The sequence below is a fragment of the Devosia sp. Root413D1 genome (assembly GCF_001425235.1).
Lineage (GTDB): Bacteria > Pseudomonadota > Alphaproteobacteria > Rhizobiales > Devosiaceae > Devosia_A.
Genome location: NZ_LMEA01000012.1, coordinates 282,254 through 336,783, shown reverse-complemented (window position 1 = coordinate 336,783; position 54,530 = coordinate 282,254). Strand labels below are relative to the sequence as shown.

General features: G+C 65.3%; 58 protein-coding genes and 1 riboswitch (2 of these 59 running past the window's edge). Of the genes, 39 read left to right on the top strand and 19 right to left on the bottom strand.

Translation table 11 applies throughout. The features are described from left to right. Positions 1–529: the 3' portion of a VOC family protein gene (locus ASC89_RS23970; protein ID WP_056002707.1), read on the top strand. The gene continues 389 nt to the left of window position 1, outside the view; the window shows 529 of its 918 coding nt (coding positions 390–918); the start codon falls outside the window, past its left edge; the stop codon is at positions 527–529. 148 nt (positions 530–677) lie between these two features. Here ASC89_RS23970 and ASC89_RS23965 read toward each other — a convergent pair whose 3' ends face one another. Beyond that, positions 678–1,709 (bottom strand): low specificity L-threonine aldolase, encoded by a 1,032-nt coding sequence (locus ASC89_RS23965; RefSeq protein WP_056002704.1) that lies wholly within the window; start codon positions 1,707–1,709, stop codon positions 678–680. Positions 1,710–1,927: 218 nt separating this feature from the next. Here ASC89_RS23965 and ASC89_RS23960 point away from each other — a divergent pair, with 218 nt between their 5' ends. Both ASC89_RS23960 and ASC89_RS23955 read left to right on the top strand, forming a co-directional pair. Next, a complete protein-coding gene (locus ASC89_RS23960) occupies positions 1,928–2,929 on the top strand; it encodes a zinc-binding alcohol dehydrogenase family protein (RefSeq protein WP_056002701.1) in 1,002 nt (333 codons plus the stop codon). 7 nt (positions 2,930–2,936) lie between these two features. Next, positions 2,937–3,434, top strand: coding sequence for a hypothetical protein (locus tag ASC89_RS23955; protein ID WP_156384755.1), 498 nt, complete (start codon positions 2,937–2,939; stop codon positions 3,432–3,434). Here the strand turns inward: ASC89_RS23955 and ASC89_RS23950 are convergent, their stop codons facing one another. After that, positions 3,435–3,644 carry a hypothetical protein gene (locus ASC89_RS23950; RefSeq protein ID WP_055047954.1) on the bottom strand — a complete coding sequence of 70 codons (210 nt, stop codon included), beginning with the start codon at positions 3,642–3,644 and terminating at the stop codon, positions 3,435–3,437. 124 nt (positions 3,645–3,768) lie between these two features. Here ASC89_RS23950 and ASC89_RS23945 point away from each other — a divergent pair, with 124 nt between their 5' ends. Then, complete coding sequence (locus tag ASC89_RS23945) at positions 3,769–4,311, top strand: DUF924 family protein (RefSeq protein WP_056002695.1); 543 nt, start codon at positions 3,769–3,771, stop codon at positions 4,309–4,311. Positions 4,312–4,327: 16 nt separating this feature from the next. Here the strand turns inward: ASC89_RS23945 and ASC89_RS23940 are convergent, their stop codons facing one another. After that, a complete protein-coding gene (locus ASC89_RS23940; RefSeq protein ID WP_056002692.1) occupies positions 4,328–5,230 on the bottom strand; it encodes an AraC family transcriptional regulator in 903 nt (300 codons plus the stop codon). 114 nt (positions 5,231–5,344) lie between these two features. On the opposite strand from ASC89_RS23940, the gene ASC89_RS23935 reads away from it, so the two are divergent. From ASC89_RS23935 to ASC89_RS23910, 6 genes are all read left to right on the top strand, one after another. Next, a complete protein-coding gene (locus tag ASC89_RS23935; protein ID WP_056002689.1) occupies positions 5,345–6,325 on the top strand; it encodes an SDR family NAD(P)-dependent oxidoreductase in 981 nt (326 codons plus the stop codon). Positions 6,326–6,435: 110 nt separating this feature from the next. Next, positions 6,436–6,795: a hypothetical protein gene (locus ASC89_RS23930; RefSeq protein ID WP_055887879.1), complete on the top strand. Its 360-nt coding sequence runs from the start codon at positions 6,436–6,438 to the stop codon at positions 6,793–6,795. A 133-nt stretch (positions 6,796–6,928) separates the two neighbouring features. Further along, positions 6,929–7,552 carry a LysE family translocator gene (locus ASC89_RS23925; protein WP_056002686.1) on the top strand — a complete coding sequence of 208 codons (624 nt, stop codon included), beginning with the start codon at positions 6,929–6,931 and terminating at the stop codon, positions 7,550–7,552. 11 nt (positions 7,553–7,563) lie between these two features. Then, positions 7,564–7,944 (top strand): DUF2200 domain-containing protein, encoded by a 381-nt coding sequence (locus tag ASC89_RS23920; protein ID WP_056002683.1) that lies wholly within the window; start codon positions 7,564–7,566, stop codon positions 7,942–7,944. A 16-nt stretch (positions 7,945–7,960) separates the two neighbouring features. Then, positions 7,961–9,118 (top strand): NAD(P)-dependent oxidoreductase, encoded by a 1,158-nt coding sequence (locus ASC89_RS23915; RefSeq protein ID WP_056002680.1) that lies wholly within the window; start codon positions 7,961–7,963, stop codon positions 9,116–9,118. Positions 9,119–9,443: 325 nt separating this feature from the next. After that, positions 9,444–10,640: a TCR/Tet family MFS transporter gene (locus ASC89_RS23910; RefSeq protein WP_056002677.1), complete on the top strand. Its 1,197-nt coding sequence runs from the start codon at positions 9,444–9,446 to the stop codon at positions 10,638–10,640. Here ASC89_RS23910 and ASC89_RS23905 read toward each other — a convergent pair. The 3 genes from ASC89_RS23905 to ASC89_RS23895 are packed head-to-tail and all read right to left on the bottom strand — an operon-like array spanning position 10,633 to position 12,147. After that, positions 10,633–11,364 (bottom strand): SDR family oxidoreductase, encoded by a 732-nt coding sequence (locus ASC89_RS23905; protein ID WP_056002674.1) that lies wholly within the window; start codon positions 11,362–11,364, stop codon positions 10,633–10,635. The genes ASC89_RS23910 and ASC89_RS23905 overlap by 8 nt on opposite strands. A gap of 50 nt (positions 11,365–11,414) precedes the next feature. Then, on the bottom strand, positions 11,415–11,870 hold the full coding sequence (locus tag ASC89_RS23900; protein WP_056002671.1) for a VOC family protein: 456 nt from the start codon (positions 11,868–11,870) through the stop codon (positions 11,415–11,417). A gap of 28 nt (positions 11,871–11,898) precedes the next feature. Continuing rightward, the gene (locus ASC89_RS23895) at positions 11,899–12,147 is read right to left on the bottom strand and encodes a hypothetical protein (RefSeq protein ID WP_056002668.1); all 249 of its coding nucleotides are present in this window, start codon (positions 12,145–12,147) and stop codon (positions 11,899–11,901) included. Between the two features lie 141 nt (positions 12,148–12,288). On the opposite strand from ASC89_RS23895, the gene gcvA reads away from it, so the two are divergent. Both gcvA and ASC89_RS23885 read left to right on the top strand, forming a co-directional pair. Further along, positions 12,289–13,200: a transcriptional regulator GcvA gene (gene gcvA, locus ASC89_RS23890; RefSeq protein WP_056002665.1), complete on the top strand. Its 912-nt coding sequence runs from the start codon at positions 12,289–12,291 to the stop codon at positions 13,198–13,200. 118 nt (positions 13,201–13,318) lie between these two features. After that, positions 13,319–13,651, top strand: a complete 333-nt coding sequence (locus tag ASC89_RS23885) for a hypothetical protein (RefSeq protein ID WP_055887854.1) — start codon at positions 13,319–13,321, stop codon at positions 13,649–13,651. Positions 13,652–13,685: 34 nt separating this feature from the next. On the opposite strand, the gene ASC89_RS23880 is transcribed toward ASC89_RS23885, so the two are convergent. Further along, positions 13,686–14,603 (bottom strand): sugar kinase, encoded by a 918-nt coding sequence (locus tag ASC89_RS23880; RefSeq protein ID WP_082533561.1) that lies wholly within the window; start codon positions 14,601–14,603, stop codon positions 13,686–13,688. 254 nt (positions 14,604–14,857) lie between these two features. On the opposite strand from ASC89_RS23880, the gene ASC89_RS23875 reads away from it, so the two are divergent. Further along, positions 14,858–16,273 (top strand): mannitol dehydrogenase family protein, encoded by a 1,416-nt coding sequence (locus ASC89_RS23875; RefSeq protein ID WP_244488538.1) that lies wholly within the window; start codon positions 14,858–14,860, stop codon positions 16,271–16,273. Between the two features lie 177 nt (positions 16,274–16,450). On the opposite strand, the gene ASC89_RS23870 is transcribed toward ASC89_RS23875, so the two are convergent. The 6 genes from ASC89_RS23870 to ppk2 all read right to left on the bottom strand — a co-directional run bounded on the left by ASC89_RS23870 (position 16,451) and on the right by ppk2 (position 23,959). After that, positions 16,451–17,608: an iron-containing alcohol dehydrogenase gene (locus ASC89_RS23870; protein ID WP_056002658.1), complete on the bottom strand. Its 1,158-nt coding sequence runs from the start codon at positions 17,606–17,608 to the stop codon at positions 16,451–16,453. 153 nt (positions 17,609–17,761) lie between these two features. Then, entirely contained in the window at positions 17,762–19,144 is a 1,383-nt protein-coding gene (locus ASC89_RS23865) for an aldehyde dehydrogenase family protein (protein ID WP_056002655.1), read from the bottom strand. 29 nt (positions 19,145–19,173) lie between these two features. Then, positions 19,174–20,541 (bottom strand): glutamine synthetase family protein, encoded by a 1,368-nt coding sequence (locus ASC89_RS23860; protein WP_056002647.1) that lies wholly within the window; start codon positions 20,539–20,541, stop codon positions 19,174–19,176. Positions 20,542–20,616: 75 nt separating this feature from the next. Further along, positions 20,617–22,140, bottom strand: coding sequence for an amino acid permease (locus ASC89_RS23855; protein WP_056002644.1), 1,524 nt, complete (start codon positions 22,138–22,140; stop codon positions 20,617–20,619). Then, a complete protein-coding gene (locus tag ASC89_RS23850; protein ID WP_055887837.1) occupies positions 22,140–22,976 on the bottom strand; it encodes an N-formylglutamate amidohydrolase in 837 nt (278 codons plus the stop codon). The genes ASC89_RS23855 and ASC89_RS23850 overlap by 1 nt, the downstream gene beginning before the upstream one ends. A gap of 125 nt (positions 22,977–23,101) precedes the next feature. Further along, entirely contained in the window at positions 23,102–23,959 is an 858-nt protein-coding gene (gene ppk2 / locus ASC89_RS23845; protein ID WP_056002641.1) for a polyphosphate kinase 2, read from the bottom strand. Between the two features lie 103 nt (positions 23,960–24,062). On the opposite strand from ppk2, the gene ASC89_RS23840 reads away from it, so the two are divergent. The 7 genes from ASC89_RS23840 to phoB all read left to right on the top strand — a co-directional run bounded on the left by ASC89_RS23840 (position 24,063) and on the right by phoB (position 31,806). Beyond that, positions 24,063–25,343 carry an ATP-binding protein gene (locus ASC89_RS23840; RefSeq protein WP_055887831.1) on the top strand — a complete coding sequence of 427 codons (1,281 nt, stop codon included), beginning with the start codon at positions 24,063–24,065 and terminating at the stop codon, positions 25,341–25,343. A 209-nt stretch (positions 25,344–25,552) separates the two neighbouring features. Next, entirely contained in the window at positions 25,553–26,575 is a 1,023-nt protein-coding gene (locus tag ASC89_RS23835) for a PstS family phosphate ABC transporter substrate-binding protein (RefSeq protein ID WP_056002638.1), read from the top strand. 99 nt (positions 26,576–26,674) lie between these two features. Further along, positions 26,675–28,144, top strand: a complete 1,470-nt coding sequence (gene pstC / locus ASC89_RS23830; protein WP_056002635.1) for a phosphate ABC transporter permease subunit PstC — start codon at positions 26,675–26,677, stop codon at positions 28,142–28,144. Further along, a complete protein-coding gene (gene pstA, locus ASC89_RS23825; protein ID WP_055887821.1) occupies positions 28,141–29,460 on the top strand; it encodes a phosphate ABC transporter permease PstA in 1,320 nt (439 codons plus the stop codon). The genes pstC and pstA overlap by 4 nt, the downstream gene beginning before the upstream one ends. Positions 29,461–29,481: 21 nt before the next feature. Next, complete coding sequence (pstB, locus tag ASC89_RS23820; protein ID WP_055887818.1) at positions 29,482–30,291, top strand: phosphate ABC transporter ATP-binding protein PstB; 810 nt, start codon at positions 29,482–29,484, stop codon at positions 30,289–30,291. A gap of 18 nt (positions 30,292–30,309) precedes the next feature. After that, positions 30,310–31,005, top strand: a complete 696-nt coding sequence (gene phoU / locus ASC89_RS23815) for a phosphate signaling complex protein PhoU (RefSeq protein WP_055887815.1) — start codon at positions 30,310–30,312, stop codon at positions 31,003–31,005. Positions 31,006–31,104: 99 nt separating this feature from the next. Next, on the top strand, positions 31,105–31,806 hold the full coding sequence (gene phoB / locus ASC89_RS23810; protein ID WP_055047977.1) for a phosphate regulon transcriptional regulator PhoB: 702 nt from the start codon (positions 31,105–31,107) through the stop codon (positions 31,804–31,806). A gap of 154 nt (positions 31,807–31,960) precedes the next feature. On the opposite strand, the gene ASC89_RS23805 is transcribed toward phoB, so the two are convergent. Continuing rightward, the gene (locus ASC89_RS23805; RefSeq protein ID WP_056002632.1) at positions 31,961–33,442 is read right to left on the bottom strand and encodes an amidase; all 1,482 of its coding nucleotides are present in this window, start codon (positions 33,440–33,442) and stop codon (positions 31,961–31,963) included. Between the two features lie 164 nt (positions 33,443–33,606). On the opposite strand from ASC89_RS23805, the gene ASC89_RS23800 reads away from it, so the two are divergent. The 4 genes from ASC89_RS23800 to ASC89_RS23785 are packed head-to-tail and all read left to right on the top strand — an operon-like array spanning position 33,607 to position 36,402. After that, on the top strand, positions 33,607–34,248 hold the full coding sequence (locus tag ASC89_RS23800; protein ID WP_055887811.1) for a ThuA domain-containing protein: 642 nt from the start codon (positions 33,607–33,609) through the stop codon (positions 34,246–34,248). Next, positions 34,233–35,273: an aldo/keto reductase gene (locus ASC89_RS23795; RefSeq protein WP_056002629.1), complete on the top strand. Its 1,041-nt coding sequence runs from the start codon at positions 34,233–34,235 to the stop codon at positions 35,271–35,273. The genes ASC89_RS23800 and ASC89_RS23795 overlap by 16 nt, the downstream gene beginning before the upstream one ends. Before the next feature lie 33 nt (positions 35,274–35,306). Then, complete coding sequence (locus ASC89_RS23790; RefSeq protein ID WP_056002621.1) at positions 35,307–35,978, top strand: dienelactone hydrolase family protein; 672 nt, start codon at positions 35,307–35,309, stop codon at positions 35,976–35,978. A gap of 55 nt (positions 35,979–36,033) precedes the next feature. After that, complete coding sequence (locus tag ASC89_RS23785) at positions 36,034–36,402, top strand: hypothetical protein (protein WP_055887803.1); 369 nt, start codon at positions 36,034–36,036, stop codon at positions 36,400–36,402. A 212-nt stretch (positions 36,403–36,614) separates the two neighbouring features. Here the strand turns inward: ASC89_RS23785 and ASC89_RS23780 are convergent, their stop codons facing one another. Next, positions 36,615–37,175, bottom strand: a complete 561-nt coding sequence (locus ASC89_RS23780) for a DUF1697 domain-containing protein (protein ID WP_055887800.1) — start codon at positions 37,173–37,175, stop codon at positions 36,615–36,617. An 83-nt stretch (positions 37,176–37,258) separates the two neighbouring features. Continuing rightward, positions 37,259–37,825 carry a GcrA family cell cycle regulator gene (locus ASC89_RS23775; RefSeq protein WP_055887798.1) on the bottom strand — a complete coding sequence of 189 codons (567 nt, stop codon included), beginning with the start codon at positions 37,823–37,825 and terminating at the stop codon, positions 37,259–37,261. A gap of 393 nt (positions 37,826–38,218) precedes the next feature. Between ASC89_RS23775 and ASC89_RS23770 the strand changes: the two genes are divergently transcribed. The 4 genes from ASC89_RS23770 (at position 38,219) to ASC89_RS23755 (ending at position 42,411) form a co-directional block, all read left to right on the top strand. Further along, a complete protein-coding gene (locus ASC89_RS23770; RefSeq protein WP_055887795.1) occupies positions 38,219–39,418 on the top strand; it encodes an aspartate aminotransferase family protein in 1,200 nt (399 codons plus the stop codon). A gap of 79 nt (positions 39,419–39,497) precedes the next feature. Continuing rightward, positions 39,498–40,433 carry an ornithine carbamoyltransferase gene (gene argF / locus ASC89_RS23765; protein ID WP_055887793.1) on the top strand — a complete coding sequence of 312 codons (936 nt, stop codon included), beginning with the start codon at positions 39,498–39,500 and terminating at the stop codon, positions 40,431–40,433. 92 nt (positions 40,434–40,525) lie between these two features. After that, on the top strand, positions 40,526–41,539 hold the full coding sequence (locus tag ASC89_RS23760) for an Hsp33 family molecular chaperone (protein ID WP_055887790.1): 1,014 nt from the start codon (positions 40,526–40,528) through the stop codon (positions 41,537–41,539). 170 nt (positions 41,540–41,709) lie between these two features. Further along, on the top strand, positions 41,710–42,411 hold the full coding sequence (locus ASC89_RS23755; protein ID WP_056002618.1) for an isoprenylcysteine carboxylmethyltransferase family protein: 702 nt from the start codon (positions 41,710–41,712) through the stop codon (positions 42,409–42,411). Between the two features lie 15 nt (positions 42,412–42,426). Here the strand turns inward: ASC89_RS23755 and ASC89_RS23750 are convergent, their stop codons facing one another. Then, the gene (locus ASC89_RS23750) at positions 42,427–44,379 is read right to left on the bottom strand and encodes a MacB family efflux pump subunit (RefSeq protein WP_056002615.1); all 1,953 of its coding nucleotides are present in this window, start codon (positions 44,377–44,379) and stop codon (positions 42,427–42,429) included. 10 nt (positions 44,380–44,389) lie between these two features. Then, positions 44,390–45,601 carry an efflux RND transporter periplasmic adaptor subunit gene (locus ASC89_RS23745; RefSeq protein ID WP_056003204.1) on the bottom strand — a complete coding sequence of 404 codons (1,212 nt, stop codon included), beginning with the start codon at positions 45,599–45,601 and terminating at the stop codon, positions 44,390–44,392. Positions 45,602–45,782: 181 nt separating this feature from the next. Between ASC89_RS23745 and ASC89_RS23740 the strand changes: the two genes are divergently transcribed. The 10 genes from ASC89_RS23740 to ASC89_RS23705 all read left to right on the top strand — a co-directional run bounded on the left by ASC89_RS23740 (position 45,783) and on the right by ASC89_RS23705 (position 52,002). After that, the gene (locus ASC89_RS23740; RefSeq protein WP_156384754.1) at positions 45,783–46,001 is read left to right on the top strand and encodes a hypothetical protein; all 219 of its coding nucleotides are present in this window, start codon (positions 45,783–45,785) and stop codon (positions 45,999–46,001) included. 301 nt (positions 46,002–46,302) lie between these two features. Continuing rightward, positions 46,303–46,395, top strand: a complete 93-nt coding sequence (locus ASC89_RS28610) for a putative RiPP precursor (RefSeq protein ID WP_156384753.1) — start codon at positions 46,303–46,305, stop codon at positions 46,393–46,395. Between the two features lie 590 nt (positions 46,396–46,985). Beyond that, the gene (locus ASC89_RS28605) at positions 46,986–47,075 is read left to right on the top strand and encodes a putative RiPP precursor (RefSeq protein WP_156384752.1); all 90 of its coding nucleotides are present in this window, start codon (positions 46,986–46,988) and stop codon (positions 47,073–47,075) included. 60 nt (positions 47,076–47,135) lie between these two features. Continuing rightward, positions 47,136–47,405 (top strand): PqqD family protein, encoded by a 270-nt coding sequence (locus tag ASC89_RS23735; RefSeq protein WP_056002612.1) that lies wholly within the window; start codon positions 47,136–47,138, stop codon positions 47,403–47,405. After that, the gene (locus ASC89_RS23730; RefSeq protein ID WP_056002610.1) at positions 47,395–47,868 is read left to right on the top strand and encodes a lasso peptide biosynthesis B2 protein; all 474 of its coding nucleotides are present in this window, start codon (positions 47,395–47,397) and stop codon (positions 47,866–47,868) included. The genes ASC89_RS23735 and ASC89_RS23730 overlap by 11 nt, the downstream gene beginning before the upstream one ends. Beyond that, positions 47,865–48,860 (top strand): hypothetical protein, encoded by a 996-nt coding sequence (locus ASC89_RS23725; RefSeq protein ID WP_056002607.1) that lies wholly within the window; start codon positions 47,865–47,867, stop codon positions 48,858–48,860. The genes ASC89_RS23730 and ASC89_RS23725 overlap by 4 nt, the downstream gene beginning before the upstream one ends. Next, positions 48,857–49,828: a nucleotidyltransferase family protein gene (locus ASC89_RS23720; protein ID WP_056002604.1), complete on the top strand. Its 972-nt coding sequence runs from the start codon at positions 48,857–48,859 to the stop codon at positions 49,826–49,828. The genes ASC89_RS23725 and ASC89_RS23720 overlap by 4 nt, the downstream gene beginning before the upstream one ends. Further along, positions 49,825–51,216: a class I adenylate-forming enzyme family protein gene (locus tag ASC89_RS23715; protein WP_056002598.1), complete on the top strand. Its 1,392-nt coding sequence runs from the start codon at positions 49,825–49,827 to the stop codon at positions 51,214–51,216. Before ASC89_RS23720 ends, ASC89_RS23715 begins: the two co-directional genes overlap by 4 nt. Then, a complete protein-coding gene (locus ASC89_RS23710; protein WP_056002595.1) occupies positions 51,213–51,791 on the top strand; it encodes a GNAT family N-acetyltransferase in 579 nt (192 codons plus the stop codon). Before ASC89_RS23715 ends, ASC89_RS23710 begins: the two co-directional genes overlap by 4 nt. After that, positions 51,781–52,002, top strand: a complete 222-nt coding sequence (locus ASC89_RS23705) for an acyl carrier protein (protein ID WP_056002592.1) — start codon at positions 51,781–51,783, stop codon at positions 52,000–52,002. Before ASC89_RS23710 ends, ASC89_RS23705 begins: the two co-directional genes overlap by 11 nt. Positions 52,003–52,007: 5 nt before the next feature. Here the strand turns inward: ASC89_RS23705 and metZ are convergent, their stop codons facing one another. After that, on the bottom strand, positions 52,008–53,219 hold the full coding sequence (gene metZ / locus ASC89_RS23700) for an O-succinylhomoserine sulfhydrylase (protein ID WP_056002589.1): 1,212 nt from the start codon (positions 53,217–53,219) through the stop codon (positions 52,008–52,010). A gap of 37 nt (positions 53,220–53,256) precedes the next feature. Continuing rightward, positions 53,257–53,335: riboswitch (SAM riboswitch) on the bottom strand. Positions 53,336–53,540: 205 nt separating this feature from the next. Between metZ and ASC89_RS23695 the strand changes: the two genes are divergently transcribed. Continuing rightward, positions 53,541–54,530: the 5' portion of a 2'-deoxycytidine 5'-triphosphate deaminase gene (locus ASC89_RS23695; protein WP_056002586.1), read on the top strand. 120 nt of this gene lie beyond the right edge of the window; the window shows 990 of its 1,110 coding nt (coding positions 1–990); the start codon lies at positions 53,541–53,543; the stop codon falls past the right edge of the window.

The following is a 54,530-nucleotide window of genomic DNA, read 5'->3' as shown; positions in this document are numbered from 1 at the left end:
CGAGATCACCTTCGAAACGCCGTGGCGCGGTACCGTCGGCGACGGCGAGGACGGCTTCTACGTCAAGACCGTCGATGGTTCGCCCCACTCGGGCCGCGAGGCCATCGATGTCGATGACCTCCTCGCCGAGCTCGACGACGTCAACGCCGTGCCGGCGCTGATGCCCGCGGGCACGCGTATCGGCCACATCCACCTGCATGTGCACGATCTCGAACAGGCCATGCGCTACTACCGCGACGGCCTCGGCTTCGGCGGCCTGTTCATCATGCGCCGCTTCGGCATGGGCGATCTCGGCCTCGACTACCCGCCGCACACCATCGCCTTCAACATCTGGTCCGGCCCGAACGCCGCCCAGGCGCCGAAGGGTGCGGCAGGCCTCCGCTGGTTCCACGTCGCAGTGCCGGATCAGGCGGCGCTCGATGCAGTGAAGGCTCGGCTCGCGGCAATCGACGCGGGCTATGCGGAGACCAACGAGGGGATCGAGAGCAGGGACCCGGCCGGCAATCTGGTGAAGGTGGTGGTGGGCTGATCCTCCGCCGGCGCAACCTGCCCCCCACCCTTGATCCCTCCCCGCAAGGGGGAGGGAGACGCAGACTGAGGTGCTAGTGAGAGGGTCTCCCTCCCCCTTGCGGGGAGGGGACAGGGGTGGGGGTCGGCACGCACCGGCCCCGCAACAGTCAACCCTTGAGCACCCCCAAAAACCCCGCCACATCGGCCTCGGTCGTTGCCCAGCTGGTCACCAGCCGCACCAGCGTTTCGTCTGCCGCGAGCCCGTCGGCCGGCCACTCATGCGCTGCGCCGCCGGCGGCCCGCAGCCGCGCCAGCGCCGCCCTGGGGATCACCGCGAACACCTCGTTCGCCGTGTTCTCCCAGCCGAGCCGCGCCATGCTGCTGGCCCGGATCCCGGCGCGCAGCCGGTCCGACATGGCGTTGGCGTGCCCGGCCCGACGCAACCAGTTGCCGTCCTCGAGATAGCCCTCGAACTGCGCCGCGACAAACCGCGCCTTGGAGAACGTGTGTCCGGCCCGCTGCCGCCGTGCTTCGAAGTCCCCGAGCAGCCCCGGGGTAAACACCACGATCGCCTCGGCCGCCCAGCAGCCGTTCTTGGTTGCCCCGAACGACAGGAAGTCCACGCCGGCCTTCCAGGTCAGCTCGGCCGGCGCCACGCCCAGCGCCGCCACAGCATTGCCGAACCGCGCTCCATCCATGTGCACCTTCAGCCCGCCGTCACGCGCGATTGTCGCCAGCTCGGCCACCTGCGCCACCGAGTACACGGTGCCCCATTCCGTCGCATTGGTGAGGCTCAGCGCCACCGGCACGCTGCGCCCGCCCACCGGGTGCTTGCCGAGCGCCGTTGCCAAGGCGCCTGCATCGATCAGCCCGAGCGGGCTCTGCACCGGTACCAGCTTCATGCCGCCCGACTGGAACTCCGTCGCGCCGCTTTCGTCGGTATGCACATGCGCGTCCTCGCCGCAGAACACCACGCCGCCCGGCCGGCTCAGTGCCGCGAGCCCCAGCGAGTTCGATGCCGTTCCGGTCGCCGTGAACCACACCTCCACCTGACGTTCGAACAACTCCGAGAACCGCTGCGCTACGCTGAGGCTCAGCGGATCCCCGCCATAGGCCGGCGAATAGCCGCCATTGTGCCGCACCAGCGCCGCCATCACCTCAGGCGTCGCCCCGGCCCAGTTATCGCTCGCAAAATTCACGCTGAAATACCCCGTCGAAATTGGAGCTACGCTCCTAGCACGCCCCACCCACTCGGTGTCATCCCAGCGAAAGTTGGGACCCAACTATCCGCTGGCTCGGGCTGAGAGATGGGTCGCAGCTTTCGCTGGGATGACAGCTGGTGGCTGGGCGGCAATGGACCTTTGGCCACTGGCATCCGGCGCACGCCCCGCTATGATCGCCGGCAATAGGAGACCCCATGCGAGCCATATCCTGCACCGCGCCCGAGCAGCTGGCGCTGATCGACATCGACCGCCCCGAGCTGAAGCCCGGCTGGGTCCGCGTCGCCATTCGCCACATCGGCATCTGCGGTACCGACTACCACATCTTCGAGGGCAATTTTCCCTACTTCGAATACCCGCGCGTCATCGGCCACGAACTGAGCGGCATCGTGGTTGACCCGAATGGCGAAGCCTTCGCCGCCGGCGATCCCGTCGTGATCAACCCCTATCTCAACTGCGGCCATTGCCCGGCCTGCCTCGAAGGCCGCGCCAATTGCTGCGAGACCCTCAAGGTCATCGGCGTGCACGCGCCGGGCGGCATGGCCGAAGAGATCGTCATGCCCGCTGGCAACCTCTACAAGGCCGAGGGCCTGAGCCTCCGCGATGCGGCCATGGTCGAGTTCCTCGCCATCGGCGCCCACGCCATCCGCCGCACCGCCGAGCTCAAGCCCGGCTCGCGCGCCCTGGTGGTCGGGTCCGGTCCGATCGGCTTGGGTGTCGCCTTCTTTGCAAAAATCGCCGGCGCCGACGTCACCGTCATCGATGCCGCACCTGACAAGATCGCCGCCACGCGCGCCCTCGGCTTTACCACCTTCTCGCCGGCCGAGCTCGAAGGCAGCGAGTTCGCGCGCATCAAGTCGACCGGCTTCGACGCGGTGTTCGATTCCACCGGCTCGATCAAGGCGATGAACGCCTCGCTGTTCCATACCCGCAATGGCGGCAGCTACACCCTGGTCGGCGTCATCAAGGGCGACCTGGTGTTCCCCGATTCAGAAGTGCACCGGCGCGAACTCACCATCCGCGCTTCGCGCAACGCCATACGCGCCGATTTCGAGCACGTCATGGAGTCGATCCGCCTCGGCAAGGTCCCCACCGACAAGCTTGCCACCCACGCCACCACCATGGACCGGGTGCCCGAGGATATGCCGATCTGGGCCCACGATCGCACCGGTGTCATCAAGGCGATCGTGACGGTTTAGGGCAATCGTGAGCAGCGACAACACCCCCCGCGAAGAGTTCAAGGAGAGCTACCGGCTGCACCAGACAACGTTCCCCCAACTTGAGGGAGGAGCTTCGCTCGTTCGTCTCTACGAAGGGGTGCCTTCGTTTCACGATGCCGAGATCACCGATCTCAACCTGCGGCAGGCCGGCGGCAGTTCGATCCGTCTGTGCAACCTCTACCCGACGGCTGTCGACGACGGGCGGGTCTTCGTCACGATTGAGATTGCTCACCTCATCGATGTCGAGCTCGATGGCTACAACCACGGTCAGAATGTCATCGATGCCCTGCATGTGCGACCCGCCAGGTCGAATGCTGCACGCAGCACTTATCGCGTCCCGCTCGAACCGGGGGACCTCGAGATCGAGCTGTTCTCGATCGTCGGCTTGGGGGGACTGTTAGTCGGACGTGGCCTGAAGGTCGGCTGGACCATGGACCGCCGCGCCCGCAACGCAAGCAAGCGCCCTACGCTGCTCGGGCAGTGATCAACCCCGGTTGATCATCCGCGGCGTCACATCGAGCTCGATCTCTTCCATGCCGAGCAGTCGCGCCACCACTTCGGGCGGGTCCTTCACCACATGCACGCCCGACACCGTGTCGATCTTGGTGTCGCGCAGGCCCTTGACCACCGCGACCACATGCTCGGGGTTGACGTAGATGATGCCATCGGGCGTATCGAGCTTCACGAGCCGCATAGAATTCTCCTTGGGTAGTCGCCCCACATAACCCAGCGCCGTGCGGCCGGTGACATCATGCCCGGCCCATGGACAATGAACAGTGAAGGGCGCTCGCCCAACCACCACCAGACGGACCGCTGCCATGACCTCCCCCGATGACATCCTGAACTTCTGGTTCGTCGAGCACGGCGAGCCGGACTGGTTCGGCGGCAAGCCCGAGTTCGATGCGCTGCTCGCCGAGCGCTTCGGCGAAACCTATGCCGCCGTCGCCCGTGGCGAGGCGGCCTGGTGGCGCGCCAGCCCATCGGGTCGGCTCGCCGAGATCATCGTACTCGATCAGTTCTGCCGCCAGTTGCATCGCAAGCGCCCCGAGGCCTTCGCCTCCGATGCCATGGCGCTGCGTCTCGCGCAGGAGGCGGTCGCGCTCGGCGACGACATGCGGGTCGAACCCCGGCGCCGGACGTTCTTCTATATGCCCTACATGCATTCGGAGGATCTCGCGGTGCACGACGAGGCCATTCGGCTGTTCACCGCGCTCGGCGACGAGGACACGCTCAAATACGAGATCATGCACCGCGATTGCATCGCCCGTTTCGGCCGCTACCCCCGCCGCAACGCCGCCCTCGGTCGCGTCTCCACTCCCGAGGAGATCGCCTACATCAACTCCGGCGACGGCATGTTCTGAAGCTGCCCCCCGGGCCCTACTGCCGCTGATACTGTCGCGGCGAGTACGCCATCGTCCGCTTGAACGCCGTGCTGAACGCGCTTTCGGATTCATAGCCGATCGACAGCGCGATCGCCGCAACGCTCTGGCGCGAGTTGCGCAACCGGTCCGATGCCACCAGCATCCGCCAGCGCGTCAGGTACTCGATCGGCGACGTCCCCACCACCTGCTTGAACCGCTGGGCAAAGCTCGAGCGCGACATGCCGGCCACCCCGGCGAGCCCCTCGAGGGTCCAGCGTCGCGCCGGGTCGGCATGGATCGCGCCGACCACCTTGCTCATCTGCCGGTCGGCCAGCGCCTGCAGCCAGCCGGCCCCGGCGCATTGCGGCCCGCCGAGATAAATCCGCAGCACGTGCACCAGCATGATGTGGGCGAGGTGCTCGGAGACCAGGAAACCGCCCGGCCGCCGCTCGCGCAGCTCCGCCGCCAGCTGGTCGAGCCCCCAGCGCAGCACGGAGGCCTGGCTCGAGGCTTCGCGTACCCGCACGATGGCGGGCAGGGCGCCCGACAACACTTCCACATGCGGTGCGGCGAAAGTGAAGCGGCCGCCGATCAGGAAAAAGTCGCCGCCGCCATTGCAGGTCGCGATCCCATCCCGGGCGTGGTCGTAAATGGCGTTCGCCGCGATCGGTGGCAACGCTGGGTCGGTGGCGAGGCCGAATGGCCGTCCCTTGGTCAACAGGAAGCAGTCGCCTTCTTCCATCCGCAGCGGCTCGCCTTCGCCCTCCACCCAGACCCAGCAGCTGCCGCGCATCACCGCGTTGAACTTGATCCCCTCATGGGCCGGAAAGCGGATCGCCCAGTCCCCGCCAGCGTCGAGGCCGACGCTGATCGAGCTCTGTGGCTTCAGCAGTGAGAGGACGTCGGAGAGCGGATCCATGCACAGTTCCGGACGATCACGAAAGAATGGCGGACAATAGCGCATAGATCGTACGCTTCCAACCCGGGTAACTCTGCTGCAGCAATTCACCCCAGCAGCCGGAGTTCTTAAGCCATGGCCAACCCGCAAACCCCGATCGTCTCCGGCTTCGGAGCCCGTACCACAGCCACCGAGGTGCTGCATGGACAGGATCTGAACGGCAAGCTGGCGATCGTCACCGGCGGGCATTCCGGTCTCGGGCTGGAGACTACCAGGGCCTTGGCCGCGGCAGGCGCCCACGTCATCGTCCCCGCCCGTCAGCCCGACGCAGCTTTTGCCGCCGTGGGCGACCTTCCCGGCGTCGAGATCGAAGCCCTCGATCTTACCGACCTCGCCAGCGTCAGTGCGTTCGCCGCCCGCGTCGTGGCCTCACGCGGCCACGTCGATATCCTCATCAACAGCGCCGGCATCATGGCCTGCCCCGAGACCCGCGTCGGTCCTGGCTGGGAAGCCCAGTTCGCCACCAACCATCTCGGCCATTATGCCCTCGTCAACCGGCTGTGGCCGGCCCTTTCCGGCGGCGCCGGAGCCCGCGTCGTCGCCGTTTCCTCCGGCGCCCACGGCATCACCGGCATCCGCTGGGACGATGTGCAGTTCACCCACGGCTATGACCGCTGGCAGGCCTATGGTCAGAGCAAGACCGCCAACGCCCTGTTCGCCGTCCATCTCGATGCGCTCGGTCGCGACGCCGGCGTGCGCGCTTTTTCGCTCCATCCGGGCAGTATCCTCACTCCGCTGCAGCGCCATCTGGCCAAGGCCGAAAAGGTCGCAGCCGGCTGGATCGATGAGAATGGCGATCTCGCCGATCCGAGCTTCAAGACCCCGCAGCAGGGTGCGGCAACCCAGGTCTGGGCCGCTACCTCCCCGCAACTCGCTGGTCTGGGCGGGCTCTATTGCGAAGACTGCGACGTCGCCCCGCTCAGCCAAGATGGCTTCACCGGCGTGCGCCCCTACGCTGTCGACCCCGATGAGGCGGCCCGCCTCTGGGCTCTCTCGGCCGATCTCACCGGCGTCGACGCCTTCCGTCCGGCTCAATCAGGTGACTCAAAGTCATAAGACGACTTATGAATGACCAATGAACTTCCGGCTCTGCATCGGTTCAGCCGAACCCCCTTAGTCCTCTCTCACCCGCAGGCAACCGAGCCTGCTTTCATGGAGTGGACCAAATGTTCGCACGTCTCAATCGTTTCGCCCGGCCGACTTTCGCTGCCCTCGCCCTGTCGCTCGTCGCCGTCTCGGCTCCGCCGGTCCTCGCCGGCGGCCTGCAGGAGAAACCGATCTTTGAGAACCACGACGACTACGACGACTACGATTGCCAGAGCGTCAAGCAGGCGATCCGCTATCTCAAGAAGCGCAACTACAAGATGATCGAGAAGCTCGAGAAGGAAGCCGAGGAGGGCATCTACCTGTTCTCTGCCAAGAAGAAGAACTCCGAGCACGTCTTCGTCCCCTACTACATCACCTACGACGCCTGCGACCGCGAGATCGTCAGCCGCACCCCGGTGAAGGAAGAAAAGATGCTGTAACGGCTCTGCACGCGAGCTCTCACCCGGACGTCGGGGTTCGGGTGAGAGCTGCCTCCGTCGATCGCCGGCGCTGCGATATCGCTTCCAGCACCGGCCGCTGATGCGCTAGCCTCCCGCTGTTCCGGAGGCTCCCATGGACCATTTTCTGCCGCTTTTTGCCATTCTCGGCGCCCTCTTGCTCGGCGCCATCAGCCCAGGCCCGAGCTTCGTCTTCGTGGTCCGGACCGCCGTCGCCCAATCGCGCGCCGAAGGGCTCGCCGCAGCGCTCGGCATGGGAGTAGGGGCCATGGTGTACGGGGCGCTCGCCGTGCTCGGGCTGCGCACCCTGATGCAGGATGGTGGGCTGCTGTTCACCGCCCTGAAGGTCGCTGGCGGGCTTTACCTCGTCTATCTCGCCTGGAAGATCTGGAGCCACGCCGCCGACCCCATCACGGTCGAGGCCGGCGCCGCTCCCGCCGCCAATCCGCAGAAGGCCTTCACCTTCGGCCTCCTCACCCAGCTTTCCAATCCCAAGATCGTTGCGGTGTTCGGCGCGGTGTTCGCCGCGCTCCTGCCGGCCAATCCCGAGCCTTGGCTCTACTGGGCCCTGCCGCCGCTGATCTTCCTGCAGGAAACCCTTTGGTACAGCATCGTCGCCATCGCCTTCTCGGCGACAAAACCCCGCGCCATCTATCTGAGCGCCAAGCTCTGGGTCGATCGCGCCGCCGCCGCCTTCATCGGCATCCTCGGCATCCGCCTGATCATCGAGGCCAGATAAGGAGAGCCGACATGCAGGAGACGACGGAGAAAGTCAAGGACCGCGTTTATTCGTACAACATCGCCAAGGTCTATCCGCTCTACATCGCCAAGGCGGAGAACAAGGGGCGCAGCAAGGCCGAGGTCGATGAGATCCTTCGCTGGCTGACCGGCCACTCCCAGCAGACGCTCGACGATCAGCTGACGAAGGGCGCCACCCTCGAAGCCTTCTTCACCTCCGCGCCGGCGCTCAACCCGGCGCGGTCGCTGATCACCGGCGTCGTCTGCGGCGTCCGCGTCGAGAACATCGAAGAACCGATGATGCGCGAGATCCGCTACCTGGACAAACTCATCGACGAACTCGCCAAAGGCAAGGCCATGGCGAAAATCCTGAGGACCCCAACGCCCGGCTGACCACGGAGGTGACATCATGGCTGCGGACCCAAATGCGATTGCCGAGATCGAAACGGCCCTCGAATGGCTCCGCTTCACCCACCCGATCAGCACGCATTTCGGCGCCGCGGTGCGCCGCACCGACCTTTCCGGCAAGCGGCTCGCCGGCTGGATGCACCTGCTCCCCGATACCATCCTGACCCTGATGCCGTTCGTCGAGGCTGGCGTGTCGGTCCGCGTTGGCGGGTGCAACCCCGATAGTACCGACCCCCGCGTGGTGGAGTACCTTACTCGGCATGGCGTTGAGGTGTTCGATGGTCGGCGCGAGCCGCGCGCGCTCTATGACGAAACGCTTCGCCGCTTTGCGACCGGCCCGCTCGATGCCATCTGCGACATGGGCGGCGAACTCATCGAGGCCGCCACCCTTGCGGGCACGCCGATCGCCGGTGCACTCGAGGCGACCACGACGGGCCTCCATCGGATCCGCCCGCTGCACCTCGCCTTTCCGGTGTTCGACTGGAACGGCATTGTCCTCAAGGACGCCATCCATAACCGCTTCCATGTCGGCGAAGAAACCTGGCCGGCCTTCGGCAGCATCACCGGCCTGTCACTGTTCGGTTGCCGGGTGCTGGTCGTCGGCTTCGGGCCGGTCGGCCGTGGCGTCGCCGAGCGGGCCCGCGCCCTCGGCGCCGTAGTCACCGTCGCCGAGCGCGATCCGGTCCGCCAGCTCGAAGCGGTGCATTTCGGCTGCCGCACCCTGCCACTCGCCGAAGCGCTGGCGGGGGCAGCCGTCATCGTCACCGCCACCGGCCGCGACGGCGTGCTTGGCGAAGCTGAACTGGGCCTTTGCCGCGATGGTGCGGTGCTCTTCAATGTCGGCCACTCCAATCGTGAGATCGATGTCGATTGGCTCGATCGGCATGAGCGCCGGACCATGAAGGCTCATATCGAACGCTATACCATCGGCGGACGCTCGCTGTTCCTGCTCAACCGCGGCAGCCTGATCAACATCGCCTTCACCGGCAACCTGGCGGGTTCGGCGAGTTTCGATCCCTTCTCCGGCGTGATGATCCGTGGCCTGCTCTGGCTGCTCACCGCCGGCGCCGCCGGCATTCCGCCCGGCCTCCACGCCTATCCGCCGGAGCTGGAACGCGAGGTCGCGACCGCGGCGCTTGCGGTCCGCGCCAGCGCCTAGCGCCCTTACGTCCATCCGCTGAGGTCAGGGCCCAGCCATGCCACCGTCGCATCGGCCCCTTCCGGAATTCGCCACTTGCCCCTCCGCCGCGTCGGGCGTATCTCCCAGACGTCGCGAAAAGCGACCGCCTCCCTTGATCCGCTCAGTGGCGGAGTAAACAGGTGGACGAATAGTCGTCCAGGTGGTCAAGCACACGCCAGCTCATGCCTTGCGCATGGCCTGGTCAGCGTCTCCCAGAACCCCAGTCGCCCGCCGTGTCGGGCATGATCGCGAAGCTGTCGTCGCCTCTGTGGCGTCCGCCTGCTTCGCGTGGAGCAAGCTTGCCATGCAGAGATCACTCACCGTCATCTACACCGCCATTGTTCTCGATGCCGTCGGCATCGGCCTCATCTTTCCCATCCTTCCCTCGCTGCTCGCCGAGGTGACCGGCGCCGAGAATGTCGCCGCCTATATCGGCATCATGACCGCGCTCTACGCCGTCATGCAGTTCGTCTTCGCGCCGATCCTCGGCGCCCTCAGCGATCGGCTCGGCCGCCGTCCGGTGCTGCTGATCTCGCTCGGTGGCGCAGCGGTCAACTACCTCTTCCTTGCCTTCGCGCCGAACCTCTGGCTGCTGCTGCTCGGCCGGGCCATTGCCGGCCTCACCAGCGCCAATGTCTCGGTCGCCACCGCCTATGTCACCGATATCTCGCCCGAGGCGACGCGGGCCCGCCGCTTTGGCCTCCTCAATGCCATGTTCGGCATCGGCTTCATCATTGGGCCGGTGCTCGGCGGTGCGCTGGGGGATTACTGGTTGCGGCTGCCCTTCATCGCCGCGGCCGTGCTGAACGCCGGAAACCTGCTGCTGGCTTTCCTCGTGTTGCCCGAGTCACGCACTCCGAGCCGCGAAAAGCTCGATCTGGCCGCGCTCAATCCGCTCCGCTCGCTGCGCTGGGCCCTCTCGGTCAAAGGCCTGCGGCCGATGATCTTCATCTTCTTCGCTTTCGCCGCCACCGGCGAGGTCTACGGCACCTGCTGGGCGCTTTGGGGCAGCGACACCTTCCAGTGGAATGGCCTGTGGATCGGCCTGTCGCTCGGCGCCTTCGGCGTTTGCCAGACGCTGGCGCAGGCCTTCCTTCCCGGTCCCGCGGCAAAGCTGCTCGGCGAGCGCGGCGCTATCCTCACCGGCATCGCCGGCGCATCGATCGCACTCGTCGTCATGGCCTTTGCCACCCAGAGCTGGCTGATCTTCGCCATCATGCCGGTCTTCGCGCTCGGCGGCATCGGCGCCCCGGCGCTGCAATCGCTCGCCACGCGGCAGGTCGATGAGAGTCAGCAGGGCCAGTTCCAGGGCGTCCTCGCCTCGGCCGTCAGCCTTGCTTCGATCGCCGCGCCACTGCTGTTCTCGAGCCTCTATTTCGTCTTCCGCGACCACTGGCCCGGCGCCATCTGGCTTTCCGTCGTCGCGCTCTATGGGCTGCTGGTCCCCCTCGTCCTGAGCCTCCGGCTTGGGGGACCAGCCGCTCCTTCCGACCTCAGATAAGCCGTTGCCCGCCATCGATGTGGATCGTCTCGCCGGTCATGAACTCGCTTTCCATGGCGTAGAGATAGGCGGGCGCCACATCGCGCGGTGCGGCGATCCGGCCGATTGGAAGGCGGGCTGCCATTTCCGCGAAATAGCCCGCCTTGGCTTCGCCGACGAGTTCGTCGAACATCGGCGTATCGACCCAGCCGGGCGAGACGATGTTCACCCGGCTCGGCGCCAGTTCCAGCGCCAGCGCCCGGGCGAAGTAGCTGAACGCGCCGGCGATCGCCGAGACCACGGCGCCGCCCGGCACCGGCGGCCGGTCCTTGTTGATGCCCGAGGTGAAGGTCATCGACCCACCGGCCGTGAGCGTCCGCACGGCGTGCTTGGCGACCAGCACGGCGCCGATCAGCTTGTCGTCGACAAACCGCCGCACCATTTCGGCGTCGGTCTCGCCGATCGGGTCACCCGGCGGCGGCGTGCCGGCGGTCGACACCAGGTGGTCGAAGGCGCCGATGCCGGCAAAGGCTGCGGCAATCTCGGCTTCCCGCGTCATGTCGGCGGTTACCGTCTTCACCCGGCCATTGCCGCCGAGGCTCCGCTGCGCTTGCAGCAGCTTGTCCTGCGAGCGGCCGACCAGCACCAGTTCGGCGCCGCGTTCCAGCGCCGCCGCAGCGACACCAAGGCCAATGCCGGAGCTGCCTCCGACGACGACGACTTTCCTGCCCATAAGCTGTGCCATGGGATTTCTCCGTTGTGATGATGTTGGAAGGGGAGGAGCGCGACGCGGGCTCAGCCGCGATAGGCGCGCTCGAGGTCGGCGATGACGATCTTCTTCATCTGGTACATGGCCCGCAGCACGCGCCCGGCCTTCTCGCGGTCCGGGTCCGCCAGCAGCTGCGATAGCCGGGTGGGCGACACCTGCCAGTAGACGCCGAACTTGTCGGTGAGCCAGCCGCAGGGCTGTTCCTTGCCGCCATCGGCGATCAGTGCATTCCAGTAGTAATCGGTCTCCTCCTGGTCTTCGGTCTCGATGAGGAACGAGAAGGATTCGTTGTAGTGCGCCGGCGAGTTGGCGTTGAGCGCCACCACCGGTTGGCCGGCGAGCGCGAAGCGCACCACCGACAGTTCCGGGTCGGGCATGACGCTGCGCCCGAGAACTTGGGAATCCCTGAAGATCGAGGTGTAGAACGCCATCGCCTCGTCGGCCTGGTTCTTGAACCAGAGATGGGGAAATACCTTTGCCATTGCTCTTCTCCTTTCGTCGCTTAACGGATCAGGCGTCTTCGTTGCGGACCGGGTGGATCGAGCCATCCCAGTCGCGCTCGTAGCCGAGGTCGGCCAGCAGATGCGCCGGAAAGCCCGTGACCCGATCCTCGGTGGCGCGGCGCGCCCTGGCATGGCGCAAGGCCGACACCACGGCGTGGATCGCGCTCCGCACCAGCGATATGGCGTCGCCGGCAACCTGCTGGACGGAGGGAGCCGGAGCGCGGCAGTCATCGGCATAAGTGTGATAGTTGCTCACAGGATGTTCCTTTCGTTTGCTGCCGGATCGTTTGAGATCGGCCGGAAACCGCTGTTTCCATGGCCACAATCTGGGCGATCACCGCATAGACAACAAACGAGAATTGCTGCACGATCTGTGATGAAAACTCACAGGTGGCGCATGCCTCGCAAACTCCCACCGCTCTCCGCGCTGCCCGCTTTCGACGCGGCGGCGCGACACCTGAGCTTCACCAACGCGGCCGCCGAGCTCAACCTCACGCACGGCGCTATCAGCCGCGCCGTCCGCAACATCGAGGACCGGCTTGGCGTGCAATTGTTCGAACGCGGCACCCGTTCGGTGAGTCTCACGCCCGAGGGCGCCGCCTATGCCGCCGAGGTCGCCGCGGCGCTCGACCAGATCAGCACCGCCACCATGGCGGTGGCGGCGCCGCGCCCGGCCGGGGTGCTCAATGTCAGCACCTCAGATGGTTTTGCCGGCCGCTGGCTGGTGCCGCGGCTCTACCGCTTCCATCGCGCCCACCGCGATATCGATGTGCGGATCTCGACCTCGGGCCTGCTCGCCGATTTCGTCCGCGACGGCGTCGATATCGCCATCCGCTACGGCGCCGGCGATTACGAGGGCGCGGTGTCGGAGTTGCTTTCCGAGGTGGACGTGTTCCCGGTCTGCAGCCCCGAACTGCTGGGCGGCGAACACCCGCTCCGCGAACCGGCTGACCTGAGGCATCACACGCTGATCCATGACGGCTTCCCGATCGACTGGAAGACCTGGCTGGAGCGCGCCGGCGTCACCGACATCAACCCCAACAGCGGCGTGCGCTTCGATTCCGCTACCTATGCCACCGAGGCCGCGGTGCATGGCGAGGGCGTATTGCTCGGCCGCAGCACCCTGGTCTCTGCCGATCTCGCCGCGGGGCGCCTGGTCCGGCCGTTCGGCCTCGAGCTCAAGGCGAGCTCAAAATACTATGTCGTCTACCTGCAGAGCGCTCTCCGCGAGCGTCGGGTCAGGGCCTTCCGCGACTGGCTGCTGGCCGAGAGTGCCCTCGACAATCAGTCAAGCGGCAAGTTGGGATAATCATAATACGACTGATGAATATGCGGTGACCGTTACTGTCGGTCGGCGTTCATTTCGGGCGACCTAGCGTCCCCTCAATCGGCGGGCAAATCACTGCCCGCCAGTTGCGGAGCAAGCGATGTCCTCACCCAGTGTCTCGATCCTTAAATCCTGCCTCGCGGCGGCAATCGTCGTCAGCGCCCTGGCTGCGCCTGCGGCCATCGCCGCCGGCGCCAAGGGAGGCTTCGACCTCGGCGGCGAGCACCTCAACGAGTGCCTCGGCCCTGAACGGGTTGCCAAAATCCTGAAGCGCAAGAAATACACGGAAGTGCAGCACTACCCTGAGTACTCGAAGGGCTACGTCTACATGTTCGTGGCTCTGAAGCCGAAGCGCGACGGCCACGTCGTCGTCTGGCACCTCTACTACGATGCCTGCGAACAGGAACTCATCGGCAAAGAATCGCAGGAATAGGTAACGCCGGAGCGCGGCAGTAGGTGCCGCGGCCCTAAACCCCCCGCACCAGCGCCGGATCAACCAGCGCGCCCTTGTGGCCGATCACCACGCCGGCCACCCGGTGCGCCCGTTCGGCGGCCTCCACCGGCGACAGGCCGCGGGCTCGGCCGCTGAGGTAGCCGCCGTTGAACGAGTCTCCGGCGCCGGTTGCATCGACGACCTTGTCGGCCTCAGGCGCCGGCACGTACTGGCGCACGCCGTCTGCCGTGGCGACGAAAGCCGGTTTCGAGCCGTCCTTGGCCACCACTTCCTGCGCTCCGAGCTTCAGGTAGCGCTCCGCCGTCGCCTCGGGCGAGGCATCGCCGAACAGTGGCGCTTCGTCGGTGTGGGTCGGCAGCACGATATCGGCAATCGCTGCGGCTGCCGTCAGCGTCGAGGCCATGATCTTGGGGCTGGTCCACAGCGCCGGCCTCAGATTGGTGTCGAACACCACGGTCGCGCCGGCATCGCGCGCCTTGACGATGGTGCGCATCAGCTTGCCGCGGGCTCGCGGCGCCAGGATCGCCATCGAGATGCCTGAGAAATACACCGTGTCGGCGCCTACCACCGCCGCCTCCAGCGCCTCGACATCGTCGGCAAGGAGTTTCGCCGCCGATTGCCCGCGCCAGTAGGTGAAGTGCCGGTCGCCCTTTTCCTGGTGGATCATGTAGAGGCCGGGCCGGCGGTTGGCGATGGTCTGGATCCGCTCGGTGCCGATCCCGGCCTTCTTGATGAACGCCCGCATCTCGCCCGAATACATGTCGTCGCCGAGCGCCGTCACATAATCGACATCCCAGCCTTCCGGCAGCAGAGCCCGTGCGTACCATGCGGTGTTCAGCGTATCGCCGGCATAGCCGAGGCGGTACATCCCACCTTCGCCGCCAGACATTTCGATCATGGCTTCGCCGATACTCACAAACCGTTTGGTCACGCCGTCTTCCCCTCAACTGCCCAATGCTTATGCCGGGGATATTTTGCCCACGCAACCGCCTGGTATGGCAGTCCCCGAGATGCTCCGTTATTGATGCACGTGCGTTTCATGATCCTCTCCCGCGCGGCGGGGGAGGGGCCGCCCCAGGGGTGGTGGAGAGGCACGCCGTCTATCAGAGGGAACACCGACAAATGCCAGGCCTGTCCATGTCCGAAATCCAATCAGACACCCTTCGTACACGTGGCGTTGACGTCATGGATTACGACCGATCGACGGTCACCCCAGGCATCGTTCACCTCGGGATCGGCGCTTTCCATAGGGCCCACATGGCTGCCTATGTCGACAGCCTGCTGGCCAAAAACCCCAGCTGGGGCATTATCGGCGCCTCGCTGCGGCGGCCCGATACCCGTGACGCGCTCGAGCCGCAGGATTTCCTCTATACCCTCGCCATCCGCGATGCCTCGGGCACCAAACCACGCATTATCGGCTCCATCCTCGATGTGCTCGATGCCAACACCCAGCGCGCCCAACTGATTGAAACCATGGCCGATCCGGCGATCCGCATCGTCTCGCTGACCGTCACCGAAAAGGGCTATTGCCACGATCCCTCGACCGGCGAGCTCGACGAAAAGCATCCCGATATCGTCCACGACCTGGCGCATCCGGAGACGCCGATCAGCGCGCCCGGCATTATCGTCGCCGCACTCGAACGCCGCCGGCAGCGCGGGCTGGCCCCCTTCACGGTGATGAGCTGCGACAACCTCCCGTCGAACGGCAAAACCGCCGGCCGCATCGTGCGCCGCTTCGCCGAGCTGCGCGGAGCCGGGGCGAGTCTTGCGGACTACGTTCAGAACGTGAGCTTTCCCTCGACCATGATCGATCGGATCGTGCCAGCCACCACCGACGCCGACCGCAGCGTCGTCGCCGAGATCACCGGTCTCGACGACGCCTGGCCGATCATGACCGAGCCCTTCACCCAGTGGGTGATCGAGGACGATTTTCCCGCCGGCCGGCCGCCTTTCGAAACCGTCGGCGCCGAACTGGTCGAAGATGTCGAGCCGTTCGAGCTGATGAAGCTGAGGATGCTCAATGGCAGCCATTCGACCATGGCCTATCTCGGCTATCTCTCGGGCTATCAATACGTCAACGAAGTCATCTCCGATGCTGCAATTCACCGGCTGGTCCATGGGCTGATGACCGAAGAAGCAATGCCGACCCTGCCGATGTCGCGTACGACGCTCGAGGCCTATCGCGACCAGCTGCTGGCGCGCTTCGCCAACCCCGCGCTCAAGCACCGCACCTGGCAGATCGCCATGGACGGCACACAGAAACTGCCGCAGCGCCTGCTCGGCACCATTCGCGATCGGCTCAAGGCGACGCAGCCATTCCCGCGCCTGGCGTTGGGTGTCGCTGCCTGGATGCGGTACGTCACCGGCATCGACGAAGCCGGCCAGCCCATCGATGTCAAAGACCCCATGGCCACGCGGCTACGTCAGATTGCCGACGAGGCAGGGCGCGATCCCGAGAAACTGGCGAACGGCCTCCTCGCCGTGACGGAAGTCTTCGGCACTGACCTGCCGCAGGTTGCGGTGTTCCGCGATACAGTCACCAACCACCTGAAATCGCTGCTGGAGAACGGCGCGAAGGAAGCGGTGCAGAGGCTAGGCTGACCTGCCCCTCACCCGTCTCGGCTTCGCCGAGCCACCCTCTCCCTCAAGGGGAGAGGGCAGAAGGGCTAGATCGCGCCGCTGCGACCTTCTCCCCTTGAGGGAGAAGGTGGCGCGCAGCGCCGGATGAGGGGTATCGCATCGCTTGCGATGCGCGATCCGAGCGTCAGCGAGGAGCGACTAAAGCCGCCCCTCCATCGCCCGGTCAAAAATCTCCAGTGCCAGCTTCTTGGTCAGTTCCACCGGGTTGCCGCCCGCCGTCGGATCGACGATCGCCATGTCGCCGATCAGCTCGCGCTTCTCGCCGCTCACCTTGAAGTCCTTCAACGTGTTGGGAACGTTGAGCCGGGCGCGCAACCCGTTGATGGCGCGGAGGAACGCGTCGAAGTTGGGCGAGAGCCCGCAATAGGCAGCGAGCCGGGCGATCTTGGCTTCGATCGCATCGCGGTTGGCCACCAGCACATAGGGCATGAACACCGCATTGGTCATGCCGTGATGCGTGTCGTAGAGCGAGCCCACCGGGTGGCTCAGCGAATGGATGGCGCCCAGCCCCTTCTGGAACGCCGCCGCCCCCATCGCTGCCGCACTCATCAGGTGACCACGCGCTTCGATATCGTTGGGGTTCTCCACCACCTTGGGCAGGTTCTCGAGTGCCAGCCGCACCCCTTCCACGGCGATGCCGTCAGCCAGCGGGTGATAGCCCTTGGCGCAATAGGCCTCGAGGCAATGCGCCAGCGCATCGAACCCGGTACCCACGGTAATGAAAGTCGGCATGCCGACCGTCAGTTCGGGATCGGCGATCACCACCCTGGGCATCATCAGCGGGTGGAAGATCACCTTCTTGGTGTGCGTCGTCTCGTCGGTGATCACCCCGGCGCGGCCGACCTCCGAGCCGGTCCCGGCGGTGGTCGGCACCGCGACGATCGGGAAAATCCCCTTGGGGTCGGCGCGGGTCCACCAGTCGCCGATATCCTCGAAATCCCACATCGGCCGGGTCTGTCCGGCCATGAAGGCGATCACCTTGCCGGTGTCGAGCCCGGAACCGCCGCCGAAGGCGATCACCCCGTCATGCCCGCCTTTGCGCAGCACCTCGATGCCGGCATTGACGTTGGCCGAGATCGGGTTGGGCTTCACATCGGCGAACACGCCGACCTCGAAGCCGGCATCGCGCAGCAGCTTCAGCGTGTTCTGTGTCACCGGCAAACTCGCTAGCCCGGCATCGGTCACCAGCAGCGGCCGCGCAATCCCCGCCGCCTTCAACGCCTCCGGTAGTTCCGCAATGCGGCCGGCGCCGAACTTCACGGCGGTGGGGTAATTCCAGTTGGCCTTGGTCGTCATTCCCGCTCTCCCGATAGCCCAGTTCTCCACCGGGTCATTCCCGCGAAAGCGGGGATCTCTGTTTACGTCTCACCCCCCAACGGGGTTTCCCGCTTTCGCGGGAATGACCCGGTGGGGGTGGCACCAACCGTGGCCCAACGATGAGGCGATGCCTCACACCTTCTTCAAATGATAGCTCTTGGGCTGCGTCAGGTTGGCATAGCCGATCTCGCTCAGCGCGCCGCCTTTGCCGGTTTCCTTGACCCCGGTCCACACCAGCGCCGGATCGAGATAGTCGCAGCGGTTGGCGAACACCGTGCCGGTCTCGACTTTCGCACCGAGCTTGGCCGCCGCCTCGAGATCTTCGGTCCAGATCGAGGCGGTCAACCCATACGGGCTGTCATTCATCAGCTCGATCGCCTCGGCGTCGTCGCGCACTTTCATGATGCCGACCACCGGCCCAAAACTCTCCTCGCGCATCACCGCCATCTGGTGGTTGACGTTGGTCAGCACTTCCGGCGCCAAGTAAGGCGAGCTCTCCTCGTCGAGGTCGTGCTTCGTATTGAGATGCGCCTTGGCGCCCTTCCGCAGCGCTTCCAGCGTCTGCCCGCGCACCAGGTCGGCAAAGCGAGGCGTCGCCATCGGCCCGACCATGGTGTCGGCGTCGAGCGGGTTACCCAGCGTCCAGCTCCGGGCGTTCTCGACAAAATCCTTGACGAAGCGGTCATAGACCGAGGCGTGCACGTAGATGCGCTCCACCCCGCAGCAGCTCTGCCCGGAATTGAAGAACGAGCCGTCGACCAGGTTCTCCACCGCGTGCGTCAGGTTCGCATCTTCGCGCACATAGGCCGGGTCCTTGCCGCCGAGCTCCAGCCCCAGCGTTGCAAAGGTCCCCGCTGCAGCGCGCTCGATCCGCCGCCCGCCTTCCACCGAGCCGGTGAAATTGATGTGGTCGATCTTGCCCGAGCCGATCAGCTTTTCGGTATCGCCGTGGTTCAGCACCAGGTTCTGGAACAGCCCGTCCGGCATTCCGGCCGCCTGGAACGCCTCGGCGAAGCGCTCGCCCACCAGCAGCGTCTGCGACGCATGCTTCAGGAGCACCGCGTTGCCCGCCATCAGCGCCGGCACGATCGTGTTGATCGCCGTCAGATAGGGGTAGTTCCACGGTGCGATCACCATCACCGTGCCCAGCGGCTCGCGCGCGATCCAGCGCGTGAAGCCGGGCTTGTCCGGCCGCATCGAGGGTTTGAGGCTCTCCTCGGCAATGCCGATCATATGGCGCGAGCGTTCTTCGACGCCGCGCTTCTCCCCGCCATAGCGCACCGGCCGGCCCATCTGCCAGGCCAGCTCCGGTACGATCTCGTCGTTTCTGGCGAGCAGCGCATCGAGGAAGTGCTCGAGGAACTTCACCCGCTCCTTGACCGTCACCTCGGCCCACACCTCGCGGGCCCGCCGGGTCTTGGCCACCGCTGCGTCGATCTCAGCGCCCGTTGCGACCTTGCGCTCGGCATACACGCGCCCATCGATGGGCGAGACGATCTGGACCCTGTCGGTCATCTGTCACCTATGTCGTTGTGCCCGGAGTTCTAGCTGCGCTCGAACCCGCGCTTCAACTCCCAATCGGTGACTCGCCGGTCGTATTCGAACTGCTCCCAGTTGCCGGTATGCACGTAATGCCCGATCACCGGCTCGCCGAACGCCTCGCGCAGCATGCTCGAGTTCTGCATCGCGGCGATCGCGTCGCGCAGCGTCTTGTGCACTTCCCGCAGCTTCTCGCCGACATAGGCGTCGCCGGTGAAGGCCGGCTCCAGCGGCAGCTTGTCCTCGACCCCTTTCAGCCCGGCCGCGATCAGCGCCGCGTAGGCGAGATAGGGGTTGAGGTCCGCCCCGCCGATCCGGCACTCGACGCGCACCCCCTTGGTGTTTTCGCCGCAGAGGCGAAACCCCGCCGTGCGGTTGTCCGACGACCAGATCGCCTTGGTCGGCGCGAAGGTTCCGGCCTGGAAGCGCTTGTAGGAGTTTATGAATGGCGCGAGGAAATAGGTGATGTCGCCGGCATAGGTCAGCAGCCCCTGCATGAAATGCTTCATCAGGTCGGACATGCCGAGCTTGTCCTTGCTGTCGATGAAGGCGTTCTTGCCGGCTTTGGCGAGGCTCATGTGGATGTGGCTCGATGAGCCGGCGAGGCCGAAATCCCACTTGGCCATGAAGGTGATGGCTTTGCCGTGGTTATGCGCGATTTCCTTCATCGCGTTCTTCATCACCACATGCCGGTCCGCCATGGTCAGCGCATCCGCATAGCGCACGTTTAGCTCTTCCTGGCCGGGGCCCCATTCGCCCTTCGAGTTCTCCACCGGAATGCCCGATGCCTGCAACTGCCGCCGCATGTCGCGCAGCACCCCTTCTTCCTTGGTGGTCTGGAAGATGTGGTAATCCTGGATGTAGTAACCGGCGGTGGTGAGGTTCCGATAACCCTTGTCCCAGGCCGAGCGGAAGCTCTCGTCGAACAGGTAGAACTCCAGCTCCGAGGCGAAATTTGCCGTCAGGCCGAGCTTTTCCAGCCGCTTCAGCTGCGCCTTGAGGATGGCGCGCGGGCTATGCGGGATCGGCTCGTGATGGTGGTGGTCGACGAGGTCGGCGAGGATGATCGCCGTGCCATCCAGCCAGGCCGCCTTCATCAGTGTCCCGAGGTCGGGCTTCATGACGAAATCGCCATAGCCCTTGGCCCAGTTGGCCGCCTCGTAGCCGGGCACCGGCTCCATGTCGATATCGTTGGCGAGCAGGTAGTCGCAGCCATGCGTCTCGTCGATCGCCCCGTCGAGGAAGAACTCGGCCTGGAAGCGCTTGCCGATCAGCCGGCCCTGCATGTCGGGAAACGCCACCAGCACGGTGTCGATGGTGCCGGCTTTCACGTCGGCCTTCAGTTGATCGAGCGTATAGGCGGCTTGCGCCATGGCAGAACTCCCTCAGAACGCTGGTCTTGTTGTTGGTAAGGGGGCCGCAGCGCCGGGCCGCGGCCCCCTTGGTCGCTATTTCTTGGCGTGTTCGAGCGCGAACTCTTCCTCGGGCGAGAGGATGAGCTTGTGTCGGCCGACCAGCGCGAAATAGACGATGCCGACGGCGCACCAGACGATCACCCAGATCACGCCCTTGAAGAAGTTCGGATCCTGGATCTGGTAGCCCAGCGTCACGGCGGCGATGATGATGGTCACCACCGCACCGGGAACGCCCACCGGGCTTTTGAACGGCCGCTCGATGTTGGGCAGCTTGCGCCTGAGGATGATGAAGCTCAGCGCCTGCGCGATATAGCTCAGCATCGCACCGAACACCGCCATGTTGAGCAGCACCGAACCGATGATGTCGTCACCCAGCTGCGTTTCGCCACCGCCGCCGCCGCCATTGGCGTACCAGATCACCAGCATCACGCCGAGACCCAGCGCCGCGCCCGCGATCATGGCGAAATGCGGGGTCTTGTACTTGGCATGCGTCTCCGACAGCGCCGACGGGAAGTAGCCGGCGCGGCTCAGCGAATAGACCTGCCGGCCCTGGGCGTAGAGGATGGTGTGGAACGAGGCGACGAGGCCGATCAGCGCCACGACGCCGAAGGCCGAAGCGGCCCAGCCCACATCCGGGAACATGGCGCGGATACCGTCGAGCGCCGGCTCCAGCGACGAGCCCAGCGCGAACGAACCGACCCCTGCGATCGAGGGGTTGAGCAGCACCACGAGGAAGGCCGAGAGCGCCAGCGTCGCAAAGCCCAGCATGATGCCACGCGGCATATCGCGCTTCGGATCGACCGATTCCTCGGCTGCCAGCGGCACCTGCTCGATGGCGAGGAACAGCCAGACCGCGAAGGGCAGGGTGGCGAGCACGCCGCCAAAGCCCTTGGGGAACCAATCGCCACCGCCTTCCGGCAGCTCGGAGCCATCAGGCGCGATGTTCAGCGCCCAGCGTGAGAAGTCGATATGTCCGAAGGCGCTGATGTAGAAGAACGCCAGCCCCGCCAAGGAGATCAGCGTCACCGCCAGCGTCACCTTGTAGCTCAGCGCCACCCCGAAAATGTTGAGCGCGAGGAAGATGGCGTAGAACACGATCCATAAGACCGGGTAGAGCGATGTATCGAGCCCGGTGATCGAGCCGAAATACGCCGAGATGAACGTGCAGATCACCGCCGGCGTCAGCACGTACTCGACGTTCTCGAACAGCCCGGTGACGAACCCACCCCAGGGCCCCATCGAACTGCGAGCGAACGAGTAGGCGGCGCCGGTATGGGGCAGCGCCGGGCTCATCTCGGCGATCGAGAAGGTCAGGCCCAGATACATGATGGCAATGATGATGCCGGCCACCAGCATGCCGCCCCAGCCGCCGGTGGCGAAGCCGAAATTCCAGCCCGAAAAGTGGCCCGAGATCACCGCGCCGACGCCCAGCGCCCAGAGTGACCAGATGCCGGCATAGCGCTGCAGGCCGCGCTTTTCGAAATAGGTCTTGTCGCGGCTGGCGTATTTCACACCACCCGCCTGCGTGCCCGTGGCACTAGACGGAATGTCAGCCATCAAACCCTCCTGTGAACTGACGTGTTCTGGTCGGTCGGCGATGTAGCCGCTGCCCCGCCGCGCGACCCAAGCGCGGCAGTGAGGCAGCGGGCCAGCCGGGCGGCCCACAGGCTCACCCCTTCTGGTTCGAGAATTTCGTTGTGCCGGATCTCGATCATCGACGATTCGAGTCCTCGCCCGTCGCCGTGATGCTCAAGGGTGTAGGTGACGCCGTTGAGCGCCGAGTAGGGCTGGTTCCAGCCGATATCGAGGCTCGCCTCGTCGGCCGCCAGCGCCTCGCGCAGCGCCGCGGTGAACCGATCGTCCCGTCCGTGGATCAGCCCGATCGGCCATGGCCGCGGCACATCCTTGTAGACCGGGGTGAACGAATGCACCGTCACCAGCACCGTCTCGATCCCCGCGGCCTTGCGTCGGTCGAGCACATCCTGCAGCGCCCTATGAAACGGCGCGTGGTACGCCCCGATCCGCTCCGCCCGCTCGTTGTCGCCGATCCCCTTGTTGCCGGGGATGTCGGTTCGCTCCGACACCACCGGGATCAGGTCCGGCGCGTCATGGTCGCGGTTGCAGTCGATCACCAGCCGGCTGACCGTCGAGGCCACCAATGGCGCGTCGAGCAACTCGCTGAGCCCGAGCGCCACCGCCATCGCGCCCGGGTCCCAGGCGACATGCATCAGCCGCTGGTGCGGCGTCAGGCCAAGGTCACCATAGTGGTCGGGGAAGCGGTTCGAGGCATGGTCGCAGGCCAGCACGAAAGGCGATCGCCCCTCGGTGTTGAACACCAGCACTGGCGGAATGACGCTCGCCTCGTGGTTCGCGCCGGCCTCGTGGCCCACCATACTGACCCCTGTGGGACGTGCCGGCCCCCAAAGCCTTCGCCCCTGCTGTTCGCGCCGTACGAGGCTTCCGTACGGTTCGTTAACGAGCAGTTGACGGGTTTTTGACCGTCTGGTCAATCCACCCGCTACATCTCGCTGTGGGACTTCATGAAGGCCTGCGGCGCGACGACAATCTTGCCGTCCACCGCGCCGATCAGCTTGTCGTCCTTGCCCTCATAACTGAGCGCCTGCAGCACGGAACGGATGATCCCCAGCCGCCCGCGCTTCTTGTCGTTGTTGAACACGATCCGCCACGGCGCATGCTCGGTGTGGCTCGCCTCCAGCATGCGGTTGCGCGCTTTGGTGTAATCGTCGAAGCGCTTCAGCGCCTCGAGGTCGATCGGCGACAGTTTCCACACCTTCAGCGGATCATGCCGCCGGTCGTGAAAGCGCTTCAGCTGCATCTCACGGCCGATGGTCAGCCAGAATTTGAACAGGTGGATGCCGTCCTCCACCAGCATCTTCTCGAAATCCGGCACCGCCCCGAGGAAGCGCGTGGTCTCCTCCGGTGTGCAGAACCCCATCACCGGCTCGACGCCCGCCCGGTTGTACCAGGAGCGGTCGAACAGCACCTGCTCGCCCGCCGCCGGCATCCAGTCGACATAGCGCTGGAAGTACCATTGCGTGCGTTCGCGATCCGATGGCTTGGGCAGGGCGACCGACATGTTGAAGCGGGGGTTGAGGTTCTCGAGATAGCTGGCGATCGAGCCACCCTTGCCGGCCGCGTCGCGCCCCTCGAACACGATGACGATCCGCTTGCCGGTCTTCTGCTGATCGTGCTGCAGCAGCGCCAGCTGCCGCTGCACCTGCAGCATCTCGGCCTCGTAGACGTCCGAATCCAGCTTCTCGTCATAGGGAAAGCCCCCGCTTTCGAGCGCCTTCTTTTTGATCGAGCGGGGCAGCACCGGGTCTTCGAGGTCGAAGCCCTCCAATGCGTCGGACATGAACGAACTCCGTGGCCTGTCATGACGGTGTCACAACCGTGCTATGAACACCCCCGTCTGGCAAGCCGGGGTGAATCGCCCCGTGGGCTCCAAGGAAGGCTCGATGGCGGAAGAAGCGCAGCGCTCGGCGACGGGGATCACGTGGCTCGATACGGTCAGGGCCCGGCTTTACGGCCGGCTGCTGATGCTGCTCGCCATGGGCCTGGTGTTCATGACCCTGGCCGGGCTCAACCTCATCGATCCCTGGCTCGACATCCTCGCCTACGCCGTCATCGTCGCCATCGCCGCGGTGGTGCCGGAGACTAGCGAGTCGGCGAGTGGCGTGGCGCCCGGCGCCAGCACCACCGAGCTCGCCTTTGCCGATGCCGTCCGGCACTTTGCCGATGCGCTGCCCGACCCCTCGATCGTCATCGACCGGCGCAGCGTGATTGTCCATCTCAACGGGCACGCGGCGCGGCACTTCCCCGGTGTCGTCGCCGGCAGCCCGATCGCCTTCACCATGCGTTTTCCGCAACTGCTCGCCGCCATCGAGGCCGCCCGGCTCGGCGCGTCGCAGACCATCGAGCTGCACCAGACTGTCCCCACCGAGACCTGGTACAAGGCCACCGTGGCGCCGCTCGCCGCCGGCGATCCGCTCAATGATGGCGTGTTGGTCATCACGCTGCAGAGCCAGACCGAGGAAAAGCGCCTCGAGATGCTGCGCACCGATTTCATCGCCAATGCCAGCCATGAGCTCCGCACCCCGCTGACGTCGTTGGTCGGTTTCATCGATACGCTGCTCGGCCCCGCCGCCAACGACAAGGAGGCCCGCGAGCGCTTCCTCGGGCTGATGCGCGGCCAGGCCGCCCGTATGGCCAAGCTGATCGAGGATCTCCTGTCGCTGAGCCGCATCGAGATGCGCCAGCACATGCGGCCCACCGCTCCGGTCGAACTGGGCGCGTTGCTGCGCGAAGTGGCCGAGGGCCTCAACAAGCTCGCCGAAGATACCGACACCAAGCTCAGGGTGCAGGCGCCGGATGAACCGGTCACCGTCAGCGGCGATCGCGACGAGCTCTACGAGGTGTTCGAGAACCTCATCGACAACGCCATCAAGTACGGTGCCGACGGGGATACCATCGACATTACGCTGTCGCCCGATGCCGGTCGTCGCGGTTTCGATGCCATCGTCTCGGTAGTCGATCACGGCGTTGGGGTCGCCGCCGAGCACGTGCCGCGCCTCACCGAACGCTTCTATCGCGTCGATGCCGATACCAGCCGCAAGAAGAAGGGCACCGGCCTCGGCCTCGCCATCGTCAAGCACATCGTTACCCGCCATCACGGCGTACTGACCATCAAGAGCCAGCCGGGGCAGGGCACTCGCGTCGACGTGCTGCTCAGAAAATGACAGTTGCCCGGCTTTCCACAGGCCGCAATCTCGGTTCCAGAGAATAGCGCTTATAGATCAAAGATCTAGGCTGTCACAGAAATGCAATCCCAGTGTCATAAAACCTTGTGACAACGCCCCTAGGTTCCGCCTTGCAGACAGGGCGGCCGGAGGAACCGGGACCGTCGACTGGCCTGAAAGGGCCGATCCTTCCGAAAGGGAACATCATCATGAAGATTGCAGTTTTCGCGAGCGCCGCGGTTATCGCGCTTGCCGCTGGCCTTGGTGCCGCCGCGGCGCGCGACCAGGTCCAGGTCGCCGGTTCGTCCACCGTTCTCCCCTATGCCAAGATCGTCGCCGAGTCGTTCGGCGAGGCCTTCCCGGACTTCAAGACCCCGGTCGTCGAGTCCGGTGGTTCGGGCGCTGGCATCAAGCAGTTCTGTGAAGGCGTCGGCGAAGACAAGATCGACATCGCGAACTCCTCGCGTCCGATGAAGGCCGAAGAGCTCGAGACCTGCAAGACCAACGGCGTCGCCGACGTCGAGGAAGTCAAGATCGGCTATGACGGCATCGTCTTCGCCACCGACACCGCCGGCCCGGATTTCGCCATCCAGCCCGCCGACATCTACAAGGCTCTCGCCGCCCAGGTCGTGGTTGACGGCAAGCTCGTCGACAACCCCTACACCAAGTGGAACGAAGTGAACGCGGCGTTCCCAGAGTGGGATATCGCTGCCTACATCCCGGGCGAGAAGCACGGCACCCGCGAAGTGTTCGAGACCAAGCTCCTCGACGCCGGCTGCGACAAGGACGCCCTGAAGGCCGCTGGCGTGGCTGACGATGCCGTTGCCAAGGCCTGCATCGCCATCCGCAAGGACGGCAAGGCCGTCGACATCGATGGCGACTACACCGAGACCCTGGCGCGCATCGACAGCAACAAGACCGGCGTCGGCGTCTTCGGCCTCGCCTTCTACGAGAACAATGCCGACAAGCTGAAGGTTGCGACCGTCGGTGGCGTCGTCCCCTCGACCGAGACCATCTCGTCGGGTGAATACCCGGTCAGCCGTCCGCTGTTCTTCTACGTCAAGAAGGCGCACATCGGCGTCATCCCGGGCCTCAAGGAATATGTCGACTTCTTCATCTCGGACGACATGATCGGGCCGGACTCGCCGCTCGCTCAGTATGGCCTCGTGGCGGCTCCCGATGCGGAGCGCGAAGAGATCCGCGCCAAGTTCGAAGCCGGTACGGCTCTCTGATACGACGTCTCGGCGCGGGCTCCATGGGCCCGCGCCGTCTCCCCGCATAGCGGGTCTACCCGCCCGTAGTGGCGGTCTAACCGGGGCAAGTGAGGCGTCATGTCAGCAGGCTGGGTAGTTGCAATCGTTCTGGCCATTGGTGCCTTGGCCTATTTCTTCGCCGCCCAGCGCGCCCGCGTGCAGCGCGACGGCACTGACCGGTCCAAGGAAGTCGCGCACTCGCTGCCGACCTATCACGGCTGGCTCGCCTTCATCTTCGCCACCGTCCCGGCGCTGCTGGTCTTTCTCGTTGTCAGCTCCATCTCGGCCGGCCTGCTCGATAGCCGCATCCGCTCAGAGGTCACGGCCCACATCGCCGACCCGGCAGCCGCCAGCCTTTCCATCGGCATTGTCCGCAATGCGTCGAACGCACTGACCCAGCTTGATCTGTCGGGCGCCAATGTCCCGACCTCCTATGCGGCGCTCCGCGACATGGCGACGTCCGCGGGCATCAGCCTTGCCGAGAGCGGCGAGGACTACATGGTGCCGCTCGCCGCCGGCGTGAATGCCGATGCCGGCGTCCACAAGCTGATCGGCCAGGGCCTGACACTGCTGCTGGCGCTCGCCGGCGCTGCCCTCGCCTATTCCCGCATCCGGCTGCGCCTCAGGGCCCGCAACCAGGTCGAACGGGTGGTGCTGTGGTCGCTGCTGGCTGCCTCGACGGTCGCCGTCCTCACCACTGTCGGCATTATCCTGTCGATGCTGGGCGAGACCATCCACTTCTTCTCCGACGTCAACCCGCTGACCTTCTTCTTCGGCACCGTCTGGGATCCGCGTTTCGCCGCAGCCGGCTCCAGCGGCAGCGAGGGCCAGTTCGGCCTGATCCCGCTGCTCATGGGTACGCTCTACATCGCCCTGGTCTCGATGCTGTTCGCCGTGCCGGTCGGTCTGATGGCCGCCGTCTATATGGGCGAATACGCCTCGAACCGGGTGCGCTCGACGGTCAAGCCGCTGCTCGAACTGCTCGCGGGCATCCCCACCATCGTCTACGGCATCTTCGCCGTGGTGACGCTCGGGCCGTTCTTCCGCGATCTTTCGGCCGCGCTCGCCGGTGGCTTCTCCTTCATCCAGGCGCAGTCGGTGTTCACCGCCGGCATCGTCATGGGCGTGATGCTGATCCCGGTGGTCTCCTCGCTCTCCGATGACGTGATCACCGCCGTGCCCCGCGCCATGCGTGACGGCTCGCTGGCGCTTGGCGCCACCCGGTCGGAGACCATCCGCAAGGTGATCCTGCCGGCCGCGCTCCCCGGCATCGTCGGCGCGCTGCTGCTCACCGCCTCGCGCGCCATCGGCGAAACCATGATCGTGGTGCTCGCCGCGGGTGTCGCCGCCCGCATCAACTTCAACCCGTTCGAGGCGATGACCACCATCACGGTCAAGATCGTCAACCAGCTCACCGGCGACCTCGAGTTCAACTCGCCGCAGACCCTGGTTGCCTTCGCCCTCGGCCTCACCCTCTTCACGCTGACGCTCGGCATGAACGTCTACGCGCTCTACATCGTGCGCAAGTATCGGGAGCAGTATGAATGACCGACGCAGCCTTGCCCCACGCCACTGTGGCCACCGCGGCTTCGGCCCGTCGTGATTTCGGCCTGAGGCGCCGCCACGCCGCCGAGTTCCGTTTCCGCCTCTATGGCATCGTGGCCATCATCATCGGCCTCGGCTTCCTTGCCATCCTGCTGGTTTCGATCTTTTCGAAAGGTTACACCGCCTTCGTCCAGACCGCGATCACCGTGCCGGTCGAGTTCTCTGCCTCGATCATCGACAAGGACAACGAGCGCGCCACCAACCCGCGCGTCCTCGTCTCCGCCAACTACCCGATCATCGCCCGCAACGCCGTGGCCAAGGCGCTCGGCGTCTCGACCGACGACAAGGCGGCAATGCGCGACATCGCCAAGTTCGTCTCCGATGGTTCGCGCTCGACGCTGCGCGAGATCGTCGTCGCCGACCCCTCGGTGATCGGCACCACCCGCAACGTCACCCTGCTCGCCGCCGCCGATATCGACAGCGCCAACAAGGGCCAGATCGATCTCACGGTGCCCCAGGATAAGCGCAAGGTCTCCGACCAGCAGGTCGCCTGGCTCGATCAGCTGAAACAGGAAGGCGCCATCTCGACGCCGTTCAACTGGGGCCTGCTCACTTTCGGCGCCTCCAGCCGCCCCGAGACCGCCGGGCTCGGCGTGGCGCTCGTCGGCTCGCTCTACATGATGGCAATCGTGCTGCTCTGCGCGCTCCCCATCGGCGTTGCCGCCTCGATCTATCTCGAGGAGTTCGCCAAGAAGAACCGCTTCACCGACTTCATCGAGGTGAACATCAACAACCTCGCGGCGGTGCCCTCGATCGTCTTCGGCCTGCTCGGGCTGGCGGTGTTCATCAACTTCTTCGGTATGCCGCGTTCGGCGCCGATCGTCGGCGGCCTGGTCCTCACGCTGATGACCCTGCCCACCATCATCATCGCCACCCGCGCCGCGCTGCGCTCGGTGCCGCCCTCGATCCGTTCGGCTGCGCTGGGCATCGGTGCCTCGAAGATGCAGATGGTGTTCGATCACGTGCTGCCGCTCGCCACCCCGGGCATCCTTACCGGCACCATTATCGGCCTCGCCCGTGCCCTGGGTGAAACCGCGCCGCTGCTGCTCATCGGCATGGTGGCCTTCGTCGCCGACCGCCCGACGACGCCGCTCGATCCGGCGACCGCTTTGCCCGTGCAGATCTACATGTGGGCCAACGAGGCCGAGCGCGCCTTCGTCGAGCGCACCTCGGGCGCCATCATCGTGCTGCTGCTGTTCCTCGCCCTGATGAACCTCGCCGCCATTCTCCTCCGCCGCCGCTTCGAGCGCCGCTGGTAACCCCTGACCTGGATGACCGACATGTCCCTCGAATCTGCTGCGACCCTTGCCGCTCCCGTCTCGCGTCCTAACGCCCTGCCGAAGATGACCGGCGAGAATGTCGGGGTGTTCTATGGAGCCAAACAGGCGCTGTTCGACGTCAACCTGAAGATCGAACAGTTCAACGTCACCTCGCTGATCGGCCCTTCGGGCTGCGGCAAGTCGACATTTCTCCGTTCGCTCAACCGCATGAACGACACCATCGACGGCTGCCGCGTCACCGGCAAGATCAACCTCGACGAGGACGATATCTACGACCCGTCGATCGACGTGGTGGAACTGCGTGCCCGCGTCGGCATGGTGTTCCAGAAGCCCAATCCGTTCCCCAAGTCGATCTACGAGAACGTCGCCTACGGCCCCAAGATCCACGGCATCGCCCGCAACAAGGCCGACCTCGATGAGATCGTGCATTCCTCGCTGCGCCGCGCCGGCCTGTGGAACGAAGTGAAGGACCGCCTGCAGGAGCCGGGCACCGGCCTTTCCGGTGGTCAGCAGCAGCGCCTCTGCATCGCTCGCGCCATCGCCACCAAGCCCGAAGTGCTGCTGATGGACGAGCCCTGCTCGGCGCTCGATCCGATCGCCACCGCCGTCATCGAGGAACTGATCGACGAGCTGCGTGAGAACTTCACCATCGTCATCGTCACCCACTCCATGCAGCAGGCCGCCCGCGTCAGCCAGAAGACCGCGTTCTTCCACCTCGGTAAGCTCATCGAGGAAGGCAAGACCGAGGACATCTTCACCAATCCCAAGAACAAGCAGACGCAGGACTATATTACCGGCCGTATCGGCTGACCCGAGAGGAACTCGAGAATGGCATCGCTCAACGAGCACATCGTTTCCTCTTACGAGGACGAACTCACCAACCTCAACAAGGCAATTTCCGAGATGGGTGGCATGGTCGAACAGGCCATCACCGAGTCGGCCGTCGCCTTGCTCAAGCTCGATCACAAGCAGGCCCAGGACGTGCGCCTGTTCGACAAGAAGATCGACGAGATGCAGCAGCGCATCAATGACGCGGCGGTGTCGATCATTGCGCGCCGCCAGCCGATGGCGGCGGACCTGCGCATGGTGGTGACCTCGATCCAGGTCGCCAATGACCTCGAGCGCACCGGTGATATGGCCAAGCAGTTGGCCAAGCGCGCCATGCAGATCGAGTCCCTCGGTCTCGCGCCAAAATTCTACAATGGCGTCAAGCACATGAAGGAACTGGTGGCGCGGCAGCTGAAGAGTGCCATCGATGCCTACCTCAACCGCGACTCTGCTGCGGCCGTCGAGGTCTGCAGCCGCGATGACGAAGTCGACGCGATGTACAACTCGCTGTTCCGCGAACTCCTCACCTATATGATGGAAGATCCGCGCAACATCACGCAGTGCACGCACCTGCTGTTCTGCACCAAGAGCCTCGAGCGCGTCGGCGACCATGCGACCAACATCGCCGAAGCTGCCTACTACCTCGAAACCGGTCGCCACCTCGGCGCCGAGGAACAGCAGCGCCAGCCGCGCTAAGTCCCTTCGCCGTCTCATTGCGACGGCGAAGGTCTAAGCCTTTGATTTACAGAGCTTTCAGGTCCGTAGCTTTCCTGAAAGCGCTCTAGGGGTGATCCGATGTCAGCCACCATCCTGATCGTCGAAGACGAAGCCGATCTGGCCGTCCTGCTGCGCTACAACCTCGAAGCCGAAGGCTTCCGGGTCGCCACTGCCGCCTCGGGCGACGAGGCGGTGGAGCGCATCCGTGACGGCGTTCCGGACCTCATCCTGCTCGACTGGATGTTGCCGGGCCTTTCCGGCATCGAACTCTGCCGCCGCTGGCGCTCACGCGAGGAAACCGCGCGCACCCCGATCATCATGATCACCGCCCGCGGCGAGGAAGAAGAACGCGTCCGTGGCCTTGCCACCGGCGCCGACGATTATGTGGTGAAGCCGTTCTCGATCCCCGAGCTGCTGGCCCGCATCAACGCGCTGCTCCGCCGTTCGAGCCCGCAGCTCGTCACCGCGGTGCTGAAGGCCGGCGACCTCGAGCTCGATCGCACCAGCCACCGCGTCCGGCGCGGCGGCCGCGAGGTGCATCTCGGTCCCACCGAATACCGCCTGCTCGAATACCTGATGCGCCACCCCGGCCGCGTCTACTCCCGCGAGCAACTGCTCGACGGGGTCTGGGGCAACGACGTCTATGTCGACGAGCGCACCGTCGACGTGCATGTCGGGCGCCTGCGCAAGGCGATCAACCGCCACCGCGACGCCGACCCGATCCGCACCGTCCGCGGCGCCGGCTATGCGTTTGACGAGCGGTTTGCGGCGGTCAGCTGAGCGCCAACGTCGAGCGTGGGGCCACCCCCACCCTTGATCCCTCCCCACAAGGGGGAGGGAGACGATGGAACCGAGACCGTGAAGCAATCGCCTCCCTCCCCCTTGTGGGGAGGGAATGAGGGTGGGGGTGCCCTACGCTCTGATGTGGAGCCCCCTAAATCACCCGCTCCGCGCAGATCCGATAACTGTCCGCCCACGGCCGCAGCTGTTCGAACGCCGCGCTGGCCGCCAGCACATCGGCATCGGCATAGCGCCGGCCGATGATCTGCATGCCGACCGGCAGCCCATCCACCAGTCCGGCCGGGATCGACGCGGCGGGATGCCCGGTGAAGTTGAGCGGGTAGGTGAGGCACCAGCCGATCCCCTGGTCGACCGCCTCGCCGTTCACCTCGCGCGGCCCGTGCGTATTGCCGCCAACCTCGTTCTTCACTGGCAGCGCGGCAACCGTGGGGGTGATCACCAGGTCATAGGTGGCGAAGGCGGCCTGGAAGGCGTCGTAGATTTCCGACCGCATGGCCTGGTCACGGCGGAGGTCGGCTGCAGTCATCGTCTGGCCGTAGCTTTCGATCCAGTGCAGGTACTCCGGCGGGAAATCGCCGCGGTGGTCTGCCAGGAGGTCGAGCCCGCCGGCTTTCACCGCCTCGAGCGTCCCCATGTTGAGCGGCATCATCAGCCGTAGCCAGAGCTCGCTCAGCTCGCGCTGCGAGTAGCGGATGCCGAGCTTGATCTCTTCGACCTCCGCGCCCGCCTCGCTGAACGCCGCGACGGCCCGCTGCACCGTCTCCGCCACCCGCGGATCGACCGGGAACACATCGAGGTTGGGGCTGTAGCCGATCCGGAACCCCTTGATCGACTGCTTCAGCGCACCGAGATAGTCGACCGTCTCGCTAAGGCTCAGCGGATCGCGCGGGTCATAGCCGCCGAGCACGCTCATCGCCAGCGCCGCATCCTCGACCGTGCGGGTGATCGGCCCCTCGAACACAGAGGGCAGGTCGCCGGCAAAGGCATTGGGTCGCATCACCACCGGCACCCGCCCGAAAGCCGGCTTGTAACCATAGACGCCGCACCAGGCTGCCGGGATGCGGATCGAGCCGCCGGCATCGGTGCCCTCGGCGATGGAAACCAAGCCGTCGGCGACGATCGCAGCGCTGCCGCCCGAGGAGCCGCCCGGGTTGCGTGTCGTATCGAACGGGTTACTGGTCGCCCCGAACAGGTAGTTGTCGGTCACCCCGCGCAACCCCATCACCGGGGCATTGGTCTTGCCCACGAGGATTGCGCCGCCCTTTTCGATCCGCTCGGCGAACGGGCAGTGGAACTGCGCGATGTTGTCTTTGAGCGCCCGCACCCCCCCAAAGGTCGTCGGCCAGCCGGGCTTGAAATCGAACAGGTCCTTGATCGCTGCGGGTACCCCGTGCAGCGGCGGCAACGTCGCACCGCTCATCACCGCCGCCTCGGCTGTTTTCGCCTCGCGCCGCGCATCGTCGAAGCCGAGATAGATCAGCGCATTGAGGCTCGGGTTGCGCGCCTCGATCCGGCTGATGGTCGCCTCCATGAGCTCGACCGGCGACACTTCGCGCTGGCGAATCCGCCGCGCCAGTTCGGTGGCGCTCAGATAGGAAAAGTCGCTTGTCGGCATGTTTGCCCCCCGCTTGTTGTTGAGGGGGATACTCGACAGGAAGCGCGCCCCGCACAATGCACCGTTCGACGGGGCAGCGGGCGCCTACCATACCAATTCCCGCTTGCCTTAACCCGCTGCTTTTGTTCAGGTCTCCCGCCGGTCAGCGGCGAGGGAAGCGGACTATGAAGACAGCATTGGTCGTATGGGGCGGGCTCGAGCTGCACGAGCCCGAAAAAGGCGCGCATATCGTGCGCGAAATCCTCGAGGGCGAGGGTTTTGAGGTCGATGTCACCGGCGACTACACGGCGCTCGGTGGCGAAAGTGTCGGCTCCTACGACCTGATCGTGCCGCAGATCACCGGCGGCGAGCTCGACCGCGAGAACTCCATCCGCTTCTGCGCCGCCGTCGAAGCCGGGACCGGCCTTGCTGCTTTCCACCACGGCCTCGCCACCAGCTTCCAGGGCAATGCACGGATCCGCTTTCTCGGCGGCTGCACCTTCGCCACCCACCCGGGCGATATCATCAGCTACCAGGTCGACCCCAAGGTGACGGACGACCCGATCATGGCGGGCATCAAGAGCTTCGAGCACACCTCGGAGCAGTACTACATGCATGTCGACCCCACCGTTGAGGTGCTCGCCACCACCACTTTCTCGGGCGAGCACGCCTTCTGGAAGAAGGGCGCCGAGATGCCGGTAGTCTACAAGTCCGCTTATGGCCGCGGTCGCGTCTTTTACACGGCGCTCGGCCACAAGCCGGCCGAGCTAGACAAGCCCGAGATCAAGACCATCCTGCACCGGGGGCTGCTATGGGCGGCCCGCTGATCCCCTCCCGTCCGGTCGGCGCGACCGGCCCCGAGATCAGCCGCATCGGCTTCGGCGGCGCGCCGCTCGGCGACCTCCGGCGGGCACCGACCGATGCCGGGGCCCGCGAAGTGCTTGAGGCCGCCTGGGATGCCGGTATCCGCTATTTCGACACCGCCCCGTTCTACGGCGCCGGCCTGTCGGAGCGTCGGATTGGCGATTTCCTGCGCGATAAGCCGCGGGATAGCTATGTGCTTTCGACCAAGGTCGGCCGGTTGCTGGTCCCCGACCGCGCCTTTTCGATGGAGCGTCACGGCGATCCACGCGCCCTGCCGTTCCGGCCGAAGTTCGATTTCACCTATGACGGGGTGATGCGGAGCTACGACAACTCGCTGCAGCGGCTGGGGCTCGAGAGCATCGACATCCTGTTCCTCCACGATATCGGCGCCTTCAGCCAGCGCGAGCGCCATGCCGAGACCATGAAGCAGGCACTCGAAGGCGGCGGTATCCGTGCGCTCGAAGAGCTGCGGGCCTCGGGGGCGGTGCAGGCCATCGGGGCGGGGGTCAACGAGTGGCAGATCATCGATGAGCTGATGAACCATGCCCGCTTCGATATCTTCCTGCTCGCCAATCGCTACACCCTGCTCGACCAGCAGGTGATCGACACCCTGCTGCCGCGGGTGAAGCGCGAAGGCGTGGCGATTGTCGACGGCGCCCCGCTCAACAGCGGTATCCTCGCCACGGGTCCGGTTCCCAACGCGATTTATGACTATGCGCAGGCGAGCCCCGAGATGATCGAGAAGACCCGCCGCATCGAGGAGTTGTGCAGCAAGCACGGCACCACGCTGATCCGCGCTGCCCTCAACTTCCCGCTCGGCCATGAGGCGATCACCGCCATCATCCCCGGCTTCTCCAATGTTGCCGAGTTCAACGACAATCTCGCCGGCTACCGCAAGCCCATTCCCGACGCGCTCTGGGCCGAGCTCCGCGAGGCGGGCCTGCTGCATCCGAAAGCGCCTGGCCCCGTTACCCCGGTCCTGGCGTAAGATAGGCTTCAACGTCCAACCCCCGGAGGCCCCATGGGCGAACGCATCAAACTCACCGCTGCCGATGGCTTCGTCCTCAACGCCTACCGCGCCGCCCCGGAAGGCAAGCCGCGTGGCGGCGTGGTGCTGATCCAGGAGGTCTGGGGCCTCAGCAACTGGATCCGCAGTGTTGCCGACCGCTGGGCCCGCCACGGCTACCTCACCATCGCTCCGGCGATGTTCGACCGCGCCGAGTATGGCTTCGAGAGCGAGAACTATGGCGCCGACCACTTTCCGCTGGTCGGCGAGCTGATGAAGAAGTTCTCGATGGATAGTGCCATGACCGACGTCGAAGCCGCCATCGCGGCCGCTTCCGAAGCCGGCAAGGTGGGCATCACCGGCTACTGCTTCGGCGGCCGCGTCAGCTGGATCGCCGCCAGCAAGCTTGAGGGCCTCAGCGCTGCTTCCGGCTACTATGGCGGTGGCGTGCCGAACTATATCGAGCTGACACCCAAGGTGCCGATCGAGATGCATTACGGCGACAAGGACCAGGGCATCCCGCTCGAGCAGGTCGAGCAGTTGAAGGCCCGCCACCCCGAAGCCGACATCTACGTCTACAGCGGTGACCACGGCTTCTGTAACAGCGACCGGCCGGAAAAGTTCGACGAAGCCTCGTGCACCAAGGCCTCGGTGCGCTCGCTGGAGTTCTTCCATAAGCACCTCTGACCTCGCCCGTCACCTCGCCTATCTCAAGGAGGCAGCGGCCGACGCCAAGAAGGCCATGCTGTCGCGCCGGAAGGCGATGCTCGCGGCCCATCTCGTCGATGCCTACGCCGACCGGGTCTTCAGCTCCCGCGCCGAGCCGGCGGCCGATGTGCTGGAATTTCGCTCCGGCTTGGCCGGCGCCCACCCGGCGCTCGCCACCATCTTCGAGGTGGTCGCCGGCCGCGCCCAGCTCGTCACCGAAGCCGTCGAAGTGCCGCTTGTCGACTACGGCAAGCTCGGCGTCGAGGATTTCATGGTCAGCCTCTACAACGGCCACACCGTGCAGCGCCTGCGGATCATTGGTCCGGATGGCAGCCGGCAGGACGTGCATGAGGTGCTCGCGGCGGCGGTGGCCTACCTTGGAGGTGAGGGGGCAGCGCGCTAGTTCGAGGGGGTGGCACCACCCCCTCCGAGCTTCGCTAGTTCGCTTGCGCTCACAAGCTGCGCTTGCCTCCCCCATCGAGGGGGAGGTGGGGGCCGGTGCGTGGATTGGATCGTGCCTCACACACTGAACGGCACCTCCCCCTTGATGGGGGAGGATGGGAGGGGGTGGGGCGGCAGGCGGGGTGGGGCGGTTGAGGTTCCAGACTGGCTCGACTACTGCTTCATCGCCTCCAGCAGCTCCAGCAGTTTCTGCGTCGTCTGCCAGCTGCGGATGGTCATCGATTTATAGAGCGGGGACTCCATGATCTTGCTGAGCCGGCTCTTGGTCCGCTCGGCGCTGAGCCGCTGCGAGTAGATCATGCCCTCGCCGGGCCACACCTGGTCGACGCCATCGCGCGGCTTGAACAGAGCAAAGGCCTCGTCGCGGTCGATGTCCATCAGGAACACCGCATCGCTGTGATATTTGTCGGGCGTGTCGCCGAACCCTTTGGGGCGTTTGTCGACAATCGCCTTTATCTGGTCGTGGCTGAGCACCAGCACTTTGACCAGCTCGTCATCCAGCTTGAACGCCGAGGTCAGCCCGTCCTCGATCTTTCGGGCGATGCTCGAGGCCGTGAGTTGCGAGCGGAACATGGCGTTGCCTGAGGCGATGTAGGTCGAGACATCCTCGAGCCCGATCTCCTCCAGCAGTTTCTTCAACCCCGCCATCGGCACCTTGTTCTTGCCGCCGACATTGATGCCGCGCAGCAGCGCCAGGTACGTCGTTGTCGCCATGCTGTCCTCCCGCTTCGCTCAGACGCTACAAACGACAAAGGCCGGGATTGCTCCCGGCCTTTTGGTGAAACCTCAAGCGATGCTCAGCGCTTCTTCTTGTCGATCTGGTGGTAGGCCCGGCGCGAGTGGAACTCGCAGTAAGGCTTGCCCTCGTTCGAGTGCTGGCCGCAGAAGTAGAAGTCCGGGGTCAGCGGATCGCCGATCGGCCACTTACAGGTGTGTTCGCTGAGCTGCAGCAGGGTCAGCCGCTGTTCCACCGGAATGAAGAGTTCGGCCGCCTGCGGCGCCATCTCCATCTCGACCGCGAATTCCTCTTCCATCTTCAGCGCCGTCGCGCCGTGAATGGCACCGCCACCGCCGCCGCCCCCGACATTCATCGAGTTGCGGGTCTTCATCACCGTGCCCAGCCCGCTCGAACGCGAGGTGCTGGCAGGCGACGAGACGCGACGGGCAGCCGGGCGCGGTGCGCTGCGCACCCGCGGGGTCGACGTCGCCGGTTTGGCACGGCCCGAGAGCTTCAGCCGATGCACCTTGCCGATCACCGCATTACGGGTAACGCCTTCGCCCAATACGCCCGCGATCTGACTGGCGCTCAGCCCCTCAAGCCAAAGTTTCTTGAGCAGCTCGACGCGTTCTTCAGTCCAGCCCATCAACTATCCGCTCCTAAACCGCCATTCAGGACTCTGACAGACTCCTCAGCCGTGCCGTTGCCTCAGCAACAGCCCGATACGCTACGCATCGTAGGTCTGATGGGTCCGCCACACGAGATATCGTGTCCCAATGCCTTGATACTACACGGGTCGCGGAATCCGGTGCAAGAGTCGCCGCCGTTTTACACGGGGAAAAAGCGTCTGCAATTTGGCCGTCGTCGGAAGCCGCTTCAAATCAGGCACTTGAGGGTGGCAAGCCCCGTTTCCGTTGACTTAAGTACTCCACAAAGGCATATGGAGAGCCTGCAACGCGCCGCATTTTCGCAGCGCGTTTTTGGTTTTTGTGGGGCTTTTGCAACAGTCCCGGAACGAGCCCATGAAAGGGGTGCGAAGATGTCTGCGCTGTACGGTACGTATGCCCGGTCCGACCTCGCTTTTGAGCGGGGCGAGGGCGTGCGATTGTTCGCGCAGGACGGCACGCCCTACCTCGATTTCCACGCCGGCGTGGCGGTCAATGCGCTGGGCCACGGCGACCCGCACATGGTGGCGGCGCTGAAGGCGGCGGCCGAGAAGGTCTGGCACACGGCCAACACCTTCACCATTCCCGAGCAGGAGCGGCTCGGCCAGCGGCTGGTCGAGAACACCTTCGCCGACGCGTGCTTCTTCACCAACTCGGGTACCGAGGCGGTGGAGTGCGCGGTCAAGACCGCCCGGCACTATTTCTGGGCCAAGGGTGAGACGGACCGCTACGAGATCATCGCCTTCACCGGCTCCTTCCATGGCCGCACCATGGGCATGATCGCCGCCTCCGGCAACGAGCACTATCTCGAAGGTTTTGGCCCGGCGCTTGAAGGCTTCAAGCATCTGGCGCCCGGCGACCTGAAGGCCGTCGAGGCCGCGATTACTCCCAAAACCTGCGCCATCCTTATCGAACCGGTACAGGGCGAGGGCGGCGTCACCGCCATGACCGCCGAGTACATGCGGGGCCTGCGCGCCCTCTGCGACAAGCACGGCATGCTGCTGATCCTCGATGAAGTGCAGTGCGGTTACGGCCGCACCGGCAAGTTCTTTGCCTATGAGTGGAGCGGCATCGAGCCCGACATCATGGCCGTCGCCAAGGGCATCGGCGCCGGCTTCCCGCTCGGCGCCTGCCTCGCCAAGGGCGAGGTGGCCAACTCGATGATCCCCGGCACGCATGGCTCGACCTATGGCGGCAACCCACTGGCCTCGGCCATGGGCAATGCGGTGCTCGACCGCATGCTGGCGCCCGGCTTCTTCGATCATGTCGACAAGATGGGCCAGCGGCTCAACTGGCACCTGCAGCAGCTGGCGCAGCGCTTCCCGAGCCAGGTGCTCGAGCTGCGCGGCAAGGGCCTGCTCGCCGGCATCCGCATCGCCTCGCCAGTGCGCGACGTGGCAGCGCGGCTGCGTGACGAGCATCACATGCTGGCCATGACCGCCAATGAGAACGTGCTGCGCCTGTTGCCGCCGCTGGTGGTGACTGAAGCCGATATCGAGGAGGCCGTAGGCAAGCTCGCGGCCGTCTTCGAGGCCATCGAGGCCGAAGCCCCCAGCAAGGCGGCAACTGCCTGATCCCATTCACGGCACGCGATCTGAAGGGCGGGAGACAGCAGCTCCCGCTCGGCGCGTTCCGAAAAGGAGAGGTCCCAAAATGACCGCTACCCCACCTAGGCACTTCCTCAATCTCGACGATTTCGATGCCACGACGCTGCGCGGCATGCTCAACCAGGCCGTCGAACTCAAGGACCGACTGAAAAAGGGCGATCGACCGCTGCTCCTCAAGGACAAGGTGCTGGCGATGATCTTCGAGCGCCAATCCACCCGCACCCGCGTCAGCTTCGATGTCGGCATGCGCCAGCTCGGCGGCGAGACCATCTTCCTCACCGGCCAGGAAATGCAGCTGTCCCGTGAGGAAACCCTCGCCGACACCGCCAAGGTGATGTCGCGCTATGTCGATGCGATCATGATCCGCATCCTCACCCATCAGGATCTGCTCGACCTGGCCGAGGCCGCCACCGTGCCGGTGATCAACGGCCTGACCCGCCGTGCTCATCCCTGCCAGGTGATGGCCGACGTCATGACCTTCGAAGAGCACCGCGGGAACATCAAGGGCGCCAAGGTGGCCTGGGTCGGCGACAGCAACAACGTGCTGGCCAGCTGGGTGAACGCCGCCGAGCTGTTCGGCGCCGAGCTCACCATCGCGGTTCCGGAGGAATATGCCCCGGAAAAGGACCTGCTCGCCGACATCAAGAAGGCCGGTCCGGCCGTCCGGCTGATCGAGGATCCCGAGGAAGCGGTGCGCGGCGCCGACCTCGTCATCACCGACACCTGGGTGTCGATGGGCGATACCGATGCCGCCGAGCGTCGCCGGGCCTTGAAACCCTACCAGGTGAATACCCAATTGATGGGCTTGGCCGAAAAGGACGCGCTGTTCATGCACTGCCTTCCGGCCCATCGCGGCGACGAGGTGACCGACGAGGTCATAGACGGGCCGCAATCGGTGGTCTTTGATGAAGCCGAAAACCGGCTTCACGCCCAGAAGGCGATCCTGTGCTGGGCACTGGGCCAAGACCGGCAGAACATCTAGTCGTTCTGCGATACTATTATGCGCGACACGAACCAGCGCGGGACCTCGATCCGATAGCGGAGCGGGGTCGCTTCCGCGAGATTGGATTATGGATGACTCAGACTGAGCTCAGCACCTATGGCCTCGATCGCCCGGAGTCGGGCGATGATGTCGTGGTGCCCTTCACCCTCGATGGGCTCGACAGCCGTGGCCGTGTGGTTCGCCTTGGGCCGGCGCTCGATGCGATCCTCACCCGCCACAACTACCCCGCTCCGGTGGCGCGCCTGCTCGGCGAAGCCGTGGTGCTGGCCTCGCTGATCGGCTCCTCGCTGAAGTTCGAGGGCCGCTTCATCATGCAGACCCAGACCGATGGGCCGGTGAACCTGATCGTCGTCGACCTCGATGCGCCGGATGGCCTGCGCGGCTATGCCCGCTTCGATGCCGACGCGGTGATGATGGCGATCGAGCGCGGCGAGACCAAGCCGGGGCAACTGCTCGGCAAGGGTCACCTTGCCATGACCGTCGACCAGGGCGTCCATATGGAGCGCTATCAGGGTATCGTGGCGCTCGAGGGCGGTACGCTCGAGGATGTGGCGCATGCCTACTTCCAGCAGTCCGAGCAGATTCCGACCCTGGTGCGCCTCGCCGTCGCCGAGCATTCGGTGCGCGGCGCCGGTGGCCCGCAATGGCGGGCCGGTGGCGCGCTGGTGCAGTTCCTGCCGCCGCACGGCCAGTCGGTGATGCCGGACCTGCCGGGCGACGGCGATTTCGACAACCCTGAGATGGTCGACCCGGATTTCGTCGAAGACGACAAGTGGACGACCACCCGGGCGCTGCTGTCGACCGTCGGCGACGACGAGCTGGCCGACCCCGACGTCTCTGCCGAGCGGCTGTTGTTCCGGCTGTTCCACGAGACCGGCGTCCGCGTCTTCGAGCCGATCGCGCTCGAGGAGCGCTGCACCTGCTCGGCCGAACGGATCGAGGCGATGCTGCGCGACAATTTCTCGGCCGAGGAACGCCAGGAGATGGTGGTCGACGGTGAGATCGAGGTGGTCTGCGAGTTCTGCTCGGCCGACTATCACTTCAAGCCGCACGAGTTCGACGAGCAGCACCCGCACCAGCATTAGGCGGCTCTCTTACCTGAGCGTGCAGTCGGCGGCCCTCTCCCGTTTACGGGGGAGGGCACGCCGACTGCTGGTTTTAGCGATGAACTCAAGTGCCCCAGCCAGTGGCCACAAGCGCACGTGACTCCGCCTCCACAACGGGAGTAAAATCCCCTTGTCAGCGGAGGCCTCCCATGTCCGACGCCACACATCCCCGGTTCGGCTCCGACGAGTACCGCGCGCTTGGCTCGCTCGCGGTGACCCTGCTGGTCATGGCCGTGTTGCTGTTCCTGCCCGCCGGCACGCTCGAGTGGCCTCGGGCCTGGTGGTACCTCGCGATCTTCGTCGCAGCGATCCTCGTGGCGATCGTCTACATCTGGCGGGTCGATCCCGAACTCTTCGCCATCCGGCGCAAGCCTCAGGCTGGCAGCAAGTCATGGGACCTCGCCTTCGTCGCCGTGACCCTCACCTCGATGGCCGCCATCCTGCCGGTGGCCGGGCTCGACTATCGCTTCGGCTGGTCGCAATTGCCAGATGGGGTGGTCTGGCTTGGTTATCTGATCTTTGCCGCCGGCTTCTGCCTCACCGCCTGGGCGCAGGGCGTCAACCGGCACTTCGAACTCACGGTGCGCATCCAGACCGATCGGGGGCACCAGGTCATCGACGCCGGCCCTTACGCCACGATCCGCCATCCCGGCTATATCGGCGGCGTGGCGCTCGGCATCGGCACGGCGCTGGCGCTGGCCTCGCTCGTGGCGGTCATCCCAGCCGCCATCTGTGCCGTTGCCCTGGCGCTGCGCACCCTCGCCGAGGAAGCAACTCTCAGCGAGGAGCTAAAGGGTTACTCCGGCTACATGCAGCGGGTCCGTTTCCGCTGGATTCCGGGCGTCTGGTAACTCCAGGCCACCGCCTCACTCGCTGGCCAGCGCCACCACCGGATCGAGCCGCGCTGCCGAACGCGCCGGCATGAAGCCGAACAGCACGCCGATCAGGCTCGACGAGACGAACGCCGCGATGATTGTCGTCGGCGAGTAGATGAAGCTGAGCCCGCTCACCAGTTTCTCGACGCCGAAACCGATCCCCAGTGACAGCAGAACGCCCACCGTGCCGCCGATCAGGCAGACCAGCACCGCCTCGATCAGGAACTGCTGCAGGATATCGCCCTGCCGTGCCCCGACCGCCATGCGCACCCCGATCTCCCGGGTCCGCTCGCGTACCGACACCAGCATGATGTTCATCACGCCGATGCCGCCGACGATCAGTGAGATCACCGCGATCGCCGAGATCAGCAGCGTCAGGGTCTGCGAGGTCGACTGGATGGTCTCGCGGATCGTGTCGGTGTTCTGCAGGCTGAAATCCACCGTGCCGTGCCGCTGCTCGAGCAGCGCCTGGATCTCCGCCTGTGCCTCGGTGACATCGGCGCTGTCGGCGATGCGGACGGTGATGCTCGAGAGCCAGCTCTGCCCCAGGATCCGCGACATCGCCGTGGTGTAGGGCATCCAGATGCTGATCGAACTCGACTGCGGGCCGAAATTGTTGGTGCTCGCCGCCACTACGCCGATGATCCTCAGCGGCACGTTGCCGACCAGCACCACTTGCCCGACCGCATCTTCGCCATTGGTGAACAGCGTGTCGCGCGCCGTGGTGTCGATCACCGCCACCTGCGCCAGCGCACTGGTGCTGGCCGCATCGAAGGCTGCGCCTTCGACGAAGCTGCGGTTGTTCACCCGGAAGTAGTCGGCGCCGACGCCCTGGATCTGCGCTGCGGCGCTGACATTGCGATAGCGCGCCTGGCCGCTGCTCGACACCTGCGGCGTCACACTGTCGGCGAATTTCTCGGCCGCAATGGCCGCGGCATCCGCCGGCACCAGCGTGCGGATCGCATCGCGCCGCCGGTCCGCAGCGCTGGTGCCGGGCATGACGTTGATGGTGTTGGTGCCGATCGAGCTGATCCGGTCGAGTACCGTCTGCTGGCTGCCTTGCCCCAGCGCCACCACTGACACCACCGAGGCGATGCCGATGATGATGCCGAGCATGGTGAGGAAGGTGCGCAGCCGATGGCTCGACAGCGCCCTGAGCGCCATCTGGAACGCCTCGCCGACCCGGTCCAGCGCCTCGCGCCAGCGCGGGACCCGCCTGATCGTCTCCGCGGCCTTCTGCACCGGCGGGGCAGTTTCATCCTTGCGCCGGTCGGCGACGATCACGCCGTCGCTCAGCTCCACCACCCGGTCGGCCTCAGCCGCGACGGTCGGATCGTGGGTAACGATGATGATGGTGTGGCCTTCGGCGTTGAGCTCCTTGAGCAGCGCCATCAGCTCCTTGCCGCTTTTGGAATCGAGCGCTCCGGTCGGCTCGTCCGCGAGGATGATCTCGCCGCCATTGATCAGCGCTCGGGCCACGCTGACGCGCTGCTGCTGGCCGCCGGACAGCGCGTTCGGCCGGTGCGTCAGGCGCTCACCCAGCCCCAGCCGTTCCAGCAGCTGGTGGGCCCGCTCCCGCCGCGCTTGTTTCCGGGCGCCCGCATAGATCGCCGGCACCTCGACATTCTCGAGCGCATCGAGATCGGCCAGCAGCTGGTAGCGTTGGAAGATGAAGCCGAAATACTCGCGGCGCAGTTCGGCCAGCTCATCGGGCTGGAGCCGCGCGATGTCGCGTCCGGCCAGCCGATATTCGCCGGTCCAGCCATTGTCGAGGCAGCCCAGCACGTTCATCAGCGTCGACTTGCCCGAGCCTGATTGGCCGATGATGGCGATCATCTCCCCGGCCGCGATGTCGAGGTCGATATCCCTGAGCACCGTGATGCTCTCGGCCCCGATCGGATACTCCCGGCGCAGTTGCCGGATGGAAATCAGCGGTTCGGTCATCGCCGCGGCCTCAGCGCCCGAACCCGCCCGGCGGGCCGCCGCCGGCGAGGATGTTCCGGTTGGCGCCCTGGCCGTTACCGTTGCGGGCCGCCGGAGCGGCTGCCGTGGAATTGACCACCAGATCGCCTTCGTCGAGGCCCGAGAGCACTTCCGCCGTCACGTTGTTGTTGAGCCCGATGGTGACCTGCTTAGGCTCGGCCGCCTCCTTCTGCTGGTCCCACACCTGAAGCGTGTAGCTGCCGTCGCGGCCCTTGCGGCCGAGCACCGAGGCCGGAACCGTCAGCACGTCATCGGCCGATTTCAGCACGATCGTCACCTGTGCCGTCATCGAGATGCGCAGCCTATGGCCGGGGTTATCCACGTCGAACAGACCATTGTAATAGACTGCAGTGCTCGATGAGCTCGATGTGGTGTCGTCCGAGGCGATCGAATCCGGCGCCGGCTCGACCGCGCGGAGCGTTGCGTTGATGCGGGTATCCGGGTCACCGAGGATGGTGAAATAGACCAGCTGTCCCGGTTCAACCCGCGGCACGTCTGCCTCCGAGATCTCGGCCTTCACCACCATCTTGTCGAGGTTGGCGAGCTTGACGATGGTCGGCGACGAATTGTTGGCGTTGACCGACTGCCCGACCTCCACCGACACGGCGACCACCGTGCCGTCGGAAGGGGCCACGATCTTGGTGCGGTCGAGGTTCAGCTCCGCCGCTTCGACATTGATCTGGGCCTGCTGGATCTGCGCCTCGATCGCCTGCAACTGGCCTTCGGCCGTCTGCACCGCCAGTTGCGCCGTCTGCAGGTCGGCGTCCGAGATCAGCTTTTGCGGGCTGAGCTTCTCGGCCCGGTCCAGGGCGGTCTTGGCTTGTCCGAGGTTAGCGGTCTGGATGGTCTTCTGCGCCTCGGTATTGGCGAGCGAGGCCTGCGCCGCCTTCACCGCGTTCTGCTGGTTCAGCGAGTCGATTTCGGCGATCACGTCGCCGGCCTTCACGTCGTCGCCGAGCTGAACATTGAGCGTCTTGATCCGACCCGAAACTTCGGCGCCGACGCTGACCAGCGAACTGGCCTGGATCACCCCGGACGCGAGCACCGTCTCCTCGATAGTGCCGCGCGCCACCGGCGTTGTGCGTGGCACCTCATCCTTGGCAGGTACACTGAACACCAGCCAGCCGGCGCCGCCCGCGCCGAGCAGCACCACGAGGACGATCCATTTCAACCACCGCTTCATCGCCGCACCTTCGAAGCCCAATACCCATTGCGCTTAAAGTAGAGCGCACCGGTCAAGACGTCGCATTAGAGCTTGGTAAGGTGGGTGAATTCTTCGCAAGGTCGGGTCGGTTCAGCCAACTGTCAGCTAGGCTTCGCTATCGTCGGCTATCGCAATCTGAATTCAGGCGATGGAAATGACGATGCCCAGATATACCGTCACGCTCTACGACTTCCGGGCCAAGCCACCCAGCGTCAGCCTGCCGCAGACGGTCGAGGCGCCTGAACCGATGTCGGCGGCGCGTCAACTGACCGACGAACCCCTGATGCTGAACGGCCATTTCGGCAACCTGGTCGCCGAAGTAACGCGCTTCGACGGCACCCAGCTCGCCCAACGGGTGATGTTCTACCGCAAACCCTAGATCGAACGGTTGCGGGCTGCGTCGACTCTGCTATTTTGCCGCTACCCTGCTGTTCGAGCAGGGAATTTTTTGAGGCATATTATGAAGAAGACCTATTCTAGGCCTGTGCTCGTCAAGCAGCAGAAGCTCACAGCCATTACCGCCGAGCCGGTCACCAGCAAGCACAACCCCACGTGATCTGGAGGGGCCGGGGCCCGCTCCGGCCTTCCTTCGTGTGACAAAGGCAAGAAGTAAGTTTTCTAAGTCTTGCTGGTTCTGTTAGCCTGACGCTGCCGCCTTGGGGCGTAGATGGGGACGTGACATGAAGAAGACTTATGCGAAGCCGGCTCTCGTCAAGGTGCAGAAGCTGAGTGCGATCACTGCGGCGGTCAGCAGCAATAGCAAGCCAGGCTGATCCGAGCCGGCAGGCCAGATCGCCTGGGTTCGCACGGCACTCGGATTTCGGGATGACCATGAAGACGACCTACAGCAAACCGACGCTCATCAAAGGGCAGAAGCTGACTTTGGTCACTGCTGCGCCAGCCGCCAGTACGTCGCGCTGAAGCCCATCCGTCTCAGCTGTACCGCTGGCTTCCGTCACCGCGGCTTCTGCTATTTGTACTGGCTTCTGGCATTGGAGGTCATGAACGAAGACCTATGCCAAGCCGGCGCTCGCCAGGCAGCAGACGCTTAACGGGTCACGGGCTTAGCCGCCGGCAGCAAGACCCGATCGCTGGCGGCTGAACACAGTCCTGATCTCCGCGGCCTCAATAGGTGGATGTCACGGTGACGAGGGTTTCGGCCTCGGCGCGGTCATGCTAGCGTTACCCGGTGGCCCTCGTAAGCAGGCCGTTGGGAGCGAATATGAAAAAGAAGACCTACATCAAGCCGACGCTGGTCAAAGAGCAGAGGCTGAGCTTGATCACTGCCTCGATCCCGAGCAACTCGCCGCCGCCTTGATTGGGTCTGAGCGAGAGGTAGGCCCTTCGGGCAGGGAGCACGACCATGAAGAAGATCTATTCCAAGCCGACCCTCACCAAGCAACAGCGGCTGACCGCAGTTGTCGCTGCGACTAGCAGCAAGAGTGCTATGTGATCTGTTCAGGGGCCGGTTCTCCGGACTCTGACCGTTCTGTTTTTCGACTGTGGTGCGTAGATGGATGCAGTGTATCGCCTTGGTGACGAAGTGTCGTTCGAACCAGTGGGCGAGGGGGCTGTGATTCTGCTGCTCGGCAGCGGCCAACTCTATACCTGCAACGAGTCGTCGCTTTGCTTCCTGCGGAACCTGGATGGCGTCCGCAACGTCGAGGACGTAGCCCAACGCATGGCTGCCGAGTTCGAAGTCGAGCCGGCGACGCTGGCTGAGGACCTCCCCGAACTGATTGCCGAACTGATCTCAGAAGGCATCATCGTGCATGCCGCCTGAGGCAGCCGACGCGCCCGCTCCACAAGCTCTCGATCGGCTGGTGTTTCGCCTGCGGCTGTGGCTGAGCGCACGGACGCTTCCAGCTCGTATCGCCGGCCGCAGCTTCTCCGGGATCCTGGTACAAGCTTCGTCGGCTCAGCCCGATACCTGGCCGCGATTTCCAGTGCCCTATATTGCCAAACGGGTAGGCCGTGTGGCGCGATGGCCGATCCTGATGCGCAACAACCGTTGCCTCCGGACCGGGCTGGTCGGCTTCGCCGCACTCCGGCGCTGCGGCTATGATCCGAAACTGCATTTCTCCGTCGACCCCAAATCGGTCGGCAAGCCGCGCCTCTCCGCCCATTGCTGGGTGACGCTCGACGGTGTCGAAGTCATCAACGCCAGCATTCCCGGCCAGGTGCAGATCCACGTCCACGCCGCTCCGGCGCTCGACCATCACGACCCGCGGGGAGCCCGAGCATGATTCAGAAATTCTTCGATCTGCAGGGCGCATCCCTGCGGGTGTCCGCGATTTCGCCGGTGCTGGTCGACTGCTACGGCCGCATCTTTGCCGGCCGCTCGCGTCCGCTGCCGACCGCACCGCTGGCCTATGGCCTGACCATCATCTCCGGCGAACCGCTATCGATGCCCGAGGGAACCGATCCGCTCTACGAAGGGCCGATCCTCGACGAGGGCGAGGCCTGCTTCTGGCAGGGCCCGGAAGGGCGCACCCTGGTGTTCCCCGGCGTCATCTCGCTGACTCTCTCCGACAAGGCGCGAGAGGCCACCATCACCGTGGCGCCGGGCGCCGAAGAGCGCATCGTCATGACTTGCGGGCAGCTTGCGCTGCAGGCGGCGCTCATCGCCGCAAAGCAGTTTCTGGTGCACGCCGCGGGATTGACCCTGCCGGATGGCCGCGTAGCGCTGATTTTCGGCAAGAGCGGCGCCGGCAAGACCACCTCGACCCTCGCTCTTGCAGCGGGCGGGCTAGGCCTTTGCTCCGATGATGCGATGGCGTGCAACGTCAGTGGCGATCGCCCGACCGCCTGGGGCATGCCTCGAAGCCTCAAGGTCCATCGCCGCACCGCCGAGATGCTGCCCTGGGTGCAGCCGCTGCTGAGCGGCGATTGGAGCGTCGAGGACGAGCGGCCGGTGACCCTGTCGGCGCTTCGCACCACCGTCAGTGTCGAGAGCATCGCCGCCCGCGAGATCGCCGCTGTCTTCGTGCTCGAACGCAGTGGCGTGACGGCGAGCCGTTGCGCGCCAACCAGCAAGGCCGAGGTGCTTGCCCTCGCAGCTGCAGACAACCTGCGCTCCACCCGCACGGGCGTGTCCGAGGACGAACGCGAATTATTCAAGCGGCTCGGCGAGTTGGTGCGCGCCGTGCCGACTTATCGGCTGGCCGCCGGGTCCAACCCGACCGACCTGGCATCCGTCATGCTGGCAGCGCTCAATATCCAGAAGATCACCGCATGATGGCGGCCGAGCTCGACAAGCTGTTATGTCGGCTGGCCGACCCTGAGGCGGCCGCTGCCGCCGTGCCGGCCGTCGCCGTTGATCGGCTGCTCAAGCTGGCGCGCGATCACAATGTCCTGCCGGTAGTGACCCGCAAGCTCGCGGCGCAGCACAGCAGTGGCGACCTCAGGGTGGCGCAGAGCGAGTTGACGGTGCTCGTCGGCCTGTCGATGCACCTACGCGGCATCGCCGCCAAGGTCGACCGCTACATTGCCGAGAGGCAGCTCGAGGCGGTGATCGTCAAAGGCCCGGTCTTCGCGCGCCAGCTCTACCCGACGCCGTCAGATCGTCCGTTCACCGATATCGACATCATGGTCGCGCCCTCGGCCCGCGCCCCGATCGGCGAGCTGCTGACCGGGCTGGGCTACCAGCTGTTCCGCAAGCCGCTGCTCGATCACACCGAGCAGAACCAGGAAGAAAAGTGGATCCAGCCCGACATGGATGCACTGCTGATCGAAGTGCACGGCAACCTGGTGCACTATCAGGGGCTGCGCCGGCGCGTCAGCTTCGGCTATGGCGAGTTCATGGCCAGTGGCCATGGCAACGCGAGCGCCGGTCTGCCGCAGTTCTTCGTGGCAGTGGTCCATGCCGCGCTCGGCCACAAGTTCCACCAGCTCCGCCTGCTGGTCGACGTGCTGCAAGCCTTTCGCCATCTCACGCCCGATGAGGTGACCGACCTGCCGGAGATGGCGCGCCGGCTGGGTCTGGGCCTCGAGGCGCGCCTCTGCCTCGAGCTGGTCGCCGCGCTGTTCGAGGTCCCCGGGGCCGGCGCCGCTGCCGGTCGCATCGCCGGCGGCAGCGCCAGCAGCCTCGCGACGCGGCTTGTCGATGGCGCGGCGGTGCTGGCCGCGCCGACGGCTTTCCTCTCGAAAGTCCGCCGCCACAGCTTCCGCGGCCTGCAGCGCATCGTGCCACGAGGCGCTGGATGATCGGCAATCTCTCCTTCACCGCCATGCTTCCGGCAACCGCGGCCCTCGTCGACGTCCGGACCGGCATGGCGCTTGACGCCGGGGGTATCCGGGGGCGGGTGAAGGAGAAGTCTGCCGAGCTCTCGCACCACGGGGTAGCGCCCGGCGCTCGGGCGGTAGTGGCCGAGGTCAACCCGGTCAATTACCTGATCGCCATCTTTGCCTGCTGGGAGATCGGACTCATCGCGGTGGCGGTCAATCCGGGCCTTCGGCCGGAAGAATGCGAGAACGTGCTCGAGACCACCGGTGCATCGCTATGGCTCGGGCCGCAGCGGCCGCGCGTGGAAATATCGGGCGCCGCCCGACCTGCGCCGCTGCGCCTCGATGATCCGGCGCTCATCCTGATGACTTCGGGCACCACCGGCCGACCCAAGGGCATCGTGCATTCGGTGCGGAGCCTGTTCGCCCGCGCCGCGCTGAACATCGCCGAGATCGGCCCCAAGGTGCTGCGCGAAACGCTCTGCGTGCTGCCGGTGTTCTTCGGCCACGGCCTCATCGGCAATGTCCTGACGCCGTTGCTGGCTGGSGGCCGCGTGCATCTCTGGCCCAGTCCGGCGCTCAACGAGCTTGCCGGCCTTGCCGGCTACCTGACGTCGAACCGCATCAGCTTCATGAGTTCGGTCCCCTCGTTCTGGAAGCTCGCACTGCGCCTCTCGGCCCGGCCCGGGCCGGTGCTCGAGCGCGTGCATGTCGGTTCGGCGCCGCTCTCGATCGAGCACTGGCGGGCCATCGCCGAGTGGTGCGGCACGGGCCGGGTGTTCAACATGTTCGGCATGACCGAGACGGCGAACTGGATCGGCGGCGGCAGCCTCGATGAGGCCGAGGCGCGCGACGGCTATGTCGGCCGGCTCTGGGGCGGCAGCGTTGCCATCGATGGCGACGGGCGGGGCGAAGTGCTGGTGCAGAGCCCATCGATGATGCTGGGCTACTGGCAGCGGCCCGATCTCGACGAGGCGGCGTTCGTCGACGGTTGGTTCCGCACCGGCGATATCGGCGAGCTCGATGAGCAAGGCAAGCTGATCCTTGTCGGGCGCAGCAAGTCCGAGATCAACCGCGGCGGCATCAAGATCCAGGCCGAGGAGATCGACATGCTGCTGGAGCGGCATGAGGCCATTGCCGAGGCCTGCGCCTTCGGCATTCCCGATGCGATTGCCGGTGAGGCGGTGGCGGCGGCCATCGTCCTCGCTGATGGAGCAGCGTTCGATCCCGAAGCGCTGAAGGCCTGGTGCCGGGCGCGCGCGCGTGACGAGGCGGTGCCCTCGAAGCTGTTCGCCGTCGCCGCCATTCCGCGCAACGATCGCGGCAAGATCGTCCGCGCCGACGTCCGCGCCATGGTCGAACGCCAATGAGCAAGCTGGTCATCGGTCCGCTGGAAACCGAGCGCTTCATTTTGAAGCCGATGGGGATGATCGAAACCCTGCGCGTCACCAATAGCTGGCGGTATGACCCGGACATCCTCAATGGGCTGATGCAGACGACCAAGCCGCGGTCGTTGCCGCACTGGTTGCTGCGCGGGCCGCTGCCTCGCAGCAAGAACCGCTTCGCTTTCGCCATTATCCCCAAGGGCGAAGCGACGCCGATCGGCGCTCACATGGTGCGGCTGCAGGGCTACCGCTCGGCCTTCGGCACTGTCGCCGTGCATGATCGCAACTGGTGGGGCAAGAACGTCGTGGTCGAGGCCCGCGCCCGGCTGCTCAACCACTTCTTCGCCCATTGCGGCATCGAGCGCTTCTACGGCGTGGTCGATTCCCGCAACGTCTCGTCGATCTTCAGCTATCGCCGGCTTGGGTTCGAGCATGTCGGCACCTGGCACCGCCAGAAGCAGAATCCGGTCACCGGCGAGATCATCGACTTCGTCAACTTCGAGATGTTCCGCGATCAATGGATGCGCGGGCCGTTCTGGGAGGCACCCGATGAGCCTTGATGAGCGGGCCTGCGTCATCGTCGGCGAGGCGCTCAGTTGCCCCGGCGCCATCGCCATCGGCGCCGACATGAGCTCGGTCGCCGCCTGGGACAGCCTCGGCCATATGGCGATTGTCGCCGGCATCGAGAGCGAGCTCGGCCGCAATCTGACGGCCGAGCAGATCGCTTCGATCACCTCAGTCCGGCGCGTCGCCGAACTGTTGGGCGGCTAGCCGCACTAGACCTGGCTGAGCCCGTATTCGAGATCGCGGATCAGATCGTCCGCGTCCTCGAGCCCCACTGAAAGCCGCAGCAGGCCTGGAGTAATCCCCGATTCGAGCCGCACCTCCTCGGTGAACCGGGCATGCGTCGTGGTGCCCGGATGGGTGATCAGCGACTTTGCATCGCCAAGATTGTTCGAGATCAGGATCACCGCCAACGAGTCCGACAGCGTGAATGCCGCCTCGCGCCCGCCCTTCACCTCGAACGCCACCAGCGTCGAGCCGTTCGCCATCTGCCGCTTCGCCAGCTCGTATTGCGGGTGCGACGGGTGGAATGGGTAAGAGATGCGCTCGATCTTGGGATGGTCGGCGAGGAACTCGGCCACCTTGGCAGCGCTCTCGGTCATCTGCCTGACGCGGATCGGCAGCGTTTCGAGCCCCTTCAGCAGCACCCAGGCATTGAACGGCGACAGCGACGGCCCGGTCTGCCGCAGCAGGGTGTGCACGTCGCCCTCGATCAGCGTTTTCGAGCCGAGCACGATGCCGCCCAGCGCCCGGCCCTGGCCGTCGATATGCTTGGTGGCCGAATAGGTGACGAGATCGGCGCCCAGTTGCAGCGGCTTCTGGAACAGGGCGGTGGCGAACACATTGTCGACGATTAGCTTGGCGCCATGCGCCTTGGCGATCTTGGCGACGGCAGCGATGTCGACCAGCTCGAGCGTCGGGTTGGTCGGCGTCTCGATGAAGATCACCTTGGTATTGGGCTGCATTGCCTGTTCAAAGTTCGCGGGGTCGCGCCCATCGACCAGCGTCGAGTTGACGCCGAACCGTGGCATCAGGTCTTCGACCACATAACGACAGCCGCCGAACAGCGCCCGCGCCGCAACGATATGGTCGCCGGCCCGCACCTGGCTCATCACCGCGTTGGTAACGGCGGACATGCCGGTGGCGAAGGCCCGCGCCGCTTCCGCCCCTTCGAGCAGCGCCATCCGGTCCTGGAACATGTCCATCGTCGGGTTGGCAAAGCGCGAGTAGTTATGCGCCGGCTTGTTGATCTTGTTGAGGAACAGGTCCTCGGCATATTGCGAGCTCGGGTAGGAATAGCCCGAGTTCATGAAGATGGCTTCCGAGGTCTCTTTGAACTGGCTGCGCTGTGTGCCGCCATGGACGAGCATCGTGGCTGGGGCGCGGTTCTTTTCGTCGCTCAGCGGGTTCTTCGACTTCGACATGTCCTTGCCTCGAAAACAAAAAAGCCGGCACGCATGGGCGGCCGGCTCGAAGGTCCCTTTAGCGACTTGTTTTAGGTGGCTGCAATCAGACCGGCCAAATCACCACCATGCACTTCTGGCGTTACCGCAAAGGCGCATAGCGTGGATATACGACCCATGCGGTCTTGGCGTCAACGCCTGAGGTTGCTAGGGGATGTAGCTGGAGCGCTTTCAGGAAAAGCTGCAGACTTTTCCGGTTCGAAAGCGTGACAAAATCAAAACCCTGCAGCGTTTCGCCGTTTCACCGAAACGGTGAAACGCTTCAGGTTGCGGGGTAGACCATTGGATAGTGAGCTTTGGGCCAAGGGCGTGTTTCCCGCTCGTTTCATCGAGCGTTTGGCAGCGCGCGGCAACATCGCCACAGATCGACCGTTCGATGCCGACCAGGTGCAGCCGGCGAGCCTTGACCTGCGGCTGGGCAAGGTCGCCTATCGCATTCGCTCGAGCTTCCTGCCCGGCCCCGAACACACCGTCGCCGAGCGCATCGAGACGCTGAAGCTGCATGAGCTCGATCTCACCAACAGCGCCGTGCTCGAGCGCGGCTGCGTCTACCTGGTGCCGCTGCAGGAGAGCCTGAACCTGCCGGACACCGTGTCGGCCGGGGCGAACCCCAAAAGCTCCACCGGCCGGCTCGATGTCTTCACCCGCGTTATCGGCGACCACGCCCGCGGCTTCGATACCCTGCCGCACGGCTACAAGGGGCCGCTCTATCTCGAGATCAGCCCCCGCACCTTCCCGGTGCGTGTGCGCACCGGCTCGCGCCTCAGCCAGATGCGCTTCCGTGTCGGCGACAGCCGGCTGAGCCTCTACGAACACAAATCGCTGCACAACGTCGAGACGCTGGTGTTCGACGCCAATGCCGAGGTCGGCGAGGGCGTGCTGTTGTCGATCGATCTGAAGGGCACTGACCGCAACGGCCTGATCGGCTTCCGCTCGAAGCGCCACACCCCGGTGATCGACATGGACATCAAGGACAATCTCGATGTCCTCGATTACTGGGAGCCGCTGATCAAGCGCGGCGCCGACGAGTTCATCCTCGATCCCGACGAGTTCTACATCCTCGTGTCGCGGGAAAGTGTGCACGTCCCGCCGGCCTATGCCGCCGAGATGGTGCCGTTCGATCCGCTGGTCGGCGAGTTCCGCGTCCACTATGCCGGCTTCTTCGACCCCGGCTTCGGCCATTCCGCCGCCGGTGGCACCGGCAGCCGCGCCGTGCTCGAAGTGCGCAGCCGCGAGGTGCCGTTCCTGCTCGGCCACGGCCAGACCATTGGC

Coding starts and splice junctions, on each gene's coding strand:
- ASC89_RS23960 (WP_056002701.1), top strand. CDS start 1,928: ATGCGAGCCATATCCTGCACCGCGCCCGAGCAGCTGGCGCTGATCGAC.
- ASC89_RS23790 (WP_056002621.1), top strand. CDS start 35,307: ATGGGCGAACGCATCAAACTCACCGCTGCCGATGGCTTCGTCCTCAAC.
- ASC89_RS23760 (WP_055887790.1), top strand. CDS start 40,526: ATGACTCAGACTGAGCTCAGCACCTATGGCCTCGATCGCCCGGAGTCG.
- ASC89_RS23900 (WP_056002671.1), bottom strand. CDS start 11,870: ATGGCAAAGGTATTTCCCCATCTCTGGTTCAAGAACCAGGCCGACGAG.
- ASC89_RS23835 (WP_056002638.1), top strand. CDS start 25,553: ATGAAGATTGCAGTTTTCGCGAGCGCCGCGGTTATCGCGCTTGCCGCT.
- pstC (WP_056002635.1), top strand. CDS start 26,675: ATGTCAGCAGGCTGGGTAGTTGCAATCGTTCTGGCCATTGGTGCCTTG.
- ASC89_RS23940 (WP_056002692.1), bottom strand. CDS start 5,230: ATGGATCCGCTCTCCGACGTCCTCTCACTGCTGAAGCCACAGAGCTCG.
- ASC89_RS23950 (WP_055047954.1), bottom strand. CDS start 3,644: ATGCGGCTCGTGAAGCTCGATACGCCCGATGGCATCATCTACGTCAAC.
- argF (WP_055887793.1), top strand. CDS start 39,498: ATGACCGCTACCCCACCTAGGCACTTCCTCAATCTCGACGATTTCGAT.
- ASC89_RS23935 (WP_056002689.1), top strand. CDS start 5,345: ATGGCCAACCCGCAAACCCCGATCGTCTCCGGCTTCGGAGCCCGTACC.
- metZ (WP_056002589.1), bottom strand. CDS start 53,219: ATGTCGAAGTCGAAGAACCCGCTGAGCGACGAAAAGAACCGCGCCCCA.
- ASC89_RS23930 (WP_055887879.1), top strand. CDS start 6,436: ATGTTCGCACGTCTCAATCGTTTCGCCCGGCCGACTTTCGCTGCCCTC.
- ASC89_RS23850 (WP_055887837.1), bottom strand. CDS start 22,976: ATGGTGGGCCACGAGGCCGGCGCGAACCACGAGGCGAGCGTCATTCCG.
- ASC89_RS23775 (WP_055887798.1), bottom strand. CDS start 37,825: ATGGGCTGGACTGAAGAACGCGTCGAGCTGCTCAAGAAACTTTGGCTT.
- phoB (WP_055047977.1), top strand. CDS start 31,105: ATGTCAGCCACCATCCTGATCGTCGAAGACGAAGCCGATCTGGCCGTC.
- ASC89_RS23840 (WP_055887831.1), top strand. CDS start 24,063: ATGGCGGAAGAAGCGCAGCGCTCGGCGACGGGGATCACGTGGCTCGAT.
- ASC89_RS23755 (WP_056002618.1), top strand. CDS start 41,710: ATGTCCGACGCCACACATCCCCGGTTCGGCTCCGACGAGTACCGCGCG.
- pstB (WP_055887818.1), top strand. CDS start 29,482: ATGTCCCTCGAATCTGCTGCGACCCTTGCCGCTCCCGTCTCGCGTCCT.
- ASC89_RS28605 (WP_156384752.1), top strand. CDS start 46,986: ATGAAGAAGATCTATTCCAAGCCGACCCTCACCAAGCAACAGCGGCTG.
- ASC89_RS23885 (WP_055887854.1), top strand. CDS start 13,319: ATGTCCTCACCCAGTGTCTCGATCCTTAAATCCTGCCTCGCGGCGGCA.
- ASC89_RS23855 (WP_056002644.1), bottom strand. CDS start 22,140: ATGGCTGACATTCCGTCTAGTGCCACGGGCACGCAGGCGGGTGGTGTG.
- ppk2 (WP_056002641.1), bottom strand. CDS start 23,959: ATGTCCGACGCATTGGAGGGCTTCGACCTCGAAGACCCGGTGCTGCCC.
- ASC89_RS23730 (WP_056002610.1), top strand. CDS start 47,395: ATGCCGCCTGAGGCAGCCGACGCGCCCGCTCCACAAGCTCTCGATCGG.
- ASC89_RS23870 (WP_056002658.1), bottom strand. CDS start 17,608: ATGACGACCAAGGCCAACTGGAATTACCCCACCGCCGTGAAGTTCGGC.
- ASC89_RS23735 (WP_056002612.1), top strand. CDS start 47,136: ATGGATGCAGTGTATCGCCTTGGTGACGAAGTGTCGTTCGAACCAGTG.
- ASC89_RS23740 (WP_156384754.1), top strand. CDS start 45,783: ATGCCCAGATATACCGTCACGCTCTACGACTTCCGGGCCAAGCCACCC.
- ASC89_RS23705 (WP_056002592.1), top strand. CDS start 51,781: ATGAGCCTTGATGAGCGGGCCTGCGTCATCGTCGGCGAGGCGCTCAGT.
- ASC89_RS23905 (WP_056002674.1), bottom strand. CDS start 11,364: ATGGCACAGCTTATGGGCAGGAAAGTCGTCGTCGTCGGAGGCAGCTCC.
- ASC89_RS23795 (WP_056002629.1), top strand. CDS start 34,233: ATGGGCGGCCCGCTGATCCCCTCCCGTCCGGTCGGCGCGACCGGCCCC.
- ASC89_RS23805 (WP_056002632.1), bottom strand. CDS start 33,442: ATGCCGACAAGCGACTTTTCCTATCTGAGCGCCACCGAACTGGCGCGG.
- ASC89_RS23770 (WP_055887795.1), top strand. CDS start 38,219: ATGTCTGCGCTGTACGGTACGTATGCCCGGTCCGACCTCGCTTTTGAG.
- ASC89_RS28610 (WP_156384753.1), top strand. CDS start 46,303: ATGAAGAAGACTTATGCGAAGCCGGCTCTCGTCAAGGTGCAGAAGCTG.
- phoU (WP_055887815.1), top strand. CDS start 30,310: ATGGCATCGCTCAACGAGCACATCGTTTCCTCTTACGAGGACGAACTC.
- ASC89_RS23875 (WP_244488538.1), top strand. CDS start 14,858: ATGGATTACGACCGATCGACGGTCACCCCAGGCATCGTTCACCTCGGG.
- ASC89_RS23710 (WP_056002595.1), top strand. CDS start 51,213: ATGAGCAAGCTGGTCATCGGTCCGCTGGAAACCGAGCGCTTCATTTTG.
- ASC89_RS23915 (WP_056002680.1), top strand. CDS start 7,961: ATGGCTGCGGACCCAAATGCGATTGCCGAGATCGAAACGGCCCTCGAA.
- ASC89_RS23800 (WP_055887811.1), top strand. CDS start 33,607: ATGAAGACAGCATTGGTCGTATGGGGCGGGCTCGAGCTGCACGAGCCC.
- ASC89_RS23780 (WP_055887800.1), bottom strand. CDS start 37,175: ATGGCGACAACGACGTACCTGGCGCTGCTGCGCGGCATCAATGTCGGC.
- ASC89_RS23725 (WP_056002607.1), top strand. CDS start 47,865: ATGATTCAGAAATTCTTCGATCTGCAGGGCGCATCCCTGCGGGTGTCC.
- ASC89_RS23720 (WP_056002604.1), top strand. CDS start 48,857: ATGATGGCGGCCGAGCTCGACAAGCTGTTATGTCGGCTGGCCGACCCT.
- ASC89_RS23920 (WP_056002683.1), top strand. CDS start 7,564: ATGCAGGAGACGACGGAGAAAGTCAAGGACCGCGTTTATTCGTACAAC.
- ASC89_RS23785 (WP_055887803.1), top strand. CDS start 36,034: ATGCTGTCGCGCCGGAAGGCGATGCTCGCGGCCCATCTCGTCGATGCC.
- ASC89_RS23945 (WP_056002695.1), top strand. CDS start 3,769: ATGACCTCCCCCGATGACATCCTGAACTTCTGGTTCGTCGAGCACGGC.
- ASC89_RS23860 (WP_056002647.1), bottom strand. CDS start 20,541: ATGGCGCAAGCCGCCTATACGCTCGATCAACTGAAGGCCGACGTGAAA.
- ASC89_RS23925 (WP_056002686.1), top strand. CDS start 6,929: ATGGACCATTTTCTGCCGCTTTTTGCCATTCTCGGCGCCCTCTTGCTC.
- ASC89_RS23910 (WP_056002677.1), top strand. CDS start 9,444: ATGCAGAGATCACTCACCGTCATCTACACCGCCATTGTTCTCGATGCC.
- ASC89_RS23750 (WP_056002615.1), bottom strand. CDS start 44,379: ATGACCGAACCGCTGATTTCCATCCGGCAACTGCGCCGGGAGTATCCG.
- gcvA (WP_056002665.1), top strand. CDS start 12,289: ATGCCTCGCAAACTCCCACCGCTCTCCGCGCTGCCCGCTTTCGACGCG.
- pstA (WP_055887821.1), top strand. CDS start 28,141: ATGACCGACGCAGCCTTGCCCCACGCCACTGTGGCCACCGCGGCTTCG.
- ASC89_RS23865 (WP_056002655.1), bottom strand. CDS start 19,144: ATGACCGACAGGGTCCAGATCGTCTCGCCCATCGATGGGCGCGTGTAT.
- ASC89_RS23745 (WP_056003204.1), bottom strand. CDS start 45,601: ATGAAGCGGTGGTTGAAATGGATCGTCCTCGTGGTGCTGCTCGGCGCG.